The sequence below is a fragment of the Lysinibacillus sp. CTST325 genome (assembly GCF_054665055.1).
The window spans coordinates 57672-113269 of sequence record NZ_BAAFHO010000016.1 but is presented as its reverse complement, the minus strand read 5'-3'; the positions used below and the strand labels follow the sequence as shown (position 1 = coordinate 113269).

Here is a 55598-nt window from a genome sequence, read left to right as displayed (position 1 = left end):
TGATTAGCTCAAATTGTTTTGCTGGCATCATGTTTGATGTCCAAAATTTTGTTTCGTTCACTAACTCGAGGTTAGCTACTAAAAACTTTATTGATTACGTTTTGCTTGTTCAGTTTTCAAGGTTCATTTCGTCGCTGTTGTTTTCAGCGACTTCATTATCATAACTTGTATTCAACAAGAAGTCAACAACTTTTTTCAAATTCTTTTTTCAAAGCTTTTTTTCAAGTCGTCCTTCTTGTTAAGGACAAGTAATAATATATAATATAGCAATTTAAAATTCAAGCTTTTTTTGAAAAAAGTTTAAAAATCTTTTTTCATCGACTACAAATAAGAGAATTCCTACTATAACAATGAATCCACCAATAATTTGTGTGGCTATTAAATACTCTTTAAAAATTAGAAGTGCTAAAATGGCCGCGCCAATTGGTTCAAATAATATCGCAATGGAGACTACATTTGTACTAACGTATTTAATAGACCAATTAAATAAGGTATGACCAAATAAATTAGGAACTATCGCTAATAAAATAAACCATATCCAGTCCATAGTAGAATAAGGACCGAACGATTCCCCCTTAATAAGAACATAGATAAACAATGTCATTGTACTAACAGCATAAACAATCATCGTATATGTCACAAGAGATAATCTTTTCCGTACATCTTGTCCAAATAAAAAGTAAGCTGTAACAAGTGCGCACGCGACAAGAGCAAGCATGTCTCCATAAAATGCCGTACCGCTAAGTTTAAAATCTCCCCAACTAATTAAAACACTACCAACAATAGCAATAACTCCTGCAAAAATGGTTTTCAGAGTAATGTTCTCTTTAAAGAAAAAATATGTACCTACAAACGCAAACATTGGCTGTAGTGTAACTAAAACTGTAGAACTTGCTACAGAAGTGTAACTGAGTGATTCAAACCACAAAATAAAATGAAAGGCTAAAAATATGCCTGCAACAGAAGAAAATAGCCAATCACGTATTCTTAATTCCTTTATCTCGTTAGTGTACTTCCAAAAAAACAGAGGCGCCATTATTAACACCGAAAAGAACATACGATAAAACGCAATTACCCCCGCTTCTGCATTAGCTAATTTTACAAATATGGCCGATAGAGATACAGAAATCACGCCAATAAAAATAGGAATGTATGGATGAATTTTGGGTTTATCCATTAAATCCAACCTCCAATCAATTTTGCCTCGGCACATCATTACGTCTGGATTCGGCTTTATGCTCGGGCCTGCATGAGGGCCGACACGATGTCGGTCATTTCGGTAATGCCACAGGACGTGGCGTTTTTACCGATGCAGGTCAGTTAGCCGTTATCGCATGGATGCGATAACGGCTAACATCCTCTAAGAACTCGTTTCCAATACCATGAAATCCGCCGGAATACTTTAACTTATACTCGCCTTCATCTAACTCCATATAGAGGTGAAGACATCTGGTAGCTGCCATTTCGCTTTCGCTACATAAAACAATTGATAAAAGAAAATAAAAATACTTATACTTCATTACGATCGTGATGTACAATACAAAAAAGTAATGTACATATAATAATGACACCTTGCATATCTCTTAGCAATACGAAATATCGGAGGGTTGCGTATGGAAACCTTGGAAAATATGATTACATATGAAGTTGGCATAAAATTAGTAATTGCAGCCACATTAAGTTTAGTAATCGGCATCGAAAGGGAATTAAAAAAGAAGCCTGTAGGATTAAAAACGAGCTTAGTTATTGCTACATTTAGCTGTTTATTAACTATTATTTCGATTGAAACCGCCTACTCAACACCCCCTAGATCAGGGATCAATATTACAATGGACCCCCTTCGCCTGGCTGCTCAAATTGTTAGTGGAATTGGATTTCTTGGAGCAGGTGTTATTTTAAGACGCGGGAATGATAGTATCTCAGGTTTAACAACCGCAGCAATGATTTGGGGAGCTGCGGGAATAGGGATTGCAGTTGGTGCAGGCTTCTATATAGATGCTACATTAGCCGTTATTATCATTGTCTTCGGGATTGAGGTTTTATCGCCGTTTCTAATGAAAATAGGTCCCAAAAGAATTCGTATGCGAGAAATATCATTGAAGGTTCAGATTAATAATGATGAAAAGAGTGAATCCTTTTTACAATTCCTAAAGGAAAACAATATTATTATCGAAAACATACGCATTCAAGATGTTCCAAATAATGATCATGTTTTTCACGAATTAGATTTACGCTTATCATTAATAGTCTCTGATAACTTACTGTCATTTTATCGTTCATTACGAACACTACCCTATATAGAAAAAATCGAAATGGAAATTTTAAATTAGTTGGAGGATTCTTTCGTGGCAGAAATATTGAAACTATTAAAAAACGGGAATAAACCTTCTCTGCTGGCAGCAGTTGTCAATGCCTTTTTAGGGATTATTAAAGGTGTTGCCTTCTTCTTTACAGGTAATGTCGCCATGTTTGCAGAAATGATGCATTCTCTAGGGGATGCAGCAAACCAATTATTCGTTTATATCGGCTCAGCGCTTTCAAAAAAAGCACCTACAAAAAAATTTCCTGGAGGCTTTGGTCGAATTGTAAATTTAGTTTGTCTTTTCGCTGTTATCATTGTGGCGATTCTTTCTTATGAAACTGTAAAAGAAGGCTGGCATCATTTTATACACCCAGCTGGGGAGTCTAAAGGAATGCTCATTGCACTTGGTGTATTATTGATTGGTATTGTTTTAGAAGGCTCCGTTCTTGCAAAGGCTGCCGTTGAAATACTACATGAGGCTGGGCAGGAAAAAACGGGCATACTAACAGCTATTCCTAAAGCTGTTCCCTATTTAAATCGTGCAAAACCAGCAACAAAATTAGTATTTATGGAAGACTTAGTTGCTACAGGTGGTAATATCTTGGCCTTCGCTGCTATTTTAATCGCGCACTTTACAGGTTGGACAAGAATAGAAGGACTTGTTTCCATGATTATTGGCTGCATGATGTTCTATGTTGTAGCAAAAGTTTTCCTTGATAATGCACGTGGTGTTATTGGTGAAACAGATGAAGAAATGCTAAATCATATTGCTCATCTTGTTATGGATGACCCAAACATTAAAGATATCGTTCGCTTAGAGGTCATTAAAGAAGGTGAATTTTTACATGTGGAATTAGTTGCCGAAGCTGACGCTAGCCTATCACTTGCTTATCTAGATGATGTACGTGACCATTTAACAGAGGTTATTTTATGTCAGAAGGGCGTATCAAAAGTAGCCATTTTATTTGATGAGGATGATGGGAAGCAAGATTGGGTGCATATTGGCGATAGACCGGAAAACTCTACATTCAAACAATAACTCATTATCGAAAATATTTTAAATAAAATAAATAGCCAATTGCCACATAGGCAATTGGCTATTTTTTATACAAGTTTTGTTTCTTCTATTATACAATCTGGAAAACTTCTGTAACGGACGTTGCAAAAACATTTGCGTAAAAGAAGTTAAAGTGAGTTTTGCAAAATAGTTCGCACATCTTCTTCTTGTAATTTATTGAAGTTTCCAAAGGGTCCATTTTGCATAGCATGCTCTACAATTTGCTGGAATTTTGAATCGTCAATGTCATAATCCGCTAGGCGACTTGGAGCTCCTAGTGAAGTCCAGAATGCCGATAAACGATCAATCCCTTCGTACGCAACCTCTTCTGGAGACTTCCCTGTTGCGTCAACACCAAAAACGCGTGTTGCAATACCTGTAAAACGTTCTGGATTTACGGGTACACTTAAACGCATCCAATGTGGTTGTAATATCGCTAAACCACCTGCGTGCGGAATATCGTACACTGCAGATACAGCATGCTCAATATTATGCGATGCCCAATCACCGCGAGAGCCAATTGATAAGAATCCATTTAACCCAATGGTTCCGGCTAATAAAATCGTTTCACGCAGCTGAATATTCTCTAAATCTTCTATTAGTTTAGGTGCTGTTGCAATGACAGTTCTCAATACCCCTTCACACATTTCATCTGTAATCGGTGTATTCGTCGTATTATGGAAATATTGTTCAAATACATGCGACATCATATCAACCATACCGTAAACTGTATGATTTTTTGGTACTGTCACTGTATACGCTGGATTTAAAATCGAAAATTTCGGGAATACTGCAGGGCTACCCCAGCTTAGTTTTTCTTCTGTCGCAGCGTTTGTAATGACAGATCCCGAGTTCATTTCGGAACCTGTTGCAGCTAGCGTTAATACCGTTCCGAGCGGTAAAGCGTCCTCTACAATTACTTTACGCTTTACAATATCCCAAGCATCGCCATCATATTTTGCACCTGCGACTATTAACTTAGAACAGTCAATTACGGAACCACCTCCTACAGCTAGGACTAGATCAATATCTTCTTTTTTACAAAGGTCAATACCAAGTCTTGCTGTTTCCACACGTGGATTTGGCTCAACTCCGCTTAGTTCAAATATTGTTTTATCGGCTTCTTGTAACTTTTCGATGACAGCATTGTAGACACCATTATTCTTAATGCTGCCTCCCCCATAGACAACTAACACCTTTTTACCATGTCGCACTAACTCATCCGAAAGCTTTTCCAGTGCATTTTCACCAAGATGTAACTTCACTGGGTTATAAAATGTAAATGAATCCATTCAATTCGCCCCTTTCTACTTGGATTTTCTCATATTTATATTGATGAAAGCAAAGAATTAAAACCAAAATATTAGCTCTTCGATAATTGTATTCACTCTACAAATACGTTAAAAGTGCAAAGAAAAAGATGTACATGGAGCAATGTCCTAAACATTTTATTCATACGAATAAAAATGGTACGCATACAAAAAACGAGTCATCCGACTAGGGATGACCCGTTTTTCATTTATCTATTGATTAAACCCACCCACGGAAGCGTGAAGCTTCTGCAGTGCGGCGAACACCTACCATATAAGCTGCTAAACGCATATTAATGTTACGTGTTGTCGCTGTTGTATAAACGTTTTCAAATGCATCAACCATTTTTTTGTAAAGACGTTCTTCAACTTCTTCTTCTGTCCAGTAATAACCTTGGTTATTTTGTACCCATTCGAAGTAAGAAACTGTTACACCACCAGCAGATGCTAATACGTCCGGTACAAGTAAAATGCCACGATCAGTTAAAATTCTAGTTGCTTCAGCAGTTGTTGGACCGTTCGCTGCCTCTACAACAATGTTTGCTTTAACATTGTGTGCATTGTCAGCAGTAATTTGGTTTTCGATAGCAGCTGGCACTAGAATATCACAATCAAGCTCTAATAGTTCTTTGTTTGAAATTGTGTTTTCAAATAATGTTGTTACAGTACCGAAGCTATCACGACGATCTAATAAATAGTCGATATCTAAACCTTCAGGATCATGAAGTGCACCATAAGCATCTGAAATACCGATTACTTTTGCACCTAAATCATGCATGAATTTCGCAAGGAAGCTTCCTGCGTTACCGAAGCCTTGAATAACAACGCGTGCACCTTTAATATCAATGCCACGTTTTTTCGCTGCTTCTTGAATAACGATTGTTACACCTTGTGCAGTTGCACGGTCACGACCTTGAGAACCACCAAGCACTAGTGGTTTACCTGTGATGAAACCTGGTGAGTTGAATTCATCCATACGGCTGTATTCATCCATCATCCAAGCCATAATTTGTGCATTCGTAAATACGTCTGGCGCAGGAATATCTTTTGTTGGTCCTACGATTTGACTAACTGCACGTACATATCCACGGCTTAATTTTTCGATTTCGTCCATAGACATTTGACGAGGGTCACAGATGACACCGCCTTTACCACCGCCATAAGGTAGATCTACGATACCACATTTCAATGTCATCCACATTGAAAGCGCTTTAACTTCTTCCTCAGATACGGCCGGATGGAAACGAACCCCACCTTTTGTTGGTCCTACTGCATCATTATGTTGTGCACGGTAACCAGTAAATACTTTTGTTGTACCATCATCCATTTTCACTGGAATACGCACTTGTAGCATGCGAAGCGGTTCTTTTAACAATTCATACATTGCTTCGTCATAGCCAAGTCTATTTAGAGCCTCTTGAATGACTTCTTGAGTTGATGTGAACAGATTTAAGTTTTCAGACATTATTAAATCGCCTCTTTATTTTTATAATGATAGTATATCGGCATCATTGTAACATACTTCCGAATTAAAATGTGAACATTTTGTTAAAGTTTAAAAACTTTTTCAATTTGCTCGATTGACCAATCTAAATCCTCTTGTGAAATAACAAGTGGTGGCGCAAATCGAATGACAGTATCATGTGTTTCCTTACATAATAAGCCTAATTCTTTAAGCTTTTCACAGTACGGACGTGCTGCCTCTGTTAATTCCATTCCGATAAATAAACCACGACCACGAACGTCTTTAATGACTGGGTTATTAATTTCTTTTAATTTCCCTTTAAAGTATTCACCAAGTTCGTGTGAACGCTCTGCTAATTTTTCATCTAGTAATACTTTAATTGAAGCAATTGATACAGCACATGCTAAAGGATTACCACCGAAAGTTGAACCGTGTGATCCTGGATTGAATACACCTAAGATTTCACGATTTGCAGCTACACAAGAAATCGGGAATACACCGCCGCCTAAAGCTTTTCCTAAAATGTACATATCCGGCTCTACTTCTTCCCAATCACATGCGAACATTTTACCCGTACGTGCTAAACCAGCTTGGATTTCATCTGCAATGAATAAAACATTGTTTTCACGGCATAGCTCACGAGCAGCTTTTAAGAAGCCTTCTGATGGAATAACGATACCAGCTTCACCTTGAATTGGCTCAATTAAAAACGCTGCTGTGTTTGGAGTAATTGCAGCTTTTAATGCTTCCAGGTTACCGTAATCTACTAGCTTAACATTCGGTAACATTGGACCGAAGCCACGACGATATTCTTCGTCAGATGATAAAGATACAGCAAGCATAGTACGACCATGGAAGTTACCATTACATGCAATGATTTCAGCTTTGCCATCTTCCACACCTTTTACATCATATGCCCAACGACGAGCTGCTTTAAATGCAGTTTCTACCGCTTCTGCACCTGTATTCATCGGTAATACCATTTGTTTATTCGTTAATTTACCAACAAGCTCATACCATTCACCAAGGTTTTCGCTATAAAATGCACGAGAAGTTAGTGTTACTTTATCAGCTTGTTCTTTTAACGCGGCGATAATTTTTGGATGACGATGCCCCTGATTCACAGCAGAGTAAGCTGATAGCATATCTAAGTATTTGTTACCTTCTGGATCTTTTACCCAAGCACCTTCAGCCTCTGAAATAACGATTGGTAGCGGGTGATAGTTTGCAGCACCAAAATTTTGAGTTTGTTCAATAACTTGATTTGTTTTTGTCATATAGTATTCTCTCCTTACGTACATGATGAAAATCTCTGGAAGACTCTGTTTTTCTATAAGTAAATTCAATAGAACAATTTCAGCATTTTCTGAATATAAAAAGCAAGAATCTGCACACTACTCCTAGGTAAGCCGCCTCGACATTAGCGCCTGCGGTTCTTGCCGGACTCACTTTACCAGGAGGAGTCTCGCAGATTCTCTTATAATTTATGCCTCGGCATAATTGCGCCCGGAGGCAACTTCTTCAGTCAGCTGAAAGAAGTTATAGCATTTCAGAAGTTGTTTTTGCTTGCATGTGAAGTTGTAGATAGTCAGGGCCACCTGCTTTTGAGTCCGTACCAGACATATTGAAGCCGCCGAATGGTTGGTAACCTACGATTGCACCAGTACAGCCACGGTTGAAGTATAAGTTACCTACATGGAAATCTTCACGTGCTTTTTCTTGGTTCATACGATTATTTGTAATCACTGCACCTGTTAAACCGTATTCAGTATCGTTTGCAATATCAATTGCTTGATCGAAATCTTTAGCTTTTGTAATAGCTACAACTGGTCCAAAGATTTCTTCTTTCATAACTCGTGCAGAAGGAGCTACGTCTGCAAATACTGTTGGTTGGATGAAGTAACCGACTGAATCATCAGCTGTACCACCTGCAACAAGGCGACCTTCTCCTTTACCAATTTCAATATACTCTGTCACTTTATTGAATGCTGCTTGGTCAATAACTGTTGCCATGAAGTTGTTGAAGTCTGATGGGTCACCAACTGTTAACGTATTTGTTAATTCCACTACACGGTCAACAACTTGGTCATAGACATCTTCAACAATAACAGCACGAGAACATGCTGAACATTTTTGACCTGAGAAGCCAAATGCTGATTTTACGATAGATTGTGCTGCAAGCTCTAGATCTGCCTCTTTATCAACAACGATTGTGTCTTTACCGCCCATTTCAGCGATAACACGTTTAATCCAAATTTGACCATCATTTAATACAGATGCACGTTGGTTAATACGTAAACCTACATCACGAGATCCAGTGAAGCTGATGAAGCGTGTTTTTGGATGATCAACTAAGTAGTCACCTACTTCTGCACCAGAACCTGGTACAAAGTTCACAGCACCTGCTGGAAGACCTGCTTGCTCTAACACTTCGATAAATTTATAAGCAACTACAGGTGTTGTTGAAGCTGGTTTTAATAATACAGTGTTACCTGTTACTAAAGCTGCAACCGTTGTCCCTGCCATAATTGCGAATGGGAAGTTCCATGGTGAAATAACAATACCAATACCTAGTGGAATATAGTCGTAACGGTTATATTCACCAGGACGGCTTTCTACAGGTTGACCGTTTTTAATACGTAGCATTTGACGACCATAGTATTCTAGGAAATCAATTGCTTCTGCAGTATCTGCATCAGCTTCAGCCCACGGTTTACCTGCTTCTTTTGTTAAAAGTGCAGAAAATTCGTGTTTACGACGACGGATAATTGCCGCTGCTTTGAATAGTACGTCCGCACGAATAGCTGGATCTACTTTTTTCCAAGTTTTGAATGTTTCGTCTGCTGCTTGCATTGCTTTTTCAGCTAGTTCTTTGTTTGCTTTTGATACGCGACCAATTACTTCTGTTTTCTTTGCTGGATTATATGAAACGATTTTATCTTCTGTAGTAATACGTTCTCCACCGATAATAAGTGGATAGTCTTGACCTAAATAACTCTCTACTTTATTTAATGCTTCTAAATATGCGTTGTAATTTGCCTCTTGATTAAAATCTGTGAATGGTTCGTGTTTGTATGAAATCATACTTTATCCTCCCTCGTGAGATGTGTTTTAAGTGTGCAAAAAACATTGACGCAAAATATCTTTGCGTTTAGAATATTCTTACACTTATTATAATGCAAAATTTTGTTGCATATTTCAAGTAAAAAATTTTTGAGGTGCACATTTTATGAAAAATTCAGAACCCTTACTCCCTTTTTATAAGTTTATTGCAACAAATGTTTCTGTTGGTATTCATGCTGTAGACCTTTCTGGCAAAACAATTATTTATAATTCAAAGATGAAAGAAATTGAAGGTTTCCATTTTGATGAATTAGCAGATCGTTCTGTCATTGAAATGTTTTCCTTCCGCCAGCATGAAAGTACTTTAATGCGTGTATTACAAACAGGTAAAAAGGAAATTAACGTAAAACAAACTTATTGGAATAAAAATGGTCATGAAATTACAACTATTAATGATACTTTTCCACTTTATGTTGAAAATAAACTAATTGGAGCAATTGAATTTGCTCGTGACATTACATCACTCGAAAAGCTAGTTTATCAGCCCCTTCGTCGATATGATGAACCTTTAACATTCGATATGATTACAGCTGTATCTGAAGCGATGCGACAAATTATCGCAAACGCAAAAAAAGCAGCAGCTGTGAAATTGCCGGTATTACTAATTGGAGAATCGGGTACAGGAAAGGATTTAGTCGCAGAGGGGATCCACCATGCAGCATCACCTGACCCTGAAGCATTTGTAACCTTAGTGAGTCGTCGCTCCGTTCCATCTGTTTTAGATAAATTGCAGGAGCTCTTACAGGATGACAAGGCATACACTTTTTTCTTCGAACGCATTGACTTTTTAAGTCTAGACATTCAAGAGGAACTATTAGAGGTATTACAATCTCTTCCACAGTCTAAATACATGCTCATTGGAAGTGTAGGAAGCGACCCCATTACATTGATTGAGGAGAAGAAACTTTCAAAATCACTGTATTATTTCTTTGCTACAATGGCTATTACCATCCCAAATCTAACAGATCGAAAAGAAGATATTCTTCCATTCGTAGATGATTACTTTAACCGCCATCGAGAACGCTTCGCTTCAAATGTCGCGGATCTAGCACCTGATGTTCAGGATTTATTTTTACAATATGATTGGCCAGGAAATTTAAAGGAGCTTGAGCTATTACTAGATGAAATTGTATCGTTCATGACTACTGAATCAACTGTTACTTCAGATTTATTACCAATGCATTTCCGTTTCAAGGTACAGCAGCAAGACACATCCAATCACGAACCAGAATTTTTTATGTTCCAACAACAGAACGATGTTATGCCGCTCGATGCTTATTTGCGTGAAGCCGAATCATATTATGTGCAAAATGTCTTGAATTTATATGAAGGCAATATTACAAAGGCCGCTAGTGCACTTGGCATGAGTCGTCAAAATCTACAATATCGAATTCGAAAAATAAAAAATCAATAGTTATATTTGAATACAAAAAAACGAGGATACCTTCATATTTGAAAGCATCCTCGTTTTTTTATCCCGCACAGTAACAGGCAGTAATTTCTCTGTACCGAAAGCGAAGCGTCAAGTACAAGACTCCGACCTCAAAATTCAGCAAGAGCAAAGAAGTTAGATAAAATAACTGCCAGTTAACGCCCAACCAGTGCAGATCACTGATTAAAGTTTCACTTTATTGTCCGGACTGTTCGATCCAGTCCTGTAACTTATCTTTTAGGGAATTAAAACCATTCGCATCCGATTCATCTACACGGTCCTGCAATGATTTACGTGGCAGTACATCTTTTTTACGCAATGTAGTTGGGCGCTCCTGCAAAGCTCGAATCGATAAACTAATTTTTTCGGCATCTTCATCGATTTCAAGTATCTTCACTTCAACCTCTTGCCCAACTGACAAAAATTCACTAACGTCCTTTACAAAGCCGTACGTAATTTCGGAAATATGTACAAGGCCTTGTGTATCTTCATCAAGCGCAACAAATGCACCATATGGCTGTATACCTGTAACTTTTCCGCTCAACACGTCCCCTAATTCATATTTTTGTCCCATAACCTTTGCCCACTTTCTTTTTGTTTGCTACGTATATATCACCACAAATTATAACATACGTGTATTAGTGGGGCAAAAAATCTCCTTATTCGTTAATAGCACTAATTAGGTAATGCTGTTCACCATTTTTAGTTACTACAGAGGTTAATTTAAAGGATAATTGCTGTCCAATTTCCCCATACGCTGCACTTTTTACAGCTGCTCTAATATTAAGTGAAGAACCCCCTATTTCATGAAGAGCTTTAAATTTTTCCATCCCATCAAACGGTACAACTGTATCTATATCCAAATCATCAGTCAATAGTCTCTGAGCTATTTCTCGATCACCAACCCCATGAGCATATAAAAATAAACTAACGATATTAATTGGATTTAAAGTGTCAATAATTGTATCATCCCTCGTCTCTACATACGAATTGTAAAGAGTTTTAGTTTGCTCTATCCAATCAGGATTAATGGCTATATTTGTTGTCCTATCCTCTGTCTGCATAAATAAGTCTTCTCGCGCATATAAAATCCCCATCCATATGTCGTATGTTGTTAACTGTTCTAGAGTTTTAGATTGGCCAGTTAACTTTATTTCATCTAGTATTAATTGAGCTGTTTCGCGCATTGCCTCACCATATTCCCCAATCGTAATGGTAGTTAACAAATCCATATATTCAGGTTTGATTTGCCCAGTTTTTGTACGAATTGGATTGCTGTCAGTCCCTTTAAAAATGGTAAGCCATGTATTTTCAAACTCTCCCTTTAATACGTTGAAATTATCCATATCTGTAGAATTATCCTCTACAAGTGTTTTTTCATAGAGCCGTAGAATAGTTGCCGAATCCTCTCTAGAATAGAGTAAATCCCCACCCACAAGTAATGAGCCTGTAGCCAAGTATTTAAAATACCCTAATACATTCGGGTGAAGGCGATCAATATATTCGGGCGCGTCTTTTCCGAATATAGGATTTGGCCGAAAACTATAACTTTGTCCATTATATTGCAATTCAAAATATTGCTTTTTAGCCGTAGCAATTAATTCATTTAGGTCTGCAGGGAGACTTTTTGGTTTTTGTGATAAAACTTTTTCATACGGAGCAAGTTTATTAGAATAATAGCGTGCAATTTCTTCTACTGAGTTAGAATATATACTATAAAAGTAATAAGATTCTTCAAACGACATAGGATTTTCGTAAGTTTCGATACTCTGTATTCGCTCACGTGGCGTTTGTAGATTATCCAATGCATTCTTTTCTAAACTTTTTAAAAAGTCATTATTGTTGTTCTGCATCTCTTGAAACAACTCTTTTCTTTTAGGTAATAAGGACGCGTCATTATCTGCAATTTGAACTTTTGATATTTCACTAAACTCTTTTTCCGGAATGTCGAGCTCTTTACGCATTTGTTCACGTTTTTTTTGATATTTTTTTGTAAAGTTTGAAAGCCATTCGTCATATTCTTGTTCTTGTTCATTTTCAGCTGTTTGAACAAATGTCGATGGATTAATGACATACGACGAAACGAGTACACTTAATAAAAGTACACTTGCAATGCTGGCTATCCAGACAGCTGGCTTTTGCCATCTTGAAGGGGGCTTTTGTGTTGTTACTGTTTCTTGTGCTTGTTGTGTTGCATTTTCTGCCTCGATTTGTGCGAAAACGGCTTCTGGATCTAACTGTGGTTCCATGCGATCATAGGATTTTTTTAGAAGCTCCATTCGTTTTTCAAATTGTTTATCCTCCATTTTCAACACTCCCCTCCTGCATTAACACCGCTTTGAGCTTTCCCTTTGCTCGCAATATACGAACTTTGACAGTTGATAACGAAATATTTAGTACTTCCGCTATCTCCTCATACTTTAATTCATGGAAGTAAAATAATATAAGAGGATAACGATATTTTTCATCAAGTTCCTTAATAGCATTATGTAATAACCTATCCTCCTCAAAATTAAGGACATACCTTTCTGCTGAGGATGAGGGCATTTGTTGCTGAGCACTTAGCTTTTCTTCCATTGCCTGCTCTCGTTGTTCTTTGCGGTAATAATCGCGGGTTGCATTCAATGTGATTTTATAGAGCCATGTCGTAAAACGATCCTGCTTAAATTGATGTAAAAAACGATAGAGCTTCACAAATACCTCCTGTGAAACATCAGCTAAATCATTACTATGTACGCCACATTGAAAAGCAAATTTTTCAACTGTGCGTTGATGTATTCGTATTAGCTCTATATAGGCGTCTTTGTCTCCTCGCTGAGCTTGTTCTATTAATTCTGTTTCTGTCACAGTCAACCCCCCTTTTGCACATGTAACGAATCATTTCTCCTAATTGTTACATATTTAAATAGATTTTACTTTTTTAATAATAGCTCCAAAACTAATTACATCGCTAAAATTACCTCCGTTGTACAAACAAAATTATTTTAGAATATCTATAAATCATTTTCTGAAATGTGCTTGTGTAACGAGAATATTGCGGTAAAATGAAACTTTAGTATAAGGAGGATTAATTTTTGTGTCTTCGAGAGATCAATTTACATCTAAAATTGGGTTTATTTTAGCTGCCGCTGGAAGTTCTATAGGGTTAGGAGCTATTTGGAAGTTTCCTTACATGGCAGGTACTAACGGCGGAAGTGTCTTTATTTTTCTATTCATCCTATGTACATTTTTCATCGGTTTGCCGGTGTTAATTGCAGAATTTATGATTGGTCGTCGTGGGCAAAAGGATGCTGTCACGTCGTTCAAGGAACAAGCGCCAGGAAAACCATGGTACTTCATAGGATGGGGTGGCATGATTATAGCCGGTCTAATACTGTCATTCTACAGTGTTGTTGGTGGCTGGATTTTAAGCTACTTGGGTCGCTCCATAACATTCCATCTCAATAGTTCAAATGGTAATTATGCAGATTTATTTAGTAACATCATTTCAAGCCCATTTGAAGCAGTCCTTGTTCAAGGGTTATTTATGTTATTAACTGTAGTGATTGTATCAGCTGGTATTAAAGGCGGTATTGAAAAAGCTAGTACATGGATGATGCCACTGTTATTCATCTTTTTCATCGTATTAGTTATACGCTCTTTAACATTGGACGGTGCAATGGAAGGCGTCAAATTTATGTTCGTTCCTGATTGGTCCTATTTAAATGCAGAAACATTTTTAAAAGCGCTAGGACAAGCATTCTTCTCGTTAAGTGTTGGGATCGCGGTAATGATCACGTATGCTTCCTATTTATCGAAATCAGAAAAGATTGGAAATTCAGCTATCAATGTGGCATCGATGAATATCATTATTTCTTTACTTGCAGGTCTAGTAATTTTCCCAGCAGTGTTCGCACTTGGCTATACACCTGATCAAGGTCCTGGCCTCGTATTTATTATTTTACCTGCTGTTTTTGAGCAATTACCTCTTGGCGGTCTGTTCTTAACGATTTTCTTCGTACTTTTACTATTTGCAACTGTTACTTCTTCCATTTCCATGTTAGAAATTGTCGTAGCTATCGCAATTGGAGATAAGCATGAAAAGCGTAAAAAAATCGCTTGGATTGGCGGTATTATTATTTTTATCGTCGGTATTCCAAGTGCACTATCATTTGGCATCCTATCTGATGTAAAAATTTTAGATCGCTCTATTTTTGACTTTGTAGACTTTTTAACGAATAGTATTGGTATGCCAATTGGAGCCTTACTGATTTCTATCTTTGTGGGCTATTATTATACGAAGGACATTTCTCGTAAGGAGCTTGCCTCATCTAGTCTACTGTTCAATATTTGGTATACTTTAATTCGATATGTTTCTCCAATAGCGATATTAATTATTTTCATCCAGGGAATTTTACCGTTATTTAAATAAAAAAACGAGATTGTCTCAAAATTGAAAGAGACAACCTCGTTTTCTATAGAAAAGCAAAAGCATCATTGCGTCCAGATTCGGCTTTGCGATTGCACAACACCTTTTAAATAATGCATTTTGCTTCAAATTTTATCGCAATAAGTTTGTACGAAATGGCTACACAATCTTCATATGGAATCCATTCTTCAAACGAATGCTCATATGTTTCTTGAATAACCTTTGCAAGAGCAGATGGATCATCAATACCTTGCAATGCTGCTACAACATCTGCAGTTTCAGTATCATAATGATCTGGACCTAAGTGGAATGGATCCCACTCCTCTAGCAGATGAACGGCTGCTTGATTCATTTTTATATTTTCCAAAATACTCACCTATTATCCTTTTATCATACTCGTATGATACCATAGTAAATAAAAAAGAAAAGAGTGATTTGCTTGTCTATTTTCGATCAAACTATTAAACGTCGCTGTACAAACTCTGTAAAATGGGACGCAATGGAAAATGTATATGGGCTACAAGATGCTTCAGACATACTCCCAATGTGGGTAGCTGATATGGATTTTGCTGCTCCAGTAGCCGTATCAAAAGCGCTACAAGAACATGCTGCAAAGACTGTTTTCGGCTATAGCTTTGTTGGTGCTGAAGCAGTGCAAGCGATCGTAGACTGGCAGAATGCTCATCATGATTGGCACATTGACAAAGAATCAATTGTTTTTTGTAACGGTGTAGTTGCTGCTTTAGCAGATAGTATCAAGGCACTGACGAATCCAGGAGATAAAGTACTTATTTCCTCACCTGTCTACCCACCATTTTATAACATCCCGAAAAGTAATGGCCGAGAGATCGTTAGTTGTCCTTTAGTAGAAAAAGATGGCACATTTGTCTATGACTTTGAAGCCTTTGAACAAGCACTTGCTCAAAATGTGAAAGCCTACATATTGTGTAATCCTCATAATCCTGGAGGCTATGTATGGGATGAAGCTACATTAAAGGAAATCGTACGACTATGTGCAAAATATGATGTAGTGATTATTTCCGATGAAATTCATTCTGATTTAATGTTAGATGGCTCAAAACATACACCATTAGCAAAAATCGCTGGTGATGAAATCGATCGTATTATTACGTGCATGGCACCGACAAAAACATTTAATCTAGCTGGTATTCAAGTTGCCTATATGATTGTGCCGGATAAGGAAAAGCGTATGCTACTAGAAGCAGTTCATATGGCTAGTGGGCAAGGCTCATTAAATACCTTTGCTTCGGTTGCACTTCAGGCTGCTTATACTGAGGGTTCCCCATGGTTAAATGACATGCTTACCTACATTTCAAACAATATGGACTATGTGATTGCTGAATTAGGGCAATTACCGGGTATCCAAATTAATAAACCTCAGGGCACTTATTTACTTTGGATTGATTATCGAGAATTAGGTCTTGATGAAAAAGAAATCATGAAACGCTTGTTGGAAAATGGCAAGCTAGCATTAGAGCCAGGATCAAAATATGGCGAAGAGGGTTGCGGCTTCCTGCGTATGAACGTCGCTTGCTCATTTGACACAGTGAAAGACGGTGTTCAGCGCTTTAAGCAAGCACTTCAGCAATAGAAAGTAAATAGTGAAGGATATCTCAAGTTTTTCTGAGATATCCTTTTTTGTTTAGAAAATATATCTCATATTGAGACTCGAAAGACTAGAGAAAGAATTTCCAGAAGTAGATGTACAACGATTCGTTGATGAAGGGAAAAGAAAGCAGAGATTGCGGCTAGTGCATCTACCCCAAATTTTTGACCAACAATCATCTTACCAAAAACTTGTCCTATAGATTGCAGGACACTCGCTAACATCACACGACTTGCCGCACCAACTGTACAAAGTAATCGCTGATGGCATAGAGCGAACGGCTCGTCGCAATTGACACACGCTTCCTGAATAGCAACCAGCCAGAGTCCCGCTGTGTCCAATGAGGCTGAGTATGCTTAGGGGCGATTGTTCAATAAGAGCAATCGCTTCTTGTAATAACGAAGCAGTAGCGTGGCTTTAGTGCAAGAAGGGATTCAAAAGTAATCAAACTTTTTTATAAAGAATTTAATCTATCCCATTAAAAAAGAGCATGTTTTGATCAATCTTTGTTTCAAAACATGCTCTTAAGATTGGCTCTTATAACAAGGTTAATTTGCATGAGATTCATGAGAAAGTCTGATGCCTCGCAATCCTTAAAGGCTGCGAGGCATCTGGTACAATCAATTATGCCTCGGCGTAATTGCGTCCGGAATCGGCTTTGTGCTTAGGCCTGCAGATGTTTTTTGCGCGAAAGCGTAGTGCTAACGCAGCGTCAGCAGCAGGATGCAAGTCAGTTAGCCGTTATCGCATGGATGCGATGATTTTAGGCTAACATCCTATGTGCACTCCTTTCCGATTCCGTGACATCCGCCGGAGGCTTAACTTCTTTCATTGGGTGTTTGGACATCCAATGAAAGAAGTTAAATATTTTGCTGATTGTTTGTTTTATTTTTCTCTGAAAGAATACGTGCTTCGATTTCCTTTGATTTCATTTCTTGTTTCTTAGAAATCTTACGGAAAACGGTAAAGACAACAATACATAATATAAGCATTATTAAAAATTCAAAAGCTGCAGGAATATACCCTGATTTATCTTCTGGGAAATATAAAAATTGATACATTAAATGCTTCATGTTTTACACGTCCTTACAATTATTATTCAAAAACTGTAATTGACTCGATTTTCACATCTTCTACTGGTTTATCACGCATGTCTTTTTCTACATCTGCAATTTTGTCGACGATGTCCATTCCTTCAACAACATGACCAAATACTGTATGTTTATGGTCTAACCAAGGAGTACCGCCATTTTGAGCATATGCTTCAATAATTTCTTCTGGGAAGCCAGCACCTTGTAATTGACGAAGCATATCACTTGGAAGGTGCTTCATTTGTACGATAAAGAATTGTGAACCATTTGTGTTTGGACCCGCATTTGCCATCGATAGGGCACCGCGAAGATTAAATACTTTTTCAGAGAACTCATCCTCGAAAGAGTTACCCCAAATTGATTCGCCACCCATACCTGTACCAGTTGGGTCACCACCTTGAATCATAAAGTCTTGGATTACACGGTGGAAAATGATGCCGTCATAGTATCCTGATTTTGCATGGCCTAAGAAGTTTTCAACAGTTTTTGGTGCATGCTCTGGGAATAATTTAATTTTGATGGCACCTAATGTTGTTTTCATCTCTACAAGTACTTCGCCTTCTAGTACTTCTGTTGTTAATTGTGGAAACATTGAAGTCTCTCCTTTAAATGTAAAATTTCAGTTTCAATGAAAATGATAATACTATCATTTCTGACCTCATTTTAGTCTAACATACTTCTTACTGGTTTTCTTCACCAAAGTATTGACGATTTTTTGCACTTTTAATTTTTTAGCTTATCATCATACCGTAGGGTTGATTTCCATTCCGGCTGGATGCTTTCCTGCGAGCTTTCGTTGAGCCGCTTCGCTTCACTGTAGGGTCTCGGACCAACACGTTGTTGGTTACAAAGGCGTTATCACAGTACTGTTCTTCGGTTAAGAAATATTCTTTCCTATTAACCCCCTTAGTATATTTTTTATGATTGCTCATATATTCCCTTGATTGATCGTAAAAATGAATTATATGGATAATAATAGAAAAAAACGGAGGGATTGAAATGAAATTTATACAAAAAATAAGTGTAATCGGACTGTTGATATGTATGTTGAGTATCGTTTTTTCATCTGCCAGCATGGCAACAAAAATCGTTACAGAAGAGCACCTGACTTCAGTAAATGATAAAAATAAAAAAGAAGTTAATTATTACAAAAACGACTCCGCCAAAATATTAGCACAAGAAACAAAAACGGTACTAATTAAAACAGTAAAAGAAGATAAATCATTATTAGAACAAAAAACAAAAGAATTTGAAGAAAAAATGAAAATGGAACAAATAGCCTTTATTGAAGAGGGATTAAAAAAAGCAACAACGCTTCAAGGTGTAGAAAAAGTAAAAAGTGAAGCAGCCAACTTATTAACAAAAGAAAAAGAAGTGTTTAAAGTAGAAAGTGAAAAATATGTAAAAACAATGATTGATACGGAAAAAGTGAACTTAGCGATGATTTCAAGTTCATATAAGACGATTAGAGATGACTTTTTCACCTTTAAAAAACACAAATTCTATTACTATGATGTAAATAAAAATGAATTTGTTCCAAACGATAAAGTAAATAAAACAGAAGAAGTAATAGAATTTGAAAAAAAACACATAGAAGATACAAAATTAAAAGATAATCCAATCAATACCTTAATCCTGTTCATTCTCCTTGGATTGTTATGTATAATTCCATTTTTCATAAGTAACAGACAAAAAAACAGAGCGTAAGCTTTATTGATGCTTCTAGTCTTCGTTCCTCTGCTCGCTTCAAAGTCTCATCTGTGACGCTACATACACTCTAATCAACTTATTCACATAGACATCCGTTTTTACAAAATGACATCCAACTTTTATTTTTTATCGACATCTGCCTTCCAAAGAGCAAAAAGGATTCATACACAAAACTGTGTGTGAATCCTTTTACTTTATTGTGTCGCCCAGCCTACACTCAAATCATTTCTTATCAATTACGCCTCGGCGTAATTGCCGCTGACGCGCAGATAAACAATGCGTCCGGATTTTAAATTGCGCCTAGGCCTGCACGGTGGCGGTCATTTCGGTAATGCCAAAGGACGTGACGTTCTTAGCCTGAGTTCCTCTATCTCAGTAGTTTTCGGACACTCACTGCAAGGGAATCACATCCGCATTCATGTCACCACCTAGAGATAGGAGTCTTCTACTGAAGATATATGGAATACGTTTAACAAATTTCATCTCCAACTTCATGGTAAAATTATTTGATAAATACAAATAGGTCGGAACGCGTATTTGGAAACTATCCAAATTATGTTATTCTGTTGAGTGACTCATATTTAGAGTGGAGGCACACATGAAAAAGGCTTTTGGTTTTTTTATCATTTTACTGTCCTTACCTGTCCTTTGGTGGATTAGTACAAATATTAGGACAGAGATCAATGCGGCACAAGCGCATGAGGAACAAATTGCTAGCGCTATTCATTTACCGGAAGTACAGCCACAGCTTCCAGTAACACTTATTGATCGAAACGGCAAAACATTTAGCGAGGAATATGTCGAATGGCGACAACCTCTAACATTACAGGAAACCCCAAAAATTGCCCAGGAAATTTTTATCGCAAGTGAGGACGCTCATTTTTATGAGCATATCGGCTTTGACCTCAGTGCTATTATCCGTGCAGTTGTTGCTAACTCAAGCACAAATTCAACTTCTCAAGGTGCTAGCACCATTACACAACAGCTCGTTCGTATGCGTTATTTATCCGACGAAAAAACATATGAACGAAAATTAACAGAGATTTTTTACTCTTATGAGCTTGAGAAAGAATTTGATAAAGACGAGATTTTAACGATGTATCTAAATGAAACCTATTTTAGCAATCAAGTTTATGGAATTGGTGGAGCAGCTACATATTATTTTCAGAAACCACTCCAAGAATTATCTATAGCCGAAATTGCATTTATTGCTGCCATTCCAAATAACCCCTCCCTATATAATCCTTTAAAAAACTTTGATAAAACAAAGGCGAGGCAGGAGCGGTTATTAGATACACTTGCAGCAAGTGGCGCTATAACAAAAGAAGATGCCATTACATATAAAGCTGAAACGATAACATTAAATGTAAAGAATAAAGCGCAAAGCTACCCTATGTACAGCACTTACGTCCTACAAGAGCTTAGATGGTTAGTTGCAGAAAAAGAAGGCTATTCAGATCGTCTTGCAAAAACACAGAGTGAGGAAGAAAAGAAAAAAATCAAAGCGCAGCTAGACAATCGTCTCAATACATTATTCCAAAATGGATTAACGATTTATACCGCGCTTGATCCAGACAAACAAGCACATGATGAGAAAAAAATGACTGCACTTCTAGGCTCAGGCAAATTACAAGCAGCTGGAGCAGTTATTGATAATACATCCCGTGAAGTAGTTAGTCTTTATGCGGGGAAAAACTACGAAAAATTTGGTTATCATCGGGCCTTTCAAGGTACGCGTCAGCCAGGCTCTGCCTTTAAGCCGTTAGCGGTGTACGCTCCTTTCTTTGAAACGACAGCACACACACCAGATTCTATCGTCAGTGGCAGCAGTTATTGTGTCGGTTCATTTTGTCCACAAAACTATGGTGGCTTTAAATACGGTGATGTACCAATTCGAGTAGCATTCCGCAATAGCTACAATACATCGGCTCTCCGTTTATTTAACACAGTCGGAATTGACACAGCCTTTAGTTACTTAGATCGCTTTCACTTCCGCTCCATCGTGGCAAAAGACCATGATTATGCTGCCTCTTTAGGAGGGTTAACGTATGGTGTTACAGCACTTGAGCTAGCAGATGCTTATACAAGCTTTATAGACGGCTCATACGTACTGGCTCATAGTATCCGTAAAGTAACAGCATCTGATGGCACGGAGCTTTACAGCTGGGATTCCGCACGCGATCCAATTTGGACACCGAAAACCGTTAAGTATATGCGTTCGATGCTTGCAGATGTTGTCACTAAAGGTACAGGGCAAGGCGTATATAGTAGAAGTAACTATGTCGGTGCCAAAACAGGAACAACTAACAACTATCGTGACTACTGGCTTGCCGGATTAAATGATGAATACACTGCAGCAGTATGGCTTGGCTACGATAAGCCACAATCTATGGAGAGATTAGAAGCTTATAAAATTCATCACAAGCTATTTAATATTCTACTGGAATAAAAATTCATCACACCTCGGCATAATTGCGTCCTGAATCCGGCGGAGGCTTAACTTCTTACAGCGGATGTCTTTTGTACCGAAAGCGTGGCTACTGGTACAGATGTTTGGACACCCGCTGTAAGAAGTCAAAAAGAGCAGCCCTGAGTGAAATTCTTCACTCTAGGGCTGCTCTTTTCATTGTTAATTATGTAATAAATACTTAATGTAAACCAAGGCATTTTAATGAGCAAACGGTAAACTTGCCAAAATGCCATTATACAATTTTAAAACAACATAAACTAATAGTGATAATAGTATTGTCCACATAAAAAGCTCAAATACTAGTAAGCCAATCGTTCCACCCATCGACATAAAATGACTCATTTTATAGATAAGGTAAATAAAGTAGATAAAAACGGTTAAGACAAAAATACCTATTAAAACGTAAATAAATTGAATAGCAAAGGCTGAACAGATTGCACCAACCAATAAAATGATGTATCCGCCTCGTGCTTGATGTACTGTCGCACCATCATGATCCTTTGAGAAAAATAACATTCCTAGTTCATGAATAGTTTCCCCTACTAATTTTAATGCTGAAAATAGCATAAAAAAGATTACAGCAAAGACAATTAGCAAGAATACACGGAGCTCGAAATCGGATAAAAACTCACGCATGCCGGAATACACACCAATTGCATGAAAAACTAGCAACGATTCACTTACTGCGTACATTCCAAATGTCAAACTAAACAATAAAATTGTAATTAATGGTAGATAGCCATAAATATAAGGGTTCTTCATAAAAATTTTTTCCTTTATTATTATTGATAACTTCCTATTTATAATATATCCACAATTCTTCCACTATCGCAAGCTAAATCCTATGAGCATATGCATTCATACAAAAAGTACGATATAATTAACATACTTATCTGCATAAAGGAGGATTTTTTTGTTACAAGTACTTTATATTTTCATTCCAATGCTTGCTGCAATATTTGTGCCACTTTTATATAAAAGCATTAAAAATATACACACAGGCTGGTTTGTTCTTGCAGTACCTGCTACACTCGCGATTATTTACGCATCTTATATCGGAAAAGTAGCAGATGGTAAAGTATTTTTGGAAGAGCTTCCTTGGATTCCATCGCTTGATATTTCCATCGTTTCTTATTTAGATGGACTTAGCTTGCTGTTCTCATTGCTGATTACTGGAATTGGCTCATTGGTCGTACTTTACTCTATTTTTTACTTAGACAAACATAAAGAAAAATTACATAATTTTTATGTTTACCTATTATTATTTATGACCGCAATGCTAGGAGTAGTACAGTCAGATCATTTAATTACTCTGTACTTCTTTTGGGAGCTAACATCTATTTCATCATTTTTACTGATCGGCTATTGGTATTCTCGTGATGCCTCTCGCTTTGGTGCACTTAAGTCCATGATGATTACAGTCGGTGGCGGCTTAATGATGTTAGGAGGATTCATCCTTCTTTATATAATGGGAGGAACGTATTCAATCCGTGAACTTATTGTAATGGCACCTAGTTTAGTGCAGCATCCGCTGTTCACCTGGTCGCTCGTTTTAATACTTCTAGGAGCCTTTACGAAATCTGCCCAATTCCCATTCTACATTTGGTTGCCAGATGCAATGGAAGCGCCAACACCAGTAAGTGCATACCTTCACTCTGCAACAATGGTAAAGGCAGGTATTTATTTAGTTGCACGCTTTACACCGATTTTCGCTGATTCTGAACTTTGGGTATGGCTCGTTACAGGCGTAGGTATCTTAACGCTATTCTGGGGTTCATTCTTTGCTGTGAAGCAAACAGATTTAAAAGGAATCCTTGCTTTCTCTACAGTGAGTCAGCTTGGACTTATTATGTCTTTGCTCGGCGCTAGCGCTTTAGCGTTTCATGGTAATGGGGCTACAGATACTATTAAATTTGCTGCCTTTGCGGCGATCTTCCACCTTATCAACCATGCAACGTTTAAAGGAAGCCTATTCATGATTGCAGGTATTGTTGATCATGAAACAGGTACACGTGATATTCGTAAGCTCGGAGGCCTAATGAGTATTATGCCGCTTAGCTTTACAGTAGCAGCGATCGGAAGCTTATCAATGGCTGGTCTACCACCATTTAACGGCTTCTTAAGTAAAGAAATGTTTTTAACTGCAATGCTTGCACTGCAAAATTTCGAATTTTTCGGCTTTGATACATGGGGAGCACTCTTCCCGATTGTTGCTTGGATTGCTAGTATATTTACATTTGTCTATAGCTTCTATTTTGTTTTCAGAACATTTACTGGTAAATATACACCAGAAAAATTACCTCATAAACCACATGAGGCACCGATTGGTATGCTAATTTCGCCGATGATTTTAGCAGCATTAGTCGTAACAATATTCTTTATTCCGAACCTAGTTGGGGATACTTTTGTAAAACCAGCAGTACAAGCTATACAGCCATTCTTATACGATTCACCAAAGGATATAGATATTCATGTGGCTGCTTGGCATGGTGAAATTACACCTGAATTAGTCATGACATTTGGCATAGTACTTGTTGGGGTTCTATTGTTTGTATCATTACCGAAATGGCAGGGCATTTATCAAAATTTCCCACGAGCTTTAACGTTAAATAATGCATACGACAAAATTATGCTCGGACTAGATGTTGGGTTAAATCGTGTATCACGTCTTTATATGACAGGCTCTATGCGGCACTACCTGCTGTATATGTTTAGTAGCATTGCGGCGATTGTAATCGGTTCTTTATTTGTGAAGAATGCTTTTACAGTCTCCTTCCAAGACACTGCACCTATTCGTCCTTACGAAATCATTTTAGTTGTGGTGTTAGTCATTGGAACAGCCATTACAATTTTGGCAAAGTCACGTTTAACAGCCATTATAGGCCTTGGTGCTGTGGGCTACACAGTAGCATTATTCTTCGTTATTTTTAATGCGCCTGATTTAGCATTAACACAGCTTGTCATTGAAACGATTTCTGTTGCGCTATTTTTATTAGCGTTTTATCATCTGCCTAAGCTTGGAAAACGAGAAGAGCGCATGAGATTCCAATTAAATCGCGCGATTGTTTCCATTGCAGTTGGTGTTATGGTTACGCTTTTAGCACTGTCCGCCCATTCGCAAAAATTGATTCCAACTATTTCGAAGTATTATGAGGAAACAGTTTATTCAAAAGCAGGCGGTGGAAACATTGTCAACGTGATCTTAGTAGACTACCGTGGCTTTGATACATTATTTGAAATTACAGTGCTAGCTATTGCTGGGATGGCCATTTTAGCAATGATAAAGCTACGCATGAATAGAAAGGAGAAAACACATGAAAACAAATGATGTAATTATACAATTTACAACAAAAATTGTATTCTTCATTATTTTCTTCTTCTCCATTCATATTTTTCTCGCTGGTCATTACACACCTGGAGGCGGCTTTGTTGGTGGACTTTTAACATCGAGTGCGATCGTGCTCTTAGTCCTTGCCTTTGATTTAAATACAGTTCGTAAGGTTTTACCTATAAATTATACGTATTTAACAGCAATTGGCTTACTACTAGCACTTGCAACAGCCGCTTTCCCAATGTTTGTAGGTAAACCGTTTTTCACACATTTCTTTGATTATTTCGATTTACCGCTTCTAGGCAAACAGTCATTACATACGGCTATGCTTTTTGATAGCGGTGTCTATTTGGTTGTTGTCGGCGTTACGATGACCATTATTCAAACGATTGGAGAGGATGAATAATGGAAATAATGATGGCGTTTGTCATAGGATTTTTGTTTATGGCAGCGGTTTATTTAATCTTATCCAAAAGCTTATTGCGTATTATTATCGGGACAGGTCTTTTAAGTCATGGCGCTCATCTTCTCATTTTAACGATGGGCGGGCTAGGCGGAGAAGCACCACCTGTTTTAAAGGAAGGGGCAAAAACTTTTGCAGACCCGCTACCACAGGCGCTTATTTTAACAGCGATTGTTATTAGTTTTGGGGTAACAGCTTTCTTCCTTGTACTAGCATACCGTTCTTATCAGGAGCTCGAGACAGATGATATAAGCTTAATGAGAGGAAGTGATGAGGATGAATAACTTCCTTCTACTGCCAATTATCATTCCATTTTTCTTCGGTATGATTTTAATGTTTGGGCAAAAAAACTTAAAATATCAGCGTTCATTCGCATTACTTGGTATAGGGCTCGCACTTATATCAGCCATTTCACTGCTTATAAAGGTGAAGAATGACGGTATACAAAAGGTGACGTTCGGAGATTGGCCTGTACCATATGGCATTACGATGGTTTCTGATATGATGTCTGCACTACTTGTCACTACAACACTGCTGATCACCTTCTTTGTTGTTTGGTACGGCTTTGGCTCCATCACAAAGGAACGTGAACGCTTCTTCTACTATCCTGGAATTATGTTTATTTTAACTGGGGTTAACGGGGCATTTACGACAGGCGATATTTTTAACCTTTTCGTGTTCTTCGAAGTATTGTTAATGGCCTCTTATTTGCTCATCGTTCTTGGAGGCGAAAAAGGACAGCTTAAAGGTTCCATTAAATATATTTTAATTAATGTTATTTCATCTGCTTTATTTGTTATTACAGTTGCCTTCCTTTACTCTGTAGTAGGTACATTAAACATGGCAGATATTGCAGTAAAGATTGCAGAAATTAATCAGCCAGGTATCGTTACTGTTATAGCTGTACTATTTTTAATGGTATTCGGGTTAAAAGCGGCTATTTTCCCGCTATACTTCTGGCTTCCAACTTCTTATGCAGCAGCACCTATACCAGTACTAACGCTATTTGGTGCACTTCTTACAAAGGTTGGCATTTATGCGATTACTCGAACATATACATTGTTCTTTGTTCATGATTTATCGTATACACATGATCTACTGATGGCATTAGCAGTTGCAACAATTATTGCGGGCTGTATTGGTGCACTTGCCTACCATGATGTGAAGCTCATCATTATCTATAATATTGTCATAGCTGTAGGTGTTATTTTATTTGGTGTTTCTCAAATGAATGAACTCTCCCTAAAAGGTGCAATGTTCTATTTAATCCATGACATGCTTATTAAAGCAGCGCTCTTTATGTTAATAGGGATAATTATCTACATTACTGGCACATCTGATTTACGAAAAATGGGCGGTCTTATGAATAAATATCCTGCTCTTGGTTGGTGCTACTTAATTGCAGCATTTGGTTTAGCAGGGATTCCCCCACTTAGTGGCTTCGTTGGAAAGCTGTTGATTGTACAGGGAGGATTTGAAGCAGGCAGTAACTGGAGTAGTATTTTTATTTTAGCCTCATCACTTCTCGTTTTATTATCGGTTATTCGTATTTTCCTTTATGCCTTCTGGGGTGAAGAAAAAGAAACAACGGGTACTGTCGATAAAAAAGTCTACTATACACTATTTGTGCCTACTGTTCTTTTAGTGCTCATTACTGTAGCGTATGGTGTAGGCTCTGAATGGATTACTCCATTCATGGACGATGCGGCAAAACTATTAAATGATCCATCTATTTATATAGATGCTGTAATGAAGGAGGATTAGAGATATGGCATTTCAAATTATTTTAAATGTTGTACTTGCCTTCGTTTGGATGTTCCTTTCTTCTAATTACACAGCAACAGGCTTTATCATTGGGTTTATTCTCGGTATTATATTGCTCATTATTATGCGTAGATTTTTTGCTACCCGTCTTTACGTCTACCGCATATGGGCAATCATTAAGTTGACGTTACTCTTTTTAAAGGAGTTAGTGTTAGCGAATGTACAAGTTCTTCGAGTGGTCTTAAAGCCTAAGTTGGATATGCAGCCTGCATTCTTTGCCTATCCGACTGTTTTAACACAAGAATGGGAAATTACTTTATTATCAAGTCTTATTACGTTAACACCTGGTACAGTAGTAGTCCACGTATCAGATGATGCAAAAACTTTGTATGTACACGCTATTGATATGAGTGATGTCGATGAAGCGATTACAGCAATTCGAGATTCATTTGAGAAAGCGATTTTGGAGGTGAGTAAATCATGACAACATTTATTATTACTTCGATTGTAGTGATTTGCTTATCAATGATTGCAGTCATTTATCGAATGGTGAAAGGACCTTCTGCATCCGATCGTGTAGTAGCATTGGATTCATTAGGTGTATCAGTAATTTCGCTTATTGGACTGTTTTCAGTACTGGTTGAAACAAGCTTCTTCCTGGAGATTATATTATTGTTAGCGATTTTATCGTTTATCGGTACTGTTGCTTTCTCTAAATTCATAGAGAAAGGAGATATCATTAAACGTGACAATTCTCGCTAATAGTTTAGTTATCTTTTTCATTTCTGTAGGGGTGCTATTTATAGTCGTGACAGCCATTGGTCTTGTCCGTTTACCTGATTTGTACACACGTGCGCACGCTGCTTCGAAAAGTGCAACGCTCGGTGTCATGTGCGTACTCATTGGCGTATTCTTTCACTTTTGGCTGATTGAAGATCACTTTAATCCCCGCATTTTACTAGGTATACTGTTCCTGTTTATCACAGGTCCTGTTGGAGGGCATATTATGACTCGCTCCTCATACATCGCTGGCGTAAAACCTTGGAAAGGCACAGTACACGACGAGCTGGGACCTGAAATTGATCGGATGAAAAAAGAACAAGGCATTAAATAACTTTTCAAAAATAGTGGGCCAATGAATAAACTTCATTGGCCACTTTTTTAATTATTTGATAGCATAAAAAATTCCTTCTCTAAACCAATGCCTTCCCAAAAGTTTAGTGCTAAGTCATTTTCTAAATCTACATAAACATTTACTACAGTAGTATCATGTTCGTCATTAAACCAATTCACTAAATCATCTACTAGACGTTTAGCAACCTTCTGTCTTCTATATACTGGCACTACATAAACCTCGTCTATTTGACCATAGTTCATATCGTAAATAAAATCCTTTTTGATCGAAGCCATTCCAAAACCAATCATTTTATTATTTTCATCAGTTGCTATATAAATGGCCCCATATTTTGATTGAATATATTGTTCTAGTTGTTCTTGAATCCCCTTCCTTTCACTCTCCCCTAATTCACAATCTGCAGTTTCTATGGCATTTTCATTCCATAGTTCCAATATTTCATTTAATAATTTCTGGTTTACAACATCCTCAGTTAATAGTTGAATATGTATGCTCATTTCTTTCATCTCCTATAACGTTTGATGATTTAATCATCTCACAACACATGGAATCATTCTATAATAAATAGGTAAATTTTCCAATAAATTATACCTCGGCATAATTGCGTCCGGAATCTGCTTTATGCTTAGGCCTGCAAATGTTTTTTGTGCGAAAGCGCAGCGGCAGCAACAGATGTTTTTTGCGCGAAAGCGAAACGGCAGCAACGTGTTTTTGTCTGTGCGAAAACGAAGCGACAGCAAAAGGGTTTTATCTGCGCGAAAGCGAAGCGGCAGCGGCGACAGCACCGAAGTTGGTCACTCAGTCATTGCCACAGGACGTGGCGTTCTTAGACTGAGTTCCTCTATTTCAACGGATGTTTGTACACCTGCTGAAAAGTAACTTAAACCCGCATTCGTCTCACCGCCTTTAGAGATGGGAGATTACTGTACCTGCGCTACGCTTTCGGTACAATAAACATTCGCTGAAAGAAGTTAAAAAAATCTGCTCATCATAAGTAAGCAGATTCTTTAAGAAAACAGATTTAGTATATATATCCTTTTGAAGTTAATATGTCTGTGAGCTGTTCTACGCATTCTTCGATAGAATGGCGTTCTGTGTCTAAAATAATTTCTGGATTTCCCGGTTCTTCATAGGGAGCACTAATCCCAGTAAAGTTTGGAATTTCCGCATTGCGTGCTTTTTTATAAAGCCCCTTCGGATCACGCTTTTCACACGTTTCAACAGAACACTTCACATAAACCTCTATAAATTCCCCTGTTTCCACAAGCTCACGGACAACTTGACGATCTTCTCGAAAAGGTGAAATAAAAGCAGTTAGAACAATTTGTCCATTTTCCACAAAAAGCTTAGATACCTCTCCAATACGTCTGATATTTTCCTTTCGACCTGCTTCATCAAATCCTAAATCCTTATTTAAGCCATGGCGAACATTATCACCATCTAAGACAAATGCTTGATTGCCTCGTTCAAAGAGTCGGCGCGCAAAGGCATTCGCCACAGAAGATTTTCCTGATGCTGATAAACCAGTGAACCATAAAATAAAGCTTTGATGCTTGTTTTGAGTACGTCGTTCCTCTTTCGTAATGGACGCTTCATGCCAAACGATGTTTGAACTCACTTTAAAACCTCCTTACGCATCCCTTTAATTAGTACATCTACAACCTCTTTACGGCTAAATGTACTTGGAGGTACTTCGCCATTACGTAACATTTCACGAACCTTAGTACCCGATAAAATGACATGTGCTGAGCTATCATGTGAACAAGTTTTCGTCGTTGCCATTCCTTCACATATGTTGCAATAGAAGCTATGCTCAAATTTTAATGGAACAATTCCTAATTCATCTTCCGTAAATTGTTCAAAGATTTTTTGTGCATCGTATGTGCCATAGTAATCGCCAACACCTGCATGGTCACGCCCAACGATAAAGTGCGTACAGCCATAATTTTTTCGTACAAGTGCATGGAAAATAGCTTCCTTTGGTCCTGCATAACGCATTGCAGCTGGAAATACACCTAATTGCACGCGATTTTCAGGATAATAATTTTGTAGTAAAACTTCGTAACTTTCCATGCGAATTGCGGCTGAAACATCGTCTGACTTCGTTTCCCCAATTAGCGGATTTAAAAATAAACCATCAATTGTTTCAAGTGCAGCCTTTTGAATATATTCATGTGCTCGATGCACAGGATTCCGTGTTTGGAAGCCAACAATTGTTTTCCAACCCTTTTCAGCAAAAAGCTTTCGTGTTTCAAGCGGATCGAATGAATAGGCAGGAAACTTTTGCTCTAGACGTTTTACTAATGTAATTTTTCCGCCCACATAAATATTTGGACGTTCATGCAACTTTTTAACACCTGGATGCTGTAAATCCTCCGTGCCGTATATTAACAATGCCTCATTCCGTTTATTTGGCTCATAAATATCGGCAACTTCAATAACACCATAAACAGCATCACCGTATACTAGTTTTGCCTCATCACCAGGCTGCAATGCTGCCGCTACCTCCTTTGCTACAGGTAATGTAATCGGAATACTCCATACCACGCCTGACGCTAAACGTGTATGTTCAACAACTGATTCATAATCTTCCTGTGTTAAAAAACCTTCAATTGGACTGTAACCACCGATAGCAATTAACTCTAGATCACTAAGTGCAATGGCATCAAGCTCAATAACTTTATTTATATGCGTTACATCCTTCTCCGGATAAAAAGCTTGCACTAATTGTCCACCATGTGGTTGTAAACTCATCAAAATCTCCTCCTAGTTTTATTGAATTACTCAGTTTTATATTTAATCAAGCGTGTTGATTGGCCATTTTTATCCACTATAATTAATTAAAAGGCTCTTATTTCCGCTACGGGCTACTCGCTTTCATGTGGGCGAGCGTCGAGCCGCTTCCTCCGCTTCCTCCGCTTCGCTACGTGCAGGGTCTCGCCTGTCGAGCTTTCCCACAGGAGTCGAGTAGCCCTAAGCTACAATCAGTTAAAATGGACATATATTACTAAAATATCAGCAAAAAATTATTTTATTAGCCCATAATAACTCTATATTTTCCTAATCAACACGCCTAATATTTAAGTTTATTTACATTGATTTTCACCTTAGGCAAATCGAGGCTTCTTCGATTAATTCCTTCTTTATAGAAATGATCGGCCAGTTGATCCAAAAGTAATTCGGGTATTTAAATTCCTTCACCCGCATCGTATATTGAGCGCTCTTCTTCACGCATTGTCCGCATTAAGCTAATGACACCAAGCGTTCCAACAATAATACTGCCAATTAATACAATGGTATAGAAATCTTTCTCTAAGAATAGCTGAACTAAAAAATAGGAGATGGCTAAAGAAAGGATTGGTGAAACAATCCAAATACGGATTATTTTTTTCACAATATGCTTATGAAAAATTTGTTTCCCGTTTTTGGCCATCCCCATTCCGATAATCGAAGAGGATGTTACTTGTGTTAATGGCACGGGAAGCCCAAAGATAGAGCTTATACCGACTAGGAGTGCACCTGTACTCGATATTAGTATCCCTTCTGCTTTCTCAAAGCGCATAATTTTTTTCCCGTTTGTTTCAAGCACTCGTTTTCCAAGTAGCATTGCGCCAAGCGCCACAAATGCCCCACCAAGCAATATCCCTGTTGTTACACTCATCATTCCTGCACCAACGAGAGGTCCAACTGCATTTGCTACGTTATTCATCCCTGCTGAAAAGGCTTCGAAAAATCCAGCGAACACAAGGAGGATCGTTAATATTGCATGATCTTTTAACAAGCCCTTAACACGTAATTTATACAGCCACTTCCCAAAGACAAATGCAATGACAAATGCCACAATTGGCACTATTACCCAAAACGATATGATGACAAGCAATGATTTAATATATAACACTTTGTAGGCAATCCCCACACCTACAACTGCTCCTACTGTCACTTCACTTGTTGATAATGGGATGCCTAAAAGATTGGCGAGAAATAGTGAGCTTGTCGCAGAAATCAAAATAATAATGACAATCTTTACTGTAATGTACTCCTTTGGCATTATGCCGGAGCTAATTGTTTTTACTACCTCTCCACCACCAAGAACTGCCCCCAAAAAAACACCTACTGAGCAAATGAGCAATGCTTGCCAAGCTTTTTTTATGGCACCTGCTCCGTAAGCAACTCCCATTGAGGCTGCCGCTCCACTAGCACCTATATTCATCGCAAAAAATAAACTAATCGCTATTGCTACATATTCAAGCATGGCAAAACTCCTTTACTCATGTAATCCACACTCTGTTTTACCAGACCCCTGCCATCTACCTGAACGCAAATCATCCATTGTAAATGCCGGTTTTGTACAGTGCTCGCACCCGACGCTTGGATAGCCTTTATCATGTAATGGATTGTACGGCAAATCATGCTTTGAGACATAACGCCAGACATCCTTCCATGTCCAATGAATGAGTGGACAAATTTTAATAGACTGAAATTTATCGTCACAATTGATAAAGTTCGTATTTTGTCGGGTTGGTGATTGTTCACGTCGTAAGCCTGATATCCAAGCCTTTGCGCCCGCTAACGCTTCATGTAACGGCACAATCTTGCGAATTTCGCAACATTTATTTGGATTAGATTTCCATAATTCATCACCGAATTCAGTTGCTTGTTGTTCGAGTGTAAGTGCTGGTTTTTGCATAATAATGTTCAGCTGCGGATATTTTTCTTTTACTTTATCAATCGTTTCATATGTTTCCTTAAAATGAACATCTGTATCTAAAAAGATAATCGTAGCATTAGGCTTCACCTTTGAAATAAGGTCAATCAAGACCATTCCCTCAATCCCAAAGCTACATGCATAGACGATATCCTCACCATATTCAGCATAACTCCACTGTAAAACCTCTAGTGCAGCCTTATACGTTTCGTCTACCTGAAAATTCAATGTTGGCTCATGCCAAGTTGCATATGTTAGCATATAATCCCCCTCATAACGAAAAAGAGGCGTTCTAACGAAAGACATATATATACATGTCTTTGTTAAAACGCCTCTAGTTTGACTAGCCAGCTTATTATTTAATGATTGTTCACTGGTATTGGCTACCCCGTTCTACAATCATTTTTTCTTATTACCCAATATATACTAAAGTACACCAAGTAGTCAACTAGGTTTTTTGTAAAAATTCATTACAATGAGTCCAAATTTTTTATTCCGGTCAAAAGCAATATTTTTAATTCCTTGTTGACTAATAGGAAAAAATGTATAACTAAGCTTTGAACCCAGCAAAATGTCTTTTTTGAGAAAGTGAAGCGTCAGCAACAATGTTTTATCTGTGCGAAAGCGAAGCGACAGTAACAGTGTAAAATCGCATCACTGTAATAAGTCTATTGCGTTCGATTATAATGAGTGGCCTGGAACGGAAATCCCCCTCTTTAAAGCCCCGAGCATTCACAAATATTATCTTGATCATTTTGTTTTTCAACACTATAAGCCATGTAGCATAGACATTTGCTACATGGCTATTATTTTATTTATGATGAAAATCTCGTCCGTCGTACACGGCTGTTACATAACCCGCACGAATAACAAAATCACCGAAATGCTCGCCCTCTAGACGTTCCTTCGCATAGCGAAGAAGGATTGGACGAAGCTCCGCTAATATCTCTTCTTCATCTATATTTTCACGATAAATTTTATTGAGACGATTACCAGTAAAGCTTGCTCCTAAATACATATTATATTTCCCTGGACCTTTACCGATAAATCCAATCTCAGCCATTGCTGCGCGAGAGCAACCATTCGGACAGCCTGACATGCGAATAACGATTTCAGTATCGTTTAAGCCTGCTTCATCGATGATTGTTTCAATTTTTGTAATAAGGGAAGGCAGGTAACGCTCTGCTTCTGCCATGGCTAAACCACATGTTGGTAACGATACGCAAGCAATCGAATTACGACGCAATGCAGAATAGTGTGCACCATCTGTAAGCTTGTATTGCTCAATAATAGCAGCGATTTTTTTCTTCTTTTGCGGCGATACATTACTAATCATTAGATTTTGGTTTGGCGTTAAGCGGAAATCACCCGTATGCACCTTCGCAATTTCTCGTAATCCTGTGAGTAGCTCATAATTTTCAAAGTCCTTAATACGACCATTTTGAATAAATAATGTATAATGCCATTGGCCTTCTGTACCTTTAATCCAGCCAAACTCATCACCTGTACGATTAAAGGTAAATGAACGAGCCTCTTGAATATCCCAGCCTAGACGACGTGTTAGTTCTTCGTTAAACCATTCAAGTCCTCTTGCATCAATTGTATATTTAAAACGTGCATTTTTACGAACCGAACGATTCCCATAATCACGCTGAATGGTAATAATTTTCTCCGCTGTTTCCAGTAGTTTATCAGGTGTGATAAAACCTATTATGCGAGCAAGCTGTGGGTATGTTTCATGATCGCCATGCGTCATGCCCATCCCTCCGCCAACTGCGACGTTAAAGCCTATTAACTTATCCTCCTCAACAATTGCAATTAACCCTATATCCTGTGAGAATACGTCCACATCATTACTTGGCGGAATAGCAATACCAATTTTAAATTTACGTGGCAAATATTGCGCACCGTATATAGGTTCAATTTCTTCATCTTGAGTGTCAACTACCTTTTCACCATCTAGCCATAGTTCATGGTAAGCTCTTGTTCTAGGTAGTAAATGCTCACTTAATTTGGCAGACCAATTATAGATTTCCTCATGTAATGCGGATTGATTAGGATTCACATTACACATGACATTACGATTGACATCTCCGCAGGCTGCAAGAGAATCTAATAACACCTCATTAATTTCCTGCATATATTTTTTGACGTTCCATTTTAAAATACCGTGCACTTGGAATGCCTGACGTGTCGTTAATTTTAAGGAGCCGTTACCATACTTTCTCGCCATTTCATCCATTACAAGCCATTGTGCTGAAGTAGCTGCTCCGCCCGGTGTACGTACACGCACCATAAATTGATAGGCAGGCTCGAGCTTTTGACGCTGGCGTTCATTACGAAGATCGCGGTCGTCTTGTAAATAACTACCATGGAACTTCATTAGACGATTATCATCCTCTGGAATACCTGAGCTTAATGGATTGTTCATCGTACGCTCCAATGTTCCGCGTAGATAATTACTGTCGCTTTTAATACGTTCTACATCACTAGGCTTCCCTGGTTGTGGAGGTAGAATAATTTTTCCTGTCATTTGTTATCGCTCCTTTAATCAATTATGCCTCGGCATAAATGTAGCTGTCGCCACATAAGACATTTGCCGAAAGAAGTTAATAAACGTCACGTTGATAGCGTTTCTGCTGTTTTAGCTCTTGGACAAAGGCTTTAGCTTCCTCTGGCGTTTTTTGTCCCTGTTGTTCAATAACGCGAAATATTGTTGCATCAACATCAGCAGCCATCGATTTTTCATCGCCACAGACATAAATGACAGCTCCTTGCTCTAGCCATTCATAAAAGGCCGCAGCATTTTCCTCAATTTTATGTTGAACATATATTTTTCTATCTGTATCACGTGAAAAGGCGACATGCATTTGACTGAGCGTGCCTGAAGCAAGCCAACGCTGCCAATCCGTTTGATAAAGGAAGTCTGTGACAAAATGTTGATCACCCAAAATTAGCCACGCTTTTCCTTCGACGCCTAATTCCTCACGCTCCTCCAAAAATGCACGATACGGGGCTACCCCTGTGCCAGCACCAATCATAATAATCGGTGTGTCCTCATGCTCTGGTAATCTAAAGTTCGGATTTTTATGAACATATATCGGTAGTGTATCTCCAATTTGAATACGTTCCGCCACACTTCCGGAGCAAACACCAAGACGTTGTCGTCCATTCGTCTCATAGCTTACTTTCCCAATTGTTAAATGTACTTCTTCACTATTTCCCTTTTGACTACTAGCAATGGAATATAGACGTGCTGGGATTTTACGTAGTAAATCTACAAATTGCTGCGCATCCCATATAAATGGTGCAAAGTCTTGCACAACGTCAAGTAAATCTCTTCCTTTTGCATAGTCCTTCCAGGAATTAGAGTCTTCAAGTAACTTTTTAAATTGCTCATGGACCGTATAGGCACCAATTTTTTGTAACAACGGCTTTGACAGCACTGTAATTTCTAATTTTTTTTGTAATGCATCCTTTAATGGTAGCGTTTCTTCGAAGACGGTTACATCCGTTTGTGGATCAAACTGTAACGCTGCGATTAAAGCATCTACTAGCTTTGCATCATTATCTGGTTGAATACCGATACTATCTCCTGGTTCAAAGTGGAAACTTGCACCTTCGATGGATAATTCAACATGGCGTGTTTCTTTGTTTGATCCGCGGCCGTTTAAATTAATGTTTTCAAGTACTTCTGCATAAAACGGATTTTTACGAGAATATGTAGTATCTCCTTGTGCCGTCTGATTTTGTGTAGTCGATGTAGCAGCTATATCGGTTTGTTGCAACAACTCCTGCTGAACAGCAGAAAACCATTGTGCCGCCGTGTCATCATAATCTACATCACAATCTGTGCGAGGGACGATTGTAGTTGCCCCTAATTTTGCAAACTGCTTATCAAAGTCCTTTCCTGTTTTACAGAAAAACTCATAAGAACTATCTCCCAAGGCTAACACAGAATAATGAAGACGCTCTAACTTAGGAGCACGCTTACTATGCAAAAAATCGTAGAACTGTATCGCTTGATCAGGCGGATCCCCTTCCCCATGCGTGCTAACAATGAGTAAAAGATTCGTTACCTTTTTTAAATTATTTGGTTTAAACGTTGCTAGCGATGAAATGGTTACGTCGACATCATTATTTTTCAAGGCTGAGGCATATTTTTCAGCTAACCCCTGGCTATTGCCTGTTTGTGAACCATATAAAATCGTCACTGTCTTGGTGCTTGCTTTTACTATCGGCGTTGCTTTTTCGACAACAGAATCAATAGTTGCTAGTGGTGCACTTAAATAGCCGCTTAACCACACCCTCTGTTCTCCTGTCAGTTTAGGAAGCAGCTCATTTAACAGCTTTACCTGCTCCTCATTAAATGGACTATTCACTACTTGCAGTTTCAATCTTGCCACCTCACGTATTCGTATCATTTTCTACTCTTGATAATTTGTCTGACAAAAACGTTATTATCGAAGTCGGATTTTTTCCTTCTTTTCAATTTGGACCACATAGGAATTTTGCACAATCAATGTAATTGATCCGTGGTTCACAGTATTTAAAATTTGGCGAACATTATCTAATGCTAGATTTACATTTTCAGTTCTTTTATCTATCATTACAAAACACCTTCCTCGGTAAATTTTAACAATCGATAAATACGTTCCACTAAAACTTTCCTTACATTGTCGTCATAGCCTAAACTTTCACATAAAATAATGTTCTTATTCTCATAATCTTGTAATCGTTTTGTTATACGTTGACGCAAAATCCCAGTAAACAACAGATACGGCACTATAAATACTTGATTGTCCTTATTTTCTTGTTGTAACCACTCTTCAAACGTAGGACCCATTCCATATAAAAAGCATGTGTCTACAGCTTTATAAGCATATTTGTCACGTAATCTAGTTGCAATTTTATCTAAATCACTCTTTATTGCAGGATCACTACTCCCACGACCTATAAGTAAAACACTTGCATCGTTAGTAGGGCACCTTGCTTCTAAAATTCTAGTCTGTAATGTATCAATTAATAATTCATGGACACCAAGTGGTTCACCGTAAGTAAATCGCACTTGTGGATGCTGTTTTTTTGCTTGATCAATCTCTTTTGGAATATCATGCTTTGCATGCTGAGCGGCAAGCAATAAAATAGGCACGATTGCTATAGCTGTAGCCCCTTGGTTAATACAGCTTGCTATACCTTCAGCAATTGTCGGCGTCGCGAGTTCTAAAAAACTAATTTCTTGAATCGGTATATCAATCTCCTGTTGTACACTCTTTAGAAAGGTTACGGCTTGCTCTACTCCTGCCTTTACTCTACTTCCATGAGCGATATATAAAATAGCTTGCATACCCCCACATCCTTACACAGAAATTTCTGTTAACTGTGGCTGTGGAATGTTTTGCTCGAACCATTGAATTGTTTCCCTCAAAGTTACAACTTTCCCTACTACAATTACGCTTGGATTTTGAATATTTTCTCGCTGCACTAGTTCTTCAATATTAGCTAAAGTACCTGTGACTGTTTTTTGTTGAGAAAATGTACCCCAATGTATGAGCGCTATTGGTGTTTCTAGGTCACGCCCGTACTTAAGTAGCTGCTGACGGATATAGGGAAGGTTACCAACCCCCATATAAATAGCAATCGTATCAATCCCTTTTGCAAGACTTTCCCATTGGATGGCATCATCCTTGCCCTCTCTCATATGCCCAGTAACCACTGCAAAACTTGAGCTTAAGTCACGATGTGTAACAGGAATCCCTGCATAGGCAGGAGCTGCTATCCCTGAAGTAATGCCAGGCACAATTTCAAATGGAATATTATGCTGAGCTAGCACCTCTGCTTCCTCAGCCCCCCTTCCAAACACGAAGGGGTCGCCTCCCTTTAATCTCGTTACAATCAATCCTTGCTGTGCATAGCTGACAAGTGATTGATTAATTTGCTCTTGAATCATGGCGTGCTGCTGAGGTAGCTTACCGCAAAAGATGAGCTTAGCCTCTTGTTTAGCATAGGATAGTAGTGTCTTATTAATGAGTCTGTCATACAGAATGACATCTGCACATTCGATACACCGCAATCCTTTTACTGTGATAAGATCCACATCGCCAGGACCAGCACCCACTATAAAAACTTTTCCCATTCGATTTCACTCCCTCTCGTCAGATAGAAAAAAAAGACTCAAATTATCCATAGGCAGAGCAATGTCTGTGAATAATAAGAGCCTCTAGTTTGCTAGTCAGCTACGTATTTAATTCTTAGTAATATAATAAGAATAATAAATAATGTAGTATATTCTGTCAACACTTTATTTAATGCCTAGAATATGATATATATTTTATTTACTAAATTAAAGAAAAAACCAGGTGTCACTTGCTGACATCTGGTTTTTTTGAGATCTATCTTATTTGAATTAAAATCTACGAGGACCTCTAAATGGTGGACCCGGTCTGAAAAATGGTGGACCCGGTCTGAAAAACGGTGGTCTGAAAAATGGCGGTCCGAAAAACGGTGGTCCGAAAAACGGTGGTCCGAAAAATGGCGGCCCGAAAAATGGCGGCCCGAAAAACGGTGGGAATGGTCGGAAAAACGGCCCACCTACTGGCATAAAGCCTCCTGGAAAACCTCCGAAGAATGTCATAAGCTTCCTCCCTTTTTTTACTCTATCATATGTAGGAGGATGCATTTATCACATGTCTATTGCCTATTCTATTTATCTTCTCCTAAACGTTGCACAAAATTTGCTAGTGTACGTACCATTACACCTGTACCACCTTTTGGACCAAGGTCATGTACAGCCATCGCATCTGATGTTCCTGCTATATCTAAGTGAATCCATGGTGTGTCACCAACGAACTCCCCAACGAAGCCTCCACCAAAGATCATATGTCCATCACGACCTGGAGAATTATTTAAATCAGCGACGTCTGATTTACGAATTCGTTTTTTATCATTTTCTGTTAAAGGCATGCGCCACACAAACTCATCAGTCTCCTGTGCAGCTTCCATGAAAGCAGCAAACAATTCATCGTCATTAGAAATGGCACCTGTTTTATCCATACCAAGTGCTGTAATTACTCCACCTGTTAACGTTGCAACATCAATCAGAGAAGTAGCTCCTTGTTGTTTAGCATATGTAGTAGCGTCTGCTAATACTAAACGTCCTTCTGCATCGGTATTTAAAACTTCTACCGTTTTACCGCTATATGTCGTAATGACATCATCTGGCTTAAATGCTGTGTCAGATACCATGTTATCGGTAGAACCAATAACTGCAATGACATTTTTATTTGGACGTAATTCACCGATGATTTTCATGGCACCTAGCACTGCAGCCGCACCGCCCATATCGCCCTTCATGCCTACCATTGCATCTTTTGGCTTTAATGAGTAGCCACCTGTATCATACATAACCCCTTTGCCGACAAGGCCAATTGGATCGTCAAAGTCTACAGTCGCTTTATATTTTAATGTTATTAAACGAGGTTCTTCATGGGAGCCTTGATTGACGCATAAAATACCACCCATACCAAGCTCCTCTATTTGTGCTTTATCTAAAATTTCCACTTCAAAATCGTACTCGACTGCAAGGGACTCTGCGTAATTGGCTAAGTCTGTCGCTGTTAGTAAGTTTGGTGGTAAATTAATTAAGCTACGTGCTTCATTTACTGCATTTGCATAAATAGCACCAACCTCAAAGCCTGCCACCACTTCATCTAAATCATTAGCAGTAGTCACAAGGTGAACAGCATCAATACGTTTCTCTACTTCATTTGATGTTGTTTTGTAATGAGGAATTGAATAATAACCCAGTCCTGTTCCTTCACCAACTAAAAAGGCAACATCTGTTACAGTAATCGACTCTGTCGTAAACGACTCAAGCCAAATAGAATATTCTTTAACCTTTAAGGCTCTTAGTTCCTTGCCAAGCAAACCAAATGCTGCACGAACATCACCTTCTGTTAAGTTTTTTCGCTCATCTAAACCAACAAATAAAATGCGTTTAAGATTTGCGTGGCTCTTCAAAAATGGCAATTTCGTTATTTGTTTTAGCTCAGTAGATACATCCCCTGCACTAATCCACGCATCCAGGGATTCTCCATAAAACGATGAAAAGCTTGCCCAATCCTGCATTTGCTCACGATGTTTAGTAACTCCTACTACTAACACTTCAGTAGAAATCGTTTCAAATGATTTTGCTTCTTTTACAATATGCATGTTAAATTCCTCCATTCACTATTCTATTATACCTAAGTTTCAGAAAACGCGTAATATTTGGCTTTTAGAAAATAATGAATGTTATAATAAAAGCAATTATAAGTGAAGGTTGTGATGATTATGAGTTTACTTCAAAATACCCCTTTACTCGTTGCCCTTTTTGCAGTTCTCTTTGCACAGTTTGTAAAAATCCCTATTCATTTTTTTATGACAGGAAAGATTAACTGGGGATTATTTACTTCCACCGGAGGAATGCCTAGCTCCCACTCCGCTTCCGTAACAGGACTAACAACCTCTATTGCCTATGAAACAGGATTAGATTCCCCAATTTTCGCCGTAGCCGCTATGTTTTCATTTATCGTCATGTATGATGCGAGTGGAGTACGTTTTCAAGCAGGTCAGCATGCAGCTGTATTAAATCAACTGCGTAAAGACTTTCAAACATTGCTTCATGATTTAAAAAAATGGCCACAAATGGATGGGCAAGAAAAAATGGAAGAGCTAAAAACATTGCTAGGCCATAAACGGAGCGAGGTATTTTTCGGGGCATTAACTGGCGTTTTTATCGCCATCATCACATACCAGTTTATTTTGTGAAAACAGACAAATCCTCAAATTGAGGCTGTGTTTTTTATTTATCGGAAACTTTTCACGTTTTATCGGAAACTTTTGTGATTTTATCGGAATCTTTTCTAGATTTATCGGAAACATTCAAAAAAAATCAGCAGGTGTTTGAACATCTGTACCTGTCGCTACGCTTTCGGTACAAAAGACACCTGCTGAAATAAGTTAAAACATTCGATAACCACTTTTACGCAAATAAATCATGACAATTCCCGCAACAATTGAACCGGCAAAGCCACCAGATAAGATTGAAATATCTACAAACTGCAGTGCTTGCAACTTATCTAAAAGTGCTGGAAATGCGGAACCTGGCTTGAAAATATAATCTAAAAAGCTTACATCATCGACAATAAAGATAACAACAATTGGATACACTATTGCCATTAACCAAGTCATTCGTAGAAGCATATTCAATAAAAATCCAATACCAAAGAACATGACGAAAAATAACAAAATCGAAATAATTAACTGTACTAATGAAACTGGACCATCCATGTATGTATAACCTCCATTTTCCTCTCATTAGTTTACATGATTACTACAACGCTTTCAATGAACATATCCTTGATTTCGCTTGTTCGCCATATTTAGGATTATTACCATAACGTGTGGTTGATTTTCGTTCTGACTGGGCACTTTCCTGGGGCGTCAGAGAGCCGCTTCAGGCAACAAATGTTTTTTGCGCGAAAGCGTAGTGCTAACGAAGGCGTATCAACAGGATGTTGGTCAGAAGGCGTTATCACAGAACATGATGGTTTTAGCCTTCGTTCCCCTATACGCTCGCTGCAGGGTCTCATCTGTGACGCAGTCGGAACGAAAATCAACTGATTCACATGACATATCTTTTAACAGAATGACATCCAACTTTTGAGGTTTATCGGAACACCTTTACGTTTTAACACCTAACTTTTGAGGTTTATCGACTAACTTTCACGTTTTATCTACTAACTTTTAAATTTTATCTACTAACTTTCACGTTTTATCACCCAACTTTTGAATTTTATCGACATTCAACTTATAAATGAACCATAATTAAGAAATTAAAAAACTATTGAAAACTAGTATACGACTAATTTTCAATAGTTCTTAATTTTCATTATGAAGCTGTTTGTGATAATAAAAACCTTGGTGACTTCCAAAGCTCTGTCCATTTTTTAAAGGCGGCTATCACAATTATTAAGCCTAAAATTAACATAATAACAGACAATACACCATTTAACATATTGTATCCAGCAGCCGCTGTATTCCAATAAACATTTTTAATCATCCAAAGGCCCGCTACATTTACAGTTACATATAAATACGCCAATGGAATAAAGCAAGTTAAGGCGTAGATTCGCTTATCTGCAACTTTTAATACTATTGTTACACCACAAACTAATCCGATTGTTGCCATCAACTGATTCGAAACGCCAAATAATACCCAAATCGAACTGATATCTCCTGAATACAATAAATAGCCCCACATAAAGCATGCAAGTGCACTTGCAAAGATTGTACCTGGTAGCCAATTTGTACGTTTCAGTGGCTTGTAGACATTGCCGCCAAAATCTTGAATTAAATAGCGTGCTACACGTGTTCCAGCATCAATTGCTGTTAAAATAAAGACCGCCTCAAACATGATAACGAATTGATAGAAATAAGAAGACATTTCAGCAAACCAAGGAATCCCCGTGAAAATATCAGTCATCCCAACTGCTAGCGTTACAGCTCCACCTGTACGTCCTTCTAAATCCATCCCAATACTTTCGGCTAATGCATGTAAATGTACCGGCTCCATTCCTAATGTAGCAAAGACTGCTGGGGCTGAGTTAATCGCAAAATAATCTGCAGGGTGAAGGGCCGTTGCTGCGATTAAAGCCATTACACCTACTAAAGATTCAACGAGCATAGCACCAAAACCAACGATGCGTATATCTTCCCAGCGATCAATCATTTTCGGAGTTGTCCCAGAGCCTACAAACGCATGGAAGCCAGAAATAGCCCCACAGGCAATTGTAATGGAGACGAATGGCCATACTGGACCAGCGATTACTGGACCACCACCATGAATAAACTCTGTAATTGGTGGGAACTGAATGATTGGGTTCACGAAAAAGACCCCTATGATTAACGCAATAAATACGCCAATTTTCATGAAACTACTTAAATAATCACGCGGCGCTAATAAGAGCCATACAGGTAATGCCGCCGCAAAGAATGCATAGATAGGTAGAATAATAGCTAAAGTATTACGATCAAATGTTAAAAAATCACCAAATGCTGTCCCTTGAATCATCGGCCCAACAAATACACCAATCATTAACAAAATAAAGCCAACTGTTGACGTAACAATTAAATTTCCTGTTTTACGATAAGCAATACCAACAAGCATCGCTATTGGAATCGTAATCCCTACCGCAAAAGTTCCCCATGGATTTCGCTCCAACGCACCAAGGACAACCATCGATAGCCCGGCCATTGTAATAGTAATTATGAAAAGCATTGCAAGGCCTGTACAAAATCCTGCAACAGGTCCTAACTCCTTCTTCATAACCTCTGATAACGACTTTCCTCCGTGGCGCATAGAAGCAAATAACACTACCGCATCATGTACTGCACCACCGATAACTGCACCAATTAACAACCAAAGGAGTCCTGGCAAATATCCAAATTGCGCAGCTAAAATAGGTCCAACTAACGGTCCAGCTGCTGCAATCGCTGCAAAATGATGCCCAAATGTTACCCATTTATTCGTCGGAACATAGTCTTTACCATCCTCCATAGCGTGTGCTGGGGTGGGCGTATCATCTTTTATCTTAAGTACCTTCTTTGTGAAAAATATGCCATACAAACGATAGCTAATCATCAGTACACAAATGGAACCTATTACAATTGTAATAGCATTCATGTTATCACTCCTTTTACGTTTTCCACATCATAGCAAATGAATTAAACAATTATTCGTAAAATTCACCGAAATGTCAGAATTTTAAGTTGAAAGGGTGTTTTCTACTGTTGAAATGCAGTTATTTTGATAGCTGAAAGATTTTGCGCACATCTTTCATATAAAGTCTGCTGATTGGTATCGAGTGTCTATTATGCAAAATCAAATTGTATTTAGAGCTACTCCAAGGCTCCAGCTCTTCAATATGTTCTAAATTGACGATAAATGACCGATGGACACGCACAAAACCTTTTAAAGTGAGTTTTTTCTCCAAAACGGCTAACGACTCTGAAGCAAAATATCTCCCTTTCTCAGTGACAACAATCGTCTTACTATCTTCAGATGTACAATATAAAATTTCCTGAATTTTTATAAGTAAAATACGATCATTCACATAAACTGTTAATTTATCAAGCTTGTCCAATTGTAAATGCTTTATTTTCTCCATCGTTTTAGCTTGTGTCGCTCTTCTTTTATCCACTAGTTTTTCAACTGCACTTTGTACACGCTCTGGCTCAAATGGTTTTAAAATATAATCAAAGGCGTTCACTTCGAATGCCTGTAATGCATACTCATCATAAGCAGTAGCAAAAATAATTTCAGGTTTAAGTATGCTTTGCTGCAGCTGTTTTGCTAATTCGAGGCCATTGTTTACGCCTAGCTGAATATCTAAAAACACACAATCAATCTGCTCAAACTGCGAATCCTGCAGTATGTCCTTCATATCCTCCGATTCTCCAATAATATGGACTAACTTTGTTTGCTCCAATAAATATCGCAATTCAGCCCTTGCTAACGGTTCATCATCTACTATATAGACATTTAACATTTCTCTACCCCCATCGTGTGGCTTTTAACGGCAGCTGAATCATAATTTTCGTGCCAACATCCAGCGTACTTGAAATGTGGAAATCTGCCTCAGTTCCATAAATTTCATGAATACGCTGATAAATATTCCATAAAGCTGTCCCTGTTCCTTGTTCGGATTGCATAATCGTTTTGCCAAGCTGTTTAACCTGCTCTTTTCGCATCCCACAGCCATTATCCTCTGTTAACAGCAATAGCTTATTATTAATTCGTTGCACCTTCACGTCAATTTTGCCTTCCTTACGATTTTTAAAAGCATGATAAATGGCATTTTCAACAAGTGGCTGTAAGGTAAATGGGGGAATATGAACATCAAAAAGTGATTCATCTAAGTGAAATTGCACATTATAGCGGTTCGGAAACCTTGTTTGTTCAATCGACAAATATGCCTCTACATGGTCAATTTCATTTTTTAACGGAATCAGCATTTGGCGAGCGCCCTGCAAATTACTCCTAAAAAATGTACTAAGCTTTAGCAATAATGCTCTAGCTTCATCAGCATCCGTTCGTATCAAACTTGAAATAGTATTGAGACTATTAAAAAAGAAATGAGGATGAACCTGTGCTTGTAGCGCTTTAATTTCGGCATCCTTTAATAGCTTTCTTTGCTGCTCAATTTCAGCATATTCGAGCTGCGATGAAAATAGTCGACTAAGGCCCTCAGCAAGCTCCTTCTTCGCCCCTGTTAATGAAGAAACATTGATAAAATATAGCTTTAAGGTACCTACCGTTTTATGCTGTACTTTTAAAGGTAGGACAATCGCAGCACTTAACGGACAACCTTCATGTGGACAACTGATTTCTTTTGCGGACGTCGCTGTAATAATGCGTCCCTCCACTAATACCCGTTTCGTTAAAGCCGTCATTATTTCTTGATGAATGACATGGTGGTCCTCGCCTACTCCTACATGTGCTAAAATCCCATTTGTATCCGTAATCGCGACTGCATTAACCTCAATCTCTCTTTTAATAATTTCCGCAACCGTTCGGCAGGACTCTTCATTTAACCCTTTACGAAAATGTTCAATTGTTTGTTGGGCAATAGAAAAAGCTTGGTGTGTTTGTAATGCTTTTGTACGCTCTTCCTCATCAATAAAAGTTTTGATAATAATGAAAAATATCAAAATCCCAAAGGCATTCATAAAAATCATCGGTAGCGCTATTAAAGAAACTAATTGCAAAGCTTGTTCAAAAGGTTTTGCCACTAGTAAAATAACAATCATTTGTAAAGTTTCTGCACATATTCCGATAATAACAGCTTTTTTATAGGAGAAGGTTTGACGTATTTTTAATTGCTTACTTAAACTACCAGTAATGAATCCTGCTAGTATTGTCGAAACACCACAGGCAACCGCTGTAAAACCGCCAAGGGTAATACGATGAATCCCTGCAATAATCCCCACGCTAACACCAACAAGTGGTCCACCAAAAATACCAGCAATCGCTACGCCAATTAGCCTCGTATTCGCAATAGCTTCCTCTGCATTTATAGTGCTATGTATCATTTGATTTAAAGGATTGATGGACCCACTTTCGATCTTTATCCCTGTATAGCTGCTAACTATACTTAAAGCACTAAAAATAATAATAAGCCAAACCTTTTCCTTAATCCCTTGATCCTGAAATAACACTCCTCGAAAGAGCCGCCATCTTGACATTAAAAAGGCAAACACAATGATTAGCCCTACTCGCTCTAGCATAAACAAAAATAGCTCCATCATAGGTCCCCTCCTCTGTCACTTTATTTTTTAAAGAACAATTTATAAGAGGAATAGCCAAAGACATCTCCCGGATTAATGCCTTCAATCCCCTCTAATTGGTGCTTTTCAAATTGGTTGGACGCCATTTCTTTTAACATCACTGATGTCATTTCATCCTGAGCGAGCTCCTTTGGATACATCCATTTCGCTTCTAATAATTCTTTTTCCTGAATGCAAATCTTCTGCTGCTCATCCTTCATCCGACAATAAAATATCGCCATATTATCACTAATGTCACCACGAATCACACCCGTTCGAAAACCAATTAAGCCTGATATATAGCAATCGATACCCGTTTCTTCTTTTAATTCGCGAACAACAGCTTCATCTACTGTTTCACCAGCATTGACAAAACCAGCTGGCAATGACCATCTTCCCTTTAATCCGCTATATGCCTTTTTGACAACCAGCCATTGTCCTAACTCATTTACTGTTACCCCTGCAACACCTAACCAAACTTTTCCTCTATCTTTTTTCATAAGCCTCACCCCTATATCACTATTATAACGGCCAATTTTCCATATATAGAAGTATTAAATCAGAATTTTATGGTTACTTCACAATCGCGAAATACATATATGCGCTAATTTTGTAAATATGTTACACTTTATTAGAAGCGAAATATTCACTCTATTACAGGGAGGAGATTTATGTTAAACCAATTATCACCTAATGCAAAACTTTTCATTATAGCGATAATGTTACTCGTACTATCGCCCTTCATTGTTTTCTTGTTGCCATTCACTATTTCCCAAACGTTTTATTTTAGTAGAGATAATATCGTGCTGATTACTCCAACAAGCAACTTTACTATGCTTTTCCTAGCAATTGCGTTCATTATTTTAACGTTGATCATACTTGGTTTCAAACGAAATAAATACACCTATTTGATTGCGATTATAATCATCGTGAGCAGTCTAGTTTTAGGCTATTTTTCTCTTTTAAGTTATAACGCTATACAAAAAACACAAATGGTTTTCAAAGAATTTCATCATCAAACTACATATGAATGGCAAGATATTAAGGAAGTCATTTATGAGTATGAAATAGGTGCAGCAGGCACTTATTATTTCCAAACGAAAAATAACGAAAAGTTTGTCATTAAAGAAAACGGACAATTTGGCTTAGATGAAAAAAGCGCCATTTACAATTTAGCAAATGACAATGGCGCTACATTTATAGAACGCGAGAAGGTAAAGTAACTGATTTTTAAAAAAGCCACTTTCGTGGTGAACGAAAGTGGCTTATGAAATTTTTTCTTTGTAGCCTACCTGAAAAATAGTACTCTACATTTTTATGTTATAAGCTTTGTTATTCATGTGTACCAAAGATTTTCCATACCAAAGCAACGAATACTTATGCTTCCAGCTGCTCCATATCCCAATTAAGTTTTAATATATTTTTTAATCGGATGACCTGATCTTCTCCAATTGTATTGACCAGTTGTTTTTCTATTTCTGCTTTACATAATTGATTTTTTTCAAAGCAATCTTCACCAAATTCAGTCATTCGAATAGCTTTATGTTTTTTACTATGTTCGACACTCATAACTGTCACCAACCCTTTAATTTCCAAACTCTTTATTATTTTATGGGTCGCTTGTCTTGAAAATTTGACATTTTTAGCTACATCTGAAATCGTAAGTTGTTTTTTATAAATCATCCCTAAAATATACCATTCTGAATTTGAAATATATATATCGTTATGCTTATGCCACTTCTCTTCCGCAAGTCTTCGAAGTAGTTCGTGACGCTCGCTCAACAAATCAATGACATCTCGATTCTGCAATTCGTCCTTCAACTAATTCACCTTCATTTCCTATTTTTCGTTATTAATATACAAAAAACAGCAGCAATCGTCAACTAAGTTGACAAAAACCATTTAATTGCTTACAATAAATTTAGTCAACTTAGTTGACAATATAGTTTGTTGGAGGGGATATACATGTACAACGTTGGCGATGTAGTCATTTACTCATCACATGGACTTTGTTCTATTGAAGATATTTGTGAACAAACCTTTAACGACATTACTAAATCTTATTACGTTTTACAGCCACTAAATGAACCACAATTAATCATTCGTACCCCTATTGACAATTCCAAAAAACAGCTTAGAGATATTATAAAAAAAGAAGAAGCCCTTAGTATTTTACATTCATTCACATCACCTGGTGTGGAATGGATTGAACAAAATACACATCGAATGAGATTTCATCTAGAAATCATTAAATCTGGCAATCGCCAAAAACAAGCAAAGCTGTTAAACACATTGTTACGAAAAAAGCTCGAATATAAGACCAATGAAAAAAAATTCCCTAACCAGGAAGAAAAATTATTGCAATCATTACAAGATACTATCTTTTCAGAGTTTTCCATAGCTCTTAATAAACCATCCGATGAAATTTATGATTATGTTTTAACACAACTTCACTAATTGTGTATTATCGGTACAGTAATAAGGCCACGATAAAAAATAATCGTGGCCTTATTCTTATTTAAAAAGAAATATAAAAAGGTTCTGCTCCATAGTTTAAGCAAAGTAAGAGTTCTTGTTTAAAATCTTCGTTTTCTATTAATATTAAAGCCTCCTCAACATCAAAAAAACCGACCTCTAAACTTTCACAACTCGTTTGTAATTCACCGTCAATAGGAGTTCCTAACCACCACATATTACAAACACTATTTTTTATCTCTTGTGAAACACCACAAAATTTGATAATTTCAATTTCAATTCCAGTTTCCTCTTTTACTTCCCTAATAACCGCTTCTTTAAATGTTTCATTTGTTTCTACACAGCCACCTGGTAACTCCCATCCTCTAATAGGATCCTTTTTTAAAAGTAATTTGCTTTCCTTATTTAGGATAACTGCACCTGATGTTACTGTAAATTTTCGAATGTTGAATCAACTCCTCCACCATTTAATCACACACACCCATTTCTGTTATTATAATACAAATCAATTTATATAATAGTTGACTAATTTATTATTATTTTTGATTCTTTTTCAATGGAGGTGCTAAAAATATGATGATTGAAAAATGATAACAATTACAGATTTTAAAACAAAATTAGGAGAGGGCCCTCATTGGGAGGATACATACCAAGACAGCTCCAATCAAAATAACTATATATATGTTTCTTAGCCTCACCTTCAACGCTCACAGTTTACTATTGTATAAGGAATGACAAATTAAAGGAGCAAGTTCAATAGAATGTTTTAGGTCTAGTTACGTGGTTCCTCTAGCCTCATTTTACGATTGAAATAATAGTCAAACTATCTAACTGCACTTTTACCATCCATCTACCAATTGGTAATCTATCATGCTATAATTTTGAAGGAAATTAATACTAGCTTAAATTTAAAGGAGCACAAAATGATGTTTAAAGACCCTTGGAATCCAACACAAAAAGAAATAAAAAAATGGGCATATAGTGATGAAATGGAACCTGTGCAAGATTGGGAACTCGCCATCTATAAGTTTGAAAATATACCGATGATTTGTACATTTGTTGAGGATGAGCAATGTGAACATACTTCTTATTTTCTTAATACTTTATATGTTTTCACAGGAGATACGGTTCGGGTAGGTAGAGAAATTCAAAAGCTATCTCAATTACTAGATACGATTGAAAATACAACCAAATCTAAAGAACTTAAACTGTGGATCGAACGTTCTCAACTTCTCATTGAATATCCGGAATACTATGACAACTCTTATTGGGGGCTTTGTTCAAAGTTTGTTTATGAAATATAATTTAGATAAGGGTACAATTTCCAAAGATTAATTTCATAAACAGTGACGAATTTTATCATAGCCATCAAGAAGGACTTGCATTTAGGATTGATTTTCATACCTGCAAGTTCTTTTGTTTTCTTCTAATTCAATTATTCTTATAAGATAAATCTGTTGTGGTAACGGTCAATCTTATTTGTTGCACATTTACTATATGTCTACACAAAGAGGGAGGTAGTAATTTGATTATTTTTGCGTTTATTAACGTTTACTTCATGCCTATACTCGGAATCATTTTTTGTTTAAATCTTGTCAGCATTTTAACTAAAATTAAAAAGGATCAAAAGACAACGAAGAATACATTTTGGCTTACACTTTCATTCGTTCTAATAATTTGGTCTATATCCATGGGAACTATTATGGAGTAAGACGAAATTGCCAACTCCATCCCTTATCAAACTAGAAGCTTCTGGTTAGGGGATTTCTTCTCCATTGCTACCTGCAGCTTATATTTCTTCTTTTTCAAGACCATACAAAAAAGCCTTTTCAATTCGTTATGTTTTCCAACATACAAATTAAAAAGGCTTGGTATCTACACACATTTAGACAATTTATTTTTAGTCACAAATCTCAGGTGTACCTTCACGTTTCGCCGTTTTGAAAGACGTGCCACAGCCGCATGATGCGATGGCATTTGGATTGTCTATTGTAAAGCCTCCGCCCATTAGCGATTGCTTATAATCAATTTTTGTCCCTAGTAAAATCGGCGCATCTTCACGGGAAACAAGAATTGTTAAACCATGTTGTACATCTTCAAAATCATCTTCTTTTTTCTCTTTATCAAAATGCATACCGTATGATAGGCCACTGCATCCGCCACCATTTACAACTACACGTAAAAACGAACCTTGCTCTTCATTGTGCACCATCATTTCATTAATATGAAAACTAGCCGCTTCAGTAACTTCAATTACTTGCTTACTTGTCATCCCAATCACCTTCCTTCTTACTTATTATCATATCAATTTTGACTATTGTATGACAAACATTCAGCTTCAAAAAGGTTTTTAGTAAAAATTCTAATATTTTTCACATTTTTAGTATTTTTTATCCATGTTTATGAAATTCACATTGGTATAATAGTTATAATAAGTCGATGAAAGAGGTATCAAATATGGAGATTTCACCTTATTACGAAAAAAAAATTCAATGTCTTAATTGCAAAAAAGAATTTCCAACATTAAAAGTACGCTCTAAATTCATTAAAGTAGATCATACAGAAACAGATTTTCATCCTATTTATGCAGACGGTGTAAATGCCCTTTATTATAATGTATTTGTTTGTGAGCACTGCGGATTTTCATTTACAGAAGACTTTTCAAAATATTTCGCCCCTGGCACGCAAGATGAAATTCGCACGCAAATTACTGAAAAATGGGTGCACCATGATTTTAAGGGTGAACGTACTGTATTCCAAGCAATACAAGCTTATAAATTAGCATTCCTTTGCGGTACAATTAAAAAAGAAAAATATGTCGCTATAGCGGGGCTTACGTTACGCCTTGCATGGCTATATCGTTCACTAAAAAACGAAGGCCAAGAGCAACGTTTTATGACAATGGCTCGAGATTACTATATGGATTCTTATTCAACTGAGGATTACAGCTCAACGCAAATGTCAGATATTCGAATTATGTATATGATTGCTGAACTATCACGACGTATCGGTGATTTAGAAAATGCTACACGCTTCTTTTCAAAAGTCATTGAAAAGCAAAGTATTGGTGGAGAAGCGAAGATCATTGATATGGCTAAGGAACAATGGGCTATTATTCGAGAAGAAAAAGAACACGCCCGCCAAGTTTAAGAAAAAAAGTTCTAGCCTGAATGTATCAGCTAGAACTTTTTTAGTCGTTTTAGAATACTTGCTCTACTTCAATAATACCTGGTACTTCTTCTAATAATGCGCGCTCGATACCAGCTTTAAGTGTAATTGTTGAACTTGGGCAACTACCACATGCACCTAATAAACGTAATTTTACAATGCCGTCTTCTACATCTACTAATTCACAGTCTCCACCGTCACGTAGTAAGAATGGGCGTAATTTATCTAATACCTCTTGAACTTGATCGTTAATTGTTGCTTCTGCCATTTTGTCTCGACTCCTTTCCTTATAATGATTATAATGTTAGCAACAGAAAAAATCCAATATAGAATCACGAGGAGTGGAAATGAAATGGGACAAGCGAAACCAATGATTGAAATTTACGGAACAGCGGTAATCTGCGCGAGCTGTGTCAATGCACCTTCTTCAAAGGATACATATGAGTGGCTACAAGCAGCCATAGATCGAAAATATCCAAACCAAGGGTATGATATTCGCTATATCGATATTGAAGGATCAATTGAGAATGAGCGCGATCAAGATTATGCTACACGCATTCAAGAAGATGAATTTTTTTATCCACTTGTCCTTATAAATGATGAAGTAGTGGGCGAAGGCTATGTGCAATTAAAGCCTGTATTTACTGCACTTGAAAATTTAGGTTTCGTACCTGACGAAACCGTTTAAAAGAAATAAAAGGAATTGTTTCAAAAGTAAATTTTGAAACAATTCCTTTTTATAATAAATTAATCATTTTGACGTTTGTAGTACCATAATAATCCTGATTTCATCAAACGTGCGATACGTCCTGTTACTGTTGTATCTGCTAAATAAACAAAGCCTTGTTTTTTACCAAGAGCTCCCATGAACCCTTTTAATTTAATATCAGGCATTTTCTCAGGTAAGTTTTCGCCTTTCCAACGCATGCGAAGTACTTTGACGATTTGTTCTGCTTGCTCCTCTGCTAACTGCGCAGTTGGAGGTAATTCTGAAGCAGCACAGTCACCTACAACATATACATGCTCATCATCAAAAAGATTGAAATATTGTGTTACGAGTGGACGCCCTTGTTTATCTTTCTCAACTTCTAAATCACGAACAATTTTGACAGGCTGTACACCAGCAGTCCAAACTACAGAATCAAGTGCAATTTCTTCTTCGTGGTTGTAAATTTTACCTTGATCAATTTTTGTAATATTTGAATTGGCAATGACTTCGACATTATGTTTTACAAACCAGTCTTTTACATATTTACTTAGCTTTTCTGGGAAGTCCTTCAAAATACGAGGACCACGGTCGAATAGCTTTATTTTCAAATCTGATCGGCTTTCACGTAACTCACTTGCAAGCTCGATACCACTTAAGCCAGCTCCTACAATTCCGACTGTAGAGCCTGCTGGTAAACCACAAAGTGCTTGGAATGTTGAACGTGATTTCGCCATTGTCTGAATGCTATATGTGTACTCCTCTGCACCTGGTACACCATGATATTTATCCTCACAGCCAAGACCAATTACTAAATCATCATATTCAATACGTTGTCCATCTTCTAGAATGACTACTTTTTCCGTACGATTAATTTCAACAACTTCTCCGTATACAGCCGATAAACGTTCATGCTCTGGGAAGCTTACACGAATTTCTTTATCTGTTGCAGTCCCTGCTGCTAATGCGTAAAATTCTGTTTTTAAACTATGGAAAGGGGCTCTGTCTACTAGCACGATTTCTGTGTCTAATGGAACATTTGGTAATAATCGAAGCATAAGACGCATATTGCCGTAGCCGCCACCTAAAAGTACTAATTTTCCCATAATAGTCTCCTTTTATATCTCTTATATTAATTGTTCACAAAGTATCCACAAACGAGTATAACCGATTGTGAGAAGTTTCACAATATCAGAATGCAATTTTGTGAAAGATTTCACAAAATAAATGATAACTTACTTTTTTTGAACGTTTTGAATCATTTGGACTCCGATAAACTGTCGCTATTGTTCGAATTTTCCTTAAATATTGTTTTCTTCTCTTCACTTTTGTAAAGATAGTTTATATCATCTGGCATGCGCATAACTTTATCACTTAGTATCTGCTTTTATCTCATGATTAACTCAAATCATTGACGAATGTTTTAAAAGCGAGTAGCATTACTTTGGTGAGGTGACATGTATGAATCCAATGGTTGAATTTTGTATAA

At 37.6% G+C, this 55598-nt stretch carries 57 protein-coding genes (1 of these 57 only partly in view); 23 read left to right on the top strand and 34 right to left on the bottom strand.

Features of this window, described 5'->3' with window-relative positions:
- Nucleotides 1-271 precede the first annotated feature (271 nt).
- Entirely contained in the window at nt 272-1177 is a 906-nt protein-coding gene (locus ACYQ73_RS24355; protein ID WP_460014810.1) for a DMT family transporter, read from the bottom strand.
- Nucleotides 1178-1613: 436 nt separating this feature from the next.
- Between ACYQ73_RS24355 and ACYQ73_RS24350 the strand changes: the two genes are divergently transcribed.
- Both ACYQ73_RS24350 and ACYQ73_RS24345 read left to right on the top strand, forming a co-directional pair.
- Nucleotides 1614-2330 carry an MgtC/SapB family protein gene (locus ACYQ73_RS24350; protein WP_460014809.1) on the top strand — a complete coding sequence of 239 codons (717 nt, stop codon included), beginning with the start codon at nt 1614-1616 and terminating at the stop codon, nt 2328-2330.
- 15 nt (nt 2331-2345) lie between these two features.
- Complete coding sequence (locus ACYQ73_RS24345) at nt 2346-3341, top strand: cation diffusion facilitator family transporter (RefSeq protein ID WP_460014808.1); 996 nt, start codon at nt 2346-2348, stop codon at nt 3339-3341.
- 146 nt (nt 3342-3487) lie between these two features.
- Here the strand turns inward: ACYQ73_RS24345 and ACYQ73_RS24340 are convergent, their stop codons facing one another.
- From ACYQ73_RS24340 to pruA, 4 genes are all read right to left on the bottom strand, one after another.
- A complete protein-coding gene (locus ACYQ73_RS24340) occupies nt 3488-4651 on the bottom strand; it encodes an iron-containing alcohol dehydrogenase (protein WP_460014807.1) in 1164 nt (387 codons plus the stop codon).
- 238 nt (nt 4652-4889) lie between these two features.
- On the bottom strand, nt 4890-6134 hold the full coding sequence (locus ACYQ73_RS24335; protein ID WP_142510517.1) for a Glu/Leu/Phe/Val family dehydrogenase: 1245 nt from the start codon (nt 6132-6134) through the stop codon (nt 4890-4892).
- 83 nt (nt 6135-6217) lie between these two features.
- Complete coding sequence (locus tag ACYQ73_RS24330) at nt 6218-7411, bottom strand: ornithine--oxo-acid transaminase (protein WP_460014806.1); 1194 nt, start codon at nt 7409-7411, stop codon at nt 6218-6220.
- Between the two features lie 262 nt (nt 7412-7673).
- The gene (gene pruA, locus ACYQ73_RS24325; protein ID WP_460014805.1) at nt 7674-9218 is read right to left on the bottom strand and encodes an L-glutamate gamma-semialdehyde dehydrogenase; all 1545 of its coding nucleotides are present in this window, start codon (nt 9216-9218) and stop codon (nt 7674-7676) included.
- Nucleotides 9219-9363: 145 nt separating this feature from the next.
- On the opposite strand from pruA, the gene ACYQ73_RS24320 reads away from it, so the two are divergent.
- On the top strand, nt 9364-10671 hold the full coding sequence (locus ACYQ73_RS24320; RefSeq protein ID WP_460014804.1) for an AAA-type ATPase lid domain-containing protein: 1308 nt from the start codon (nt 9364-9366) through the stop codon (nt 10669-10671).
- Between the two features lie 214 nt (nt 10672-10885).
- Here ACYQ73_RS24320 and yugI read toward each other — a convergent pair whose 3' ends face one another.
- The 3 genes from yugI to ACYQ73_RS24305 form a co-directional block, all read right to left on the bottom strand.
- On the bottom strand, nt 10886-11263 hold the full coding sequence (gene yugI / locus ACYQ73_RS24315; RefSeq protein ID WP_460014803.1) for a S1 domain-containing post-transcriptional regulator GSP13: 378 nt from the start codon (nt 11261-11263) through the stop codon (nt 10886-10888).
- Between the two features lie 85 nt (nt 11264-11348).
- Nucleotides 11349-12995, bottom strand: a complete 1647-nt coding sequence (locus ACYQ73_RS24310; RefSeq protein WP_460014802.1) for a hypothetical protein — start codon at nt 12993-12995, stop codon at nt 11349-11351.
- On the bottom strand, nt 12985-13536 hold the full coding sequence (locus tag ACYQ73_RS24305) for an RNA polymerase sigma factor (protein ID WP_460014801.1): 552 nt from the start codon (nt 13534-13536) through the stop codon (nt 12985-12987). The genes ACYQ73_RS24310 and ACYQ73_RS24305 overlap by 11 nt, the downstream gene beginning before the upstream one ends.
- Before the next feature lie 229 nt (nt 13537-13765).
- Here ACYQ73_RS24305 and ACYQ73_RS24300 point away from each other — a divergent pair, with 229 nt between their 5' ends.
- Nucleotides 13766-15100 (top strand): sodium-dependent transporter, encoded by a 1335-nt coding sequence (locus ACYQ73_RS24300; protein ID WP_460014800.1) that lies wholly within the window; start codon nt 13766-13768, stop codon nt 15098-15100.
- Between the two features lie 103 nt (nt 15101-15203).
- On the opposite strand, the gene ACYQ73_RS24295 is transcribed toward ACYQ73_RS24300, so the two are convergent.
- A complete protein-coding gene (locus ACYQ73_RS24295) occupies nt 15204-15464 on the bottom strand; it encodes a DUF1871 family protein (RefSeq protein WP_460014799.1) in 261 nt (86 codons plus the stop codon).
- Between the two features lie 72 nt (nt 15465-15536).
- On the opposite strand from ACYQ73_RS24295, the gene ACYQ73_RS24290 reads away from it, so the two are divergent.
- Nucleotides 15537-16709, top strand: a complete 1173-nt coding sequence (locus ACYQ73_RS24290) for a MalY/PatB family protein (RefSeq protein WP_460014798.1) — start codon at nt 15537-15539, stop codon at nt 16707-16709.
- An 875-nt stretch (nt 16710-17584) separates the two neighbouring features.
- Here ACYQ73_RS24290 and ACYQ73_RS24285 read toward each other — a convergent pair.
- On the bottom strand, nt 17585-17797 hold the full coding sequence (locus ACYQ73_RS24285; protein WP_460014797.1) for a hypothetical protein: 213 nt from the start codon (nt 17795-17797) through the stop codon (nt 17585-17587).
- A gap of 22 nt (nt 17798-17819) precedes the next feature.
- Complete coding sequence (locus ACYQ73_RS24280; protein ID WP_460014796.1) at nt 17820-18407, bottom strand: peptidylprolyl isomerase; 588 nt, start codon at nt 18405-18407, stop codon at nt 17820-17822.
- 407 nt (nt 18408-18814) lie between these two features.
- On the opposite strand from ACYQ73_RS24280, the gene ACYQ73_RS24275 reads away from it, so the two are divergent.
- Together ACYQ73_RS24275 and ACYQ73_RS24270 are read left to right on the top strand one after the other, a co-directional pair.
- Nucleotides 18815-19522: a hypothetical protein gene (locus ACYQ73_RS24275; protein ID WP_460014795.1), complete on the top strand. Its 708-nt coding sequence runs from the start codon at nt 18815-18817 to the stop codon at nt 19520-19522.
- A gap of 601 nt (nt 19523-20123) precedes the next feature.
- Nucleotides 20124-21974, top strand: a complete 1851-nt coding sequence (locus ACYQ73_RS24270; protein ID WP_460014794.1) for a transglycosylase domain-containing protein — start codon at nt 20124-20126, stop codon at nt 21972-21974.
- 219 nt (nt 21975-22193) lie between these two features.
- Here ACYQ73_RS24270 and ACYQ73_RS24265 read toward each other — a convergent pair whose 3' ends face one another.
- Nucleotides 22194-22757, bottom strand: a complete 564-nt coding sequence (locus ACYQ73_RS24265) for a DUF5366 family protein (protein WP_460014793.1) — start codon at nt 22755-22757, stop codon at nt 22194-22196.
- A gap of 151 nt (nt 22758-22908) precedes the next feature.
- On the opposite strand from ACYQ73_RS24265, the gene ACYQ73_RS24260 reads away from it, so the two are divergent.
- Genes ACYQ73_RS24260 through mnhG form a run of 7 tightly spaced genes read left to right on the top strand, consistent with a single transcriptional unit; the run spans nt 22909 to nt 28667 of the window.
- On the top strand, nt 22909-25323 hold the full coding sequence (locus tag ACYQ73_RS24260) for a Na+/H+ antiporter subunit A (RefSeq protein WP_460014792.1): 2415 nt from the start codon (nt 22909-22911) through the stop codon (nt 25321-25323).
- Entirely contained in the window at nt 25310-25732 is a 423-nt protein-coding gene (locus tag ACYQ73_RS24255; RefSeq protein WP_049669152.1) for a Na(+)/H(+) antiporter subunit B, read from the top strand. The genes ACYQ73_RS24260 and ACYQ73_RS24255 overlap by 14 nt, the downstream gene beginning before the upstream one ends.
- A complete protein-coding gene (locus tag ACYQ73_RS24250) occupies nt 25732-26073 on the top strand; it encodes a Na(+)/H(+) antiporter subunit C (RefSeq protein ID WP_142510534.1) in 342 nt (113 codons plus the stop codon). Before ACYQ73_RS24255 ends, ACYQ73_RS24250 begins: the two co-directional genes overlap by 1 nt.
- A complete protein-coding gene (locus tag ACYQ73_RS24245) occupies nt 26066-27553 on the top strand; it encodes a Na+/H+ antiporter subunit D (protein ID WP_460014791.1) in 1488 nt (495 codons plus the stop codon). The genes ACYQ73_RS24250 and ACYQ73_RS24245 overlap by 8 nt, the downstream gene beginning before the upstream one ends.
- A gap of 4 nt (nt 27554-27557) precedes the next feature.
- Nucleotides 27558-28037 carry a Na+/H+ antiporter subunit E gene (locus tag ACYQ73_RS24240; RefSeq protein ID WP_460014790.1) on the top strand — a complete coding sequence of 160 codons (480 nt, stop codon included), beginning with the start codon at nt 27558-27560 and terminating at the stop codon, nt 28035-28037.
- A complete protein-coding gene (locus tag ACYQ73_RS24235) occupies nt 28034-28315 on the top strand; it encodes a Na(+)/H(+) antiporter subunit F1 (protein ID WP_460014789.1) in 282 nt (93 codons plus the stop codon). Before ACYQ73_RS24240 ends, ACYQ73_RS24235 begins: the two co-directional genes overlap by 4 nt.
- Nucleotides 28299-28667: a monovalent cation/H(+) antiporter subunit G gene (mnhG, locus tag ACYQ73_RS24230; RefSeq protein ID WP_460014788.1), complete on the top strand. Its 369-nt coding sequence runs from the start codon at nt 28299-28301 to the stop codon at nt 28665-28667. Before ACYQ73_RS24235 ends, mnhG begins: the two co-directional genes overlap by 17 nt.
- Before the next feature lie 47 nt (nt 28668-28714).
- Here mnhG and ACYQ73_RS24225 read toward each other — a convergent pair whose 3' ends face one another.
- Nucleotides 28715-29185 (bottom strand): GNAT family N-acetyltransferase, encoded by a 471-nt coding sequence (locus ACYQ73_RS24225; RefSeq protein ID WP_460014787.1) that lies wholly within the window; start codon nt 29183-29185, stop codon nt 28715-28717.
- 214 nt (nt 29186-29399) lie between these two features.
- On the opposite strand from ACYQ73_RS24225, the gene ACYQ73_RS24220 reads away from it, so the two are divergent.
- Nucleotides 29400-29567, top strand: coding sequence for a hypothetical protein (locus ACYQ73_RS24220; RefSeq protein ID WP_460014786.1), 168 nt, complete (start codon nt 29400-29402; stop codon nt 29565-29567).
- 142 nt (nt 29568-29709) lie between these two features.
- Here ACYQ73_RS24220 and cysC read toward each other — a convergent pair whose 3' ends face one another.
- The 11 genes from cysC to ACYQ73_RS24165 all read right to left on the bottom strand — a co-directional run bounded on the left by cysC (nt 29710) and on the right by ACYQ73_RS24165 (nt 41604).
- The gene (cysC, locus tag ACYQ73_RS24215) at nt 29710-30306 is read right to left on the bottom strand and encodes an adenylyl-sulfate kinase (protein ID WP_460014785.1); all 597 of its coding nucleotides are present in this window, start codon (nt 30304-30306) and stop codon (nt 29710-29712) included.
- Nucleotides 30303-31442, bottom strand: coding sequence for a sulfate adenylyltransferase (gene sat / locus ACYQ73_RS24210; RefSeq protein WP_460014784.1), 1140 nt, complete (start codon nt 31440-31442; stop codon nt 30303-30305). The genes cysC and sat overlap by 4 nt, the downstream gene beginning before the upstream one ends.
- 433 nt (nt 31443-31875) lie before the next feature.
- On the bottom strand, nt 31876-32940 hold the full coding sequence (locus ACYQ73_RS24205; RefSeq protein WP_460014783.1) for an inorganic phosphate transporter: 1065 nt from the start codon (nt 32938-32940) through the stop codon (nt 31876-31878).
- 12 nt (nt 32941-32952) lie between these two features.
- The gene (locus tag ACYQ73_RS24200) at nt 32953-33654 is read right to left on the bottom strand and encodes a phosphoadenylyl-sulfate reductase (RefSeq protein ID WP_460014782.1); all 702 of its coding nucleotides are present in this window, start codon (nt 33652-33654) and stop codon (nt 32953-32955) included.
- Nucleotides 33655-34204: 550 nt separating this feature from the next.
- Complete coding sequence (gene cysI, locus ACYQ73_RS24195) at nt 34205-35926, bottom strand: assimilatory sulfite reductase (NADPH) hemoprotein subunit (protein WP_460014781.1); 1722 nt, start codon at nt 35924-35926, stop codon at nt 34205-34207.
- Nucleotides 35927-36002: 76 nt separating this feature from the next.
- Complete coding sequence (locus ACYQ73_RS24190) at nt 36003-37790, bottom strand: assimilatory sulfite reductase (NADPH) flavoprotein subunit (protein WP_460014815.1); 1788 nt, start codon at nt 37788-37790, stop codon at nt 36003-36005.
- 63 nt (nt 37791-37853) lie between these two features.
- Entirely contained in the window at nt 37854-38003 is a 150-nt protein-coding gene (locus ACYQ73_RS24185) for a YezD family protein (protein WP_370042262.1), read from the bottom strand.
- Nucleotides 38003-38740, bottom strand: coding sequence for a sirohydrochlorin chelatase (locus ACYQ73_RS24180; RefSeq protein WP_460014780.1), 738 nt, complete (start codon nt 38738-38740; stop codon nt 38003-38005). Before ACYQ73_RS24180 ends, ACYQ73_RS24185 begins: the two co-directional genes overlap by 1 nt.
- Nucleotides 38741-38752: 12 nt before the next feature.
- Nucleotides 38753-39529, bottom strand: coding sequence for a uroporphyrinogen-III C-methyltransferase (gene cobA, locus ACYQ73_RS24175; RefSeq protein WP_460014779.1), 777 nt, complete (start codon nt 39527-39529; stop codon nt 38753-38755).
- A 270-nt stretch (nt 39530-39799) separates the two neighbouring features.
- Nucleotides 39800-40027 carry a hypothetical protein gene (locus ACYQ73_RS24170; RefSeq protein ID WP_460014778.1) on the bottom strand — a complete coding sequence of 76 codons (228 nt, stop codon included), beginning with the start codon at nt 40025-40027 and terminating at the stop codon, nt 39800-39802.
- 68 nt (nt 40028-40095) lie between these two features.
- Nucleotides 40096-41604 carry a leucyl aminopeptidase gene (locus tag ACYQ73_RS24165; protein WP_460014777.1) on the bottom strand — a complete coding sequence of 503 codons (1509 nt, stop codon included), beginning with the start codon at nt 41602-41604 and terminating at the stop codon, nt 40096-40098.
- Nucleotides 41605-41718: 114 nt separating this feature from the next.
- Here ACYQ73_RS24165 and ACYQ73_RS24160 point away from each other — a divergent pair, with 114 nt between their 5' ends.
- The gene (locus ACYQ73_RS24160) at nt 41719-42201 is read left to right on the top strand and encodes a divergent PAP2 family protein (RefSeq protein ID WP_460014776.1); all 483 of its coding nucleotides are present in this window, start codon (nt 41719-41721) and stop codon (nt 42199-42201) included.
- Between the two features lie 192 nt (nt 42202-42393).
- Here the strand turns inward: ACYQ73_RS24160 and ACYQ73_RS24155 are convergent, their stop codons facing one another.
- A complete protein-coding gene (locus ACYQ73_RS24155; RefSeq protein WP_460014775.1) occupies nt 42394-42723 on the bottom strand; it encodes a YuiB family protein in 330 nt (109 codons plus the stop codon).
- 177 nt (nt 42724-42900) lie between these two features.
- On the opposite strand from ACYQ73_RS24155, the gene ACYQ73_RS24150 reads away from it, so the two are divergent.
- The gene (locus ACYQ73_RS24150) at nt 42901-43056 is read left to right on the top strand and encodes a hypothetical protein (protein ID WP_460014774.1); all 156 of its coding nucleotides are present in this window, start codon (nt 42901-42903) and stop codon (nt 43054-43056) included.
- Nucleotides 43057-43324: 268 nt separating this feature from the next.
- Here ACYQ73_RS24150 and ACYQ73_RS24145 read toward each other — a convergent pair whose 3' ends face one another.
- From ACYQ73_RS24145 to ACYQ73_RS24130, 4 genes are all read right to left on the bottom strand, one after another.
- A complete protein-coding gene (locus ACYQ73_RS24145) occupies nt 43325-45118 on the bottom strand; it encodes a carbon starvation CstA family protein (RefSeq protein WP_460014773.1) in 1794 nt (597 codons plus the stop codon).
- A gap of 118 nt (nt 45119-45236) precedes the next feature.
- A complete protein-coding gene (locus tag ACYQ73_RS24140; protein ID WP_460014772.1) occupies nt 45237-45983 on the bottom strand; it encodes a LytR/AlgR family response regulator transcription factor in 747 nt (248 codons plus the stop codon).
- Nucleotides 45984-45987: 4 nt separating this feature from the next.
- Nucleotides 45988-47739, bottom strand: a complete 1752-nt coding sequence (locus tag ACYQ73_RS24135; protein ID WP_460014814.1) for a LytS/YhcK type 5TM receptor domain-containing protein — start codon at nt 47737-47739, stop codon at nt 45988-45990.
- 23 nt (nt 47740-47762) lie between these two features.
- Entirely contained in the window at nt 47763-48260 is a 498-nt protein-coding gene (locus ACYQ73_RS24130) for an NUDIX hydrolase (protein WP_460014771.1), read from the bottom strand.
- Between the two features lie 171 nt (nt 48261-48431).
- Here ACYQ73_RS24130 and ACYQ73_RS24125 point away from each other — a divergent pair, with 171 nt between their 5' ends.
- Nucleotides 48432-48983: a hypothetical protein gene (locus tag ACYQ73_RS24125; protein ID WP_460014770.1), complete on the top strand. Its 552-nt coding sequence runs from the start codon at nt 48432-48434 to the stop codon at nt 48981-48983.
- 154 nt (nt 48984-49137) lie between these two features.
- On the opposite strand, the gene ACYQ73_RS24120 is transcribed toward ACYQ73_RS24125, so the two are convergent.
- Nucleotides 49138-49581 carry a MarR family winged helix-turn-helix transcriptional regulator gene (locus ACYQ73_RS24120; protein ID WP_460014769.1) on the bottom strand — a complete coding sequence of 148 codons (444 nt, stop codon included), beginning with the start codon at nt 49579-49581 and terminating at the stop codon, nt 49138-49140.
- Between the two features lie 144 nt (nt 49582-49725).
- Between ACYQ73_RS24120 and ACYQ73_RS24115 the strand changes: the two genes are divergently transcribed.
- Complete coding sequence (locus ACYQ73_RS24115) at nt 49726-50217, top strand: CarD family transcriptional regulator (protein ID WP_460014768.1); 492 nt, start codon at nt 49726-49728, stop codon at nt 50215-50217.
- Nucleotides 50218-50278: 61 nt separating this feature from the next.
- Here ACYQ73_RS24115 and ACYQ73_RS24110 read toward each other — a convergent pair whose 3' ends face one another.
- Nucleotides 50279-50680, bottom strand: a complete 402-nt coding sequence (locus ACYQ73_RS24110; protein ID WP_460014813.1) for an NUDIX hydrolase — start codon at nt 50678-50680, stop codon at nt 50279-50281.
- A 478-nt stretch (nt 50681-51158) separates the two neighbouring features.
- Between ACYQ73_RS24110 and ACYQ73_RS24105 the strand changes: the two genes are divergently transcribed.
- Nucleotides 51159-51539: a hypothetical protein gene (locus ACYQ73_RS24105; RefSeq protein WP_460014767.1), complete on the top strand. Its 381-nt coding sequence runs from the start codon at nt 51159-51161 to the stop codon at nt 51537-51539.
- A 596-nt stretch (nt 51540-52135) separates the two neighbouring features.
- Here ACYQ73_RS24105 and ACYQ73_RS24100 read toward each other — a convergent pair.
- Nucleotides 52136-52507, bottom strand: a complete 372-nt coding sequence (locus ACYQ73_RS24100) for a HesB/IscA family protein (RefSeq protein WP_460014766.1) — start codon at nt 52505-52507, stop codon at nt 52136-52138.
- Between the two features lie 185 nt (nt 52508-52692).
- Here ACYQ73_RS24100 and ACYQ73_RS24095 point away from each other — a divergent pair, with 185 nt between their 5' ends.
- Nucleotides 52693-53385 carry a DUF2225 domain-containing protein gene (locus ACYQ73_RS24095; protein ID WP_460014765.1) on the top strand — a complete coding sequence of 231 codons (693 nt, stop codon included), beginning with the start codon at nt 52693-52695 and terminating at the stop codon, nt 53383-53385.
- Between the two features lie 49 nt (nt 53386-53434).
- Here the strand turns inward: ACYQ73_RS24095 and ACYQ73_RS24090 are convergent, their stop codons facing one another.
- Complete coding sequence (locus tag ACYQ73_RS24090) at nt 53435-53671, bottom strand: NifU family protein (RefSeq protein WP_010857481.1); 237 nt, start codon at nt 53669-53671, stop codon at nt 53435-53437.
- Between the two features lie 84 nt (nt 53672-53755).
- Between ACYQ73_RS24090 and ACYQ73_RS24085 the strand changes: the two genes are divergently transcribed.
- Entirely contained in the window at nt 53756-54091 is a 336-nt protein-coding gene (locus ACYQ73_RS24085) for a YuzD family protein (RefSeq protein ID WP_460014764.1), read from the top strand.
- A gap of 59 nt (nt 54092-54150) precedes the next feature.
- Here ACYQ73_RS24085 and ACYQ73_RS24080 read toward each other — a convergent pair whose 3' ends face one another.
- Complete coding sequence (locus ACYQ73_RS24080) at nt 54151-55215, bottom strand: NAD(P)/FAD-dependent oxidoreductase (protein ID WP_460014763.1); 1065 nt, start codon at nt 55213-55215, stop codon at nt 54151-54153.
- 355 nt (nt 55216-55570) lie between these two features.
- Between ACYQ73_RS24080 and ACYQ73_RS24075 the strand changes: the two genes are divergently transcribed.
- Nucleotides 55571-55598, top strand: the start of a protein-coding gene (locus ACYQ73_RS24075; RefSeq protein ID WP_285398312.1) for a YuzB family protein. 209 nt of this gene lie beyond the right edge of the window; 28 of the gene's 237 nt are visible here — the first part of the coding sequence; it begins with the start codon at nt 55571-55573; its stop codon lies off the right edge, out of view.

Bases quoted from the DNA above. Each gene is read 5' to 3' on its own strand.
- ACYQ73_RS24355 (WP_460014810.1), bottom strand. From the start codon at position 1,177: ATGGATAAACCCAAAATTCATCCATACATTCCTATTTTTATTGGCGTG.
- ACYQ73_RS24350 (WP_460014809.1), top strand. From the start codon at position 1,614: ATGGAAACCTTGGAAAATATGATTACATATGAAGTTGGCATAAAATTA.
- ACYQ73_RS24340 (WP_460014807.1), bottom strand. From the start codon at position 4,651: ATGGATTCATTTACATTTTATAACCCAGTGAAGTTACATCTTGGTGAA.
- ACYQ73_RS24335 (WP_142510517.1), bottom strand. From the start codon at position 6,134: ATGTCTGAAAACTTAAATCTGTTCACATCAACTCAAGAAGTCATTCAA.
- ACYQ73_RS24330 (WP_460014806.1), bottom strand. From the start codon at position 7,411: ATGACAAAAACAAATCAAGTTATTGAACAAACTCAAAATTTTGGTGCT.
- pruA (WP_460014805.1), bottom strand. From the start codon at position 9,218: ATGATTTCATACAAACACGAACCATTCACAGATTTTAATCAAGAGGCA.
- ACYQ73_RS24320 (WP_460014804.1), top strand. From the start codon at position 9,364: ATGAAAAATTCAGAACCCTTACTCCCTTTTTATAAGTTTATTGCAACA.
- yugI (WP_460014803.1), bottom strand. From the start codon at position 11,263: ATGGGACAAAAATATGAATTAGGGGACGTGTTGAGCGGAAAAGTTACA.
- ACYQ73_RS24310 (WP_460014802.1), bottom strand. From the start codon at position 12,995: ATGGAGGATAAACAATTTGAAAAACGAATGGAGCTTCTAAAAAAATCC.
- ACYQ73_RS24285 (WP_460014797.1), bottom strand. From the start codon at position 17,797: ATGAAGCATTTAATGTATCAATTTTTATATTTCCCAGAAGATAAATCA.
- ACYQ73_RS24280 (WP_460014796.1), bottom strand. From the start codon at position 18,407: ATGTTTCCACAATTAACAACAGAAGTACTAGAAGGCGAAGTACTTGTA.
- ACYQ73_RS24275 (WP_460014795.1), top strand. From the start codon at position 18,815: ATGAAATTTATACAAAAAATAAGTGTAATCGGACTGTTGATATGTATG.
- ACYQ73_RS24270 (WP_460014794.1), top strand. From the start codon at position 20,124: ATGAAAAAGGCTTTTGGTTTTTTTATCATTTTACTGTCCTTACCTGTC.
- ACYQ73_RS24265 (WP_460014793.1), bottom strand. From the start codon at position 22,757: ATGAAGAACCCTTATATTTATGGCTATCTACCATTAATTACAATTTTA.
- ACYQ73_RS24255 (WP_049669152.1), top strand. From the start codon at position 25,310: ATGAAAACAAATGATGTAATTATACAATTTACAACAAAAATTGTATTC.
- ACYQ73_RS24250 (WP_142510534.1), top strand. From the start codon at position 25,732: ATGGAAATAATGATGGCGTTTGTCATAGGATTTTTGTTTATGGCAGCG.
- ACYQ73_RS24245 (WP_460014791.1), top strand. From the start codon at position 26,066: ATGAATAACTTCCTTCTACTGCCAATTATCATTCCATTTTTCTTCGGT.
- ACYQ73_RS24240 (WP_460014790.1), top strand. From the start codon at position 27,558: ATGGCATTTCAAATTATTTTAAATGTTGTACTTGCCTTCGTTTGGATG.
- ACYQ73_RS24235 (WP_460014789.1), top strand. From the start codon at position 28,034: ATGACAACATTTATTATTACTTCGATTGTAGTGATTTGCTTATCAATG.
- ACYQ73_RS24225 (WP_460014787.1), bottom strand. From the start codon at position 29,185: ATGAGCATACATATTCAACTATTAACTGAGGATGTTGTAAACCAGAAA.
- sat (WP_460014784.1), bottom strand. From the start codon at position 31,442: ATGAGTTTACAACCACATGGTGGACAATTAGTGCAAGCTTTTTATCCG.
- ACYQ73_RS24205 (WP_460014783.1), bottom strand. From the start codon at position 32,940: ATGCTTGAATATGTAGCAATAGCGATTAGTTTATTTTTTGCGATGAAT.
- ACYQ73_RS24200 (WP_460014782.1), bottom strand. From the start codon at position 33,654: ATGCTAACATATGCAACTTGGCATGAGCCAACATTGAATTTTCAGGTA.
- cysI (WP_460014781.1), bottom strand. From the start codon at position 35,926: ATGACAGGAAAAATTATTCTACCTCCACAACCAGGGAAGCCTAGTGAT.
- ACYQ73_RS24185 (WP_370042262.1), bottom strand. From the start codon at position 38,003: ATGATAGATAAAAGAACTGAAAATGTAAATCTAGCATTAGATAATGTT.
- ACYQ73_RS24180 (WP_460014780.1), bottom strand. From the start codon at position 38,740: ATGCAAGCTATTTTATATATCGCTCATGGAAGTAGAGTAAAGGCAGGA.
- cobA (WP_460014779.1), bottom strand. From the start codon at position 39,529: ATGGGAAAAGTTTTTATAGTGGGTGCTGGTCCTGGCGATGTGGATCTT.
- ACYQ73_RS24170 (WP_460014778.1), bottom strand. From the start codon at position 40,027: ATGACATTCTTCGGAGGTTTTCCAGGAGGCTTTATGCCAGTAGGTGGG.
- ACYQ73_RS24165 (WP_460014777.1), bottom strand. From the start codon at position 41,604: ATGCATATTGTAAAAGAAGCAAAATCATTTGAAACGATTTCTACTGAA.
- ACYQ73_RS24160 (WP_460014776.1), top strand. From the start codon at position 41,719: ATGATTATGAGTTTACTTCAAAATACCCCTTTACTCGTTGCCCTTTTT.
- ACYQ73_RS24155 (WP_460014775.1), bottom strand. From the start codon at position 42,723: ATGGATGGTCCAGTTTCATTAGTACAGTTAATTATTTCGATTTTGTTA.
- ACYQ73_RS24150 (WP_460014774.1), top strand. From the start codon at position 42,901: ATGTTTTTTGCGCGAAAGCGTAGTGCTAACGAAGGCGTATCAACAGGA.
- ACYQ73_RS24145 (WP_460014773.1), bottom strand. From the start codon at position 45,118: ATGAATGCTATTACAATTGTAATAGGTTCCATTTGTGTACTGATGATT.
- ACYQ73_RS24140 (WP_460014772.1), bottom strand. From the start codon at position 45,983: ATGTTAAATGTCTATATAGTAGATGATGAACCGTTAGCAAGGGCTGAA.
- ACYQ73_RS24135 (WP_460014814.1), bottom strand. From the start codon at position 47,739: ATGGAGCTATTTTTGTTTATGCTAGAGCGAGTAGGGCTAATCATTGTG.
- ACYQ73_RS24130 (WP_460014771.1), bottom strand. From the start codon at position 48,260: ATGAAAAAAGATAGAGGAAAAGTTTGGTTAGGTGTTGCAGGGGTAACA.
- ACYQ73_RS24125 (WP_460014770.1), top strand. From the start codon at position 48,432: ATGTTAAACCAATTATCACCTAATGCAAAACTTTTCATTATAGCGATA.
- ACYQ73_RS24115 (WP_460014768.1), top strand. From the start codon at position 49,726: ATGTACAACGTTGGCGATGTAGTCATTTACTCATCACATGGACTTTGT.
- ACYQ73_RS24105 (WP_460014767.1), top strand. From the start codon at position 51,159: ATGATGTTTAAAGACCCTTGGAATCCAACACAAAAAGAAATAAAAAAA.
- ACYQ73_RS24100 (WP_460014766.1), bottom strand. From the start codon at position 52,507: ATGACAAGTAAGCAAGTAATTGAAGTTACTGAAGCGGCTAGTTTTCAT.
- ACYQ73_RS24095 (WP_460014765.1), top strand. From the start codon at position 52,693: ATGGAGATTTCACCTTATTACGAAAAAAAAATTCAATGTCTTAATTGC.
- ACYQ73_RS24090 (WP_010857481.1), bottom strand. From the start codon at position 53,671: ATGGCAGAAGCAACAATTAACGATCAAGTTCAAGAGGTATTAGATAAA.
- ACYQ73_RS24085 (WP_460014764.1), top strand. From the start codon at position 53,756: ATGGGACAAGCGAAACCAATGATTGAAATTTACGGAACAGCGGTAATC.
- ACYQ73_RS24080 (WP_460014763.1), bottom strand. From the start codon at position 55,215: ATGGGAAAATTAGTACTTTTAGGTGGCGGCTACGGCAATATGCGTCTT.